Origin of the sequence: Lactococcus sp. S47, assembly GCF_016517475.1 — a bacterium.
GTDB lineage: Bacteria > Bacillota > Bacilli > Lactobacillales > Streptococcaceae > Lactococcus > Lactococcus lactis.
In genome coordinates, this window is sequence record NZ_JACVUB010000002.1 from 1 (window position 1) to 57,671 (window position 57,671).

Sequence of the window (57,671 nt, forward strand, 5' to 3'; positions counted from 1 at the left end):
CGCTTCAAGACTCTCGTCTCTTGCGACAACTATTATATTCTATCAAACCTAACTAAACTTGTCAAGAATTAACTGTGACTTTTATACCTTTTTTTATCTTACGTCCGGAAAATCCCACGGTTGTCATGTTTTATCATGTATACTTTTTATAACTTATATTCATAATTGGATCGATTTTTCACTTATTATGATAAATCCATGAACTAAATCTCACTCAAAATTTGAATTAATAATAAAAAAATAAGTACCAGTAATTACTGACACTTATTTTTTTATCATTATTATATGAAATTATTTTACTTTTGCTGTTGTTGCAATAACTTCTACTGCTTTTTTCATTGCAATATCATGTTTAAGCATATCAACCGGAAGAAGTTTTTCAACTTGTTCAACAGGCATGTTGTATTGACCAGCAAGATCTTCAATTTCTGCTTTAACTTCTTCATCTGAAGTTGTAAAGTTTTCAGCAGCAGCAATTGCTTCGATTACCAAGTTTGTACGCACGCGTTTGTCAGCGTCTGCTTCATATTGTTTATGAAGATCATCTTCAGAAGTTCCAGTAATTTGGAAGTACATTTCTGGAGAGATTCCTTGTTGTTGCATTCCACCAAGAAATTCGTTCATAGCGCGATGAACTTCTTCGTGAATCATTTCTTCTGGAATTTCTTTGATTTCAGCATTGGCAACAGCAGCTTCGATTGCAGCAGTTTCTACAGCATCATCATAAGCTTCTGCTTTTGATTCTTCAAGTTCTTTACGGAATTTAGCTTTAAGCTCATCCAAAGTTTCAACTTCTTCGTCAATATCTTTAGCAAGTTCATCATCAAGTTCTGGTAATTCTTTTGCTTTTACTTCATTAACAGTTGTAACAAAGAGTGCTTCTTTACCAGCAAGTTCTTCAGCTTGATAGTTTTCTGGGAATGTAACTTTAACTTCTACAGTTTCACCAGCTTTAGTTCCAACAAGTTGTTCTTCAAATCCTGGAATGAATTGACCTGAACCAAGTTCAAGACTGTGATTAGAACCTTTTCCACCTTCAAATTCAACACCATCAACTGAACCAACGAAGTCAATAACAACAGTATCACCATTTTCAGCAGCAGTTTCTTTTACTACAAGTTCAGCTAAATTGTTTTGAGAGTTAGTCAAGCGTGTTTCAACTTCTTCGTCAGAAACTTCTTTTGTTGCTTCTACTTCAACTGTAAGGTCTTTATAGTCACCAAGTGAAACTGTTGGTTTTACAACAACTTCTGCAGTCAATTCCCAGTCAGAACCTTTTTCCATTTTTGCAACATCAATTTTTGGTTGTGCAACTGGTTCGATACCAGCTTCTTTTACAGCTGCATCATAAGCAGTTGGAAGAACAGCATTTAAAGCTTCTTCAAAAAGTGCTTCTTCACCGTACATTTTATTAAACATTTGACGGCTGATTTTACCTTTACGGAAACCAGGAACGCTAATGTTAGCTTTTACTTTATTAAAGGCTTTGTCAAGCCCAGTTTTAATTGTTTCTTGGTCAATTGAAAATGAGAGTGTACCTTTAGTATCACTAGTTTTTTCAAAACTTACAGTCATTTTTTTCTCCTTATTTTGAGCCTGAGCTCAGAAATTCATACCTTTCAAGAATAGCATAAAATCCGCTATATTTCAAGAAAGACTAGCTTTTTTGACTTATAAAATGTAATTTCTTAGCAAAATAAAAGGCCTGATTCTTCCGAATCAAGTCTTTTATTATTTTGCAGGGCTAAGTTTATCCATAACTTCTTTCCATAAATTATGGTTGAAAACGTTGGAAGGATTTCCTCCACCTAGAAAACCATAACCAACCATAAGTCCTAAAACGGTGGCAAGAACTAGTAGAACTATAACAAAAATAATAATAGAGAGTCTTAGTCCTAAAAATTTTATGGTTTTCTTAAACATTAGCCTTCTCCTTCTCCGTCTTCGTCTTCTACACGAATAATATCAGCTCCCAGAGCTTTTAATTTTTCATGGAATTTATAGTAGCCTCGGTCTAAATGACTTAATCTTCTAACAGTTGTTTGCCCTTTGGCAACCAATCCCAAAAGAATCAATGCGGCACTTGCACGTAAATCTGTTGATTTTACCGCAGCACCTTGTAAATTTGAATTTCCTTGAATAAGCGCTGTATTTCTAGTAATGTCAACTTCCAATCCCATACGACGCATTTCTTCCAAATGTTGGAAACGATTTTCAAATACTGTCTCTACCATCACTGATTCTCCCACGGCAACGGCCTGAGCAGCTGTCATTTGTGATTGCATATCTGTAGGAAATCCTGGGTGTGGTAAAGTCTTAACGCTTGTTGCTTTTAGTTTTTCAGGCCCAACAACTCGAAGTCCAGATTCTTCTTGGGTAAAATTAACACCCATTTCGCTAAGTTTTGAAATCAATGGACGGTTATGTTCAGCAATCGCATCTTTGATTAAAACATCACCTTGTGTCATTGCGGCCGCAACCATGAAAGTTCCTGCTTCAATTCGGTCTTGAACAACTGAATGGTTTGCCCCATGCATTTTTTCAACACCTTTAATAATAATTGTATCTGTTCCGGCCCCCTTGACATTTGCTCCCATTTTATTTAGGAGGTTTGCTAAGTCAACAATTTCTGGTTCACGTGCTGCATTTTCAAGTGTCGTTGTCCCGTCAGCTAGTGTCGCAGCAAGAATAAGATTTTGAGTAGCTCCTACTGATGGAAAGTCAAGATAAATATGAGCTCCTTTTAATTTATCAGCCTTAGCTTCAATATAACCAGCATTTTGAGTGATTGTTGCTCCCATTTGTTCAAAACCGCGTAAATGTAAATCAATTGGTCGAGATCCAATGGAACATCCACCTGGCATTGATACACGTGCTTGTCCGTTGCGGGCTAAGATTGGTCCCATAACAACGATTGAGGCACGCATTTTGCTGACATACTCATATGGTGCAGTTGTTTTTATTTCTGAATTTGATTTAGCAATAATTTTCTTTGCTTCTTGGTCAAAGCTAATCGCAGTTCCAAGATGATTTACCAAATTATTCATCATAAAAACGTCGCTTAAAATAGGGACATTAGTAAGTACAACTTCACCCTCACTAGCGAGTAATGTTGCTGCAAGAAGAGGAAGAACTGCGTTCTTTGCTCCTTCAATTTCAACTTCACCTTGAAGTTTTGTTTGCCCACCTTTTACAATTATTTTATCCATCATTTAAATCCTATTTTTCCTCTAAATTTTATTTTATATTTTTAGATTATAACACAAAAGTACCTTCCATTTTTCTGAAATATTTCACTCTATTTATTTTTTGATGTATTTTTGTATTTCAGAAATTAAGTATGAGGGGGCAGTGAATACTCGCTCTCTACAGTTAAAATGGGGACTTTCACCCGATATGGTCAATGTAACATAGCCAATTCTTTCAGCAATAATACTTCCGGCTGCATAATCCCAAGGTTGAAGACTACTGAAATACCCAATTATTTTTCCTTCCAGAAGCTGACCATAGCTGATACCTGCACTGCCAATGATACGAACCCCTAAAGTTTGATGGCTTAAATCTAACAAGCCTCCACTATTAGATCTATACATGTAACTATTCACTCCAAGCAAACTTTGAGCCAAAGTTCTTTCTTTGAGTTCCAATTCTTTTTGATTGCAAAAGGCTTTGTGGCTATCACACCAATAAAGTTTATCCTTCATGACATCTAGTATCAGACCAAATTTACCAACACCATACTCATAATAAGCAAGCATCACAGCAAAATTATCTTTTTGAACAATAAAATTTGTTGTTCCATCAATTGGGTCTAAGACCCAGAGATGCGGAATTTCTGAATCGAACTTTATTTTTTCTTCGTCTTCTTCGGCTAAAATTTTATCTTCCGGAAAATGATGGAGAATATTGGCTACTATTTGTTCTTGGACTTCTTTGTCAAAATTTGTCACTAAGTCATCATAGCGAGTCTTTTCAGTAATTTCCAACGGAGCAGCTATATTTTCTTTTAAGAAATTTCCAGCATCTCTTACCCAATCTTTAGCTAATTCAAGCCTTGTCAGCACTGACAAATCGTTTTCCACTAGCTTTTACCTCCTTGACTGCATGATAAAGTGAGTAACCACTGCTTAGTTCAAAATCACGCCCAAGCTGTTTTTCTTGCATTTTTGAGGGAACAATCTTTTTGAAAGCATTATAGGATTCTAAAAAAACTTCTTTTTCAACTTTGCTTTCATAAAATTTTTCAACTTGATTGAAAAAAGAGAGCACTTCTGTCATTTCAGTAGTACTCCAACTTAAATCAAGAGGATAATTATAATTTTCTTTCATGCTTCTCCTGCCCGTTCAGGCTAAAAAATCTATAAAATTCAGCAAAAATTTACTGACAGAATTGTTGTCAGTAAATTTTGCTGCCTAAATCTTAATCTATTGTACTTAACATTTCTGCTCGACGATATTCACGTGGCAAAAATGCACGAATTTCATCCTCGTTAAAGCCAATTTGTAGGTGTTTTGAGTCAGTAATAATTGGACGTCTTAATAGATTTGGAAATTCTGTTACCAAGTCTAATAATTCATTAATAGTCAAATTATCAACATCCACAGCCAATTTTTGAAAAACTTTTGACCGTGTCGAAATAATATCTTCTGTTCCATTTTCCGTTTTCGTCAAGATATGACGCAAATCGTTTGTTGTCATCGGTTGTGTCAAAATGTTGTGCTCTACAAAGGGAACCTTATGGCTTTGCAACCAAGCGCGCGCTTTACGGCAACTGGTACATGATGGCGACAAATATAAATCAATCACAGTCCTATTTCCCATCCTTTTAAAATTATCAGTAAGTTTATTTTTCTCCTCATTGGATAAAAACTAATTTACATCTGCTAAGTATTATATCAAAATTAATATCGCAAAAAAAGTGACGTTATGATTTTTAGTAATTATTTTCTTCTAAAAATTACGAAATCACTCATTCATTTCTTCAAAAGTTTCTTGTAAATCTTCAAAATCAAGCAAATAAACTTCATAATTAGTGTTTTGTTTCATTTTTTCAACCATATATTTTAATTTTGTCTCATTTTCTTCATCGTAAAAAACAAAAGCTCCCTCGGTATTTTCCAGTATAAAATCATTGTACTGGCGGAATTGGCTTGGACTTTCATAAGTTTCAAAAGCATATTTCACAAAATCTACTTGCTTGAAAGCTGCCAACTTAACTTGATTACTTTCGTTCCAATTTTGGCCATGTGTTTCAAAAGAAAAAATTGTCCCAATTTGAAAGTCATAATCTGTCTGAAGTTCCTTTGCTACTTCCAACGCCCAGTATTCAAAACCCAAATTACCTGTAAAAATAATCCAACGAAGGCCTTCCTCCAAAAAATTAATTAATTTTCTTCTAATTGTTTTTTTTATTATTGATACTTTTATGTCTTTTTCATTGAAAATACCTAGGTCAAAACTTGTATAACCCATGATTAGTAGTGAATTCATAAATATTTTCCCCTTGTAAAATTTATGTTATAATAGACATTATATAACTAACTGAGAATTTTATAAAGGTAGAAAACAGAATGGTTAATTATCCTAATGGAAGGTCGCGAGCTTACAGCACTGTTCCTAAGAAAAAAAAATCACTGACAGAGCTGTCAGTAACTAAAAAAAGCACCTCAAAAACCAAAGGGATGGTTGCCTTCGGGAAGCGGGGAATGAATTTTGAAGCTGAAATTAATGCAACAAATGAGTATTATCTTTCTCGTGGACTTGCAGTTATTCACAAAAAGCCAACACCAATTCAAATCGTTAAAGTAGATTATCCACAAAGGAGTCGTGCAAAAATTACAGAAGCTTACTTCAGGCAAGCATCTACTACTGACTACTCTGGAGTCTATAAAGGTCACTACATCGACTTTGAAGCAAAGGAAACACAGCAAAAAACTGTTTTCCCTCTAAAAAATTTCCATGAGCATCAAATTGTTCACATGAGTAATGTTCTCGCTCAAGGGGGAATTGCTTTTGTCCTCTTGCACTTTGCAAGGTTAAATGAAACATATCTTCTTCCATCTTCGTGTTTGATTACTTTTTATTACGAAAAAGGCGGTTTAAAGTCAATTCCGCTTTCTCATATTCGCGAAAATGGCTATAAAATTGAAACGAACCACATTCCTAGAATTCCTTATCTAGAAATTGTGAATAAACTTTGTGAGGTACAGTAAAATTTCTACTAAATCTAAGAAAAATAAACAAAAAAAACGTACGAAACGCGGTTCCGCCAAATCTAAAATGTGGACGGCAGTAAAATTATTTTTAATTGCTTTCTTTTCTTTAATTATCCTAGCCTTAGCCGCTGGGGGCGCCGTTTTCGTTTATTATGCTAAGGATGCACCTGCACTCACTTTGGACAAACTTGAATCTAAACCTTCTACTAAAGTTTATGACTCTAGCGAAAAAGTGGTGGCAACTTTAGGAGCTGAACAAAGGAATCTGGTTAAAACTGATAATATTCCAGTAATGTTGGTTAATGCGGTTACTTCTATTGAAGACCATCGTTTCTTCAATACTCGTGGAATTGACCCCATTCGGATTGCTGGGGCTTTTGTTAATAATTTAAAAGGTGGTTCTTTAAACGGTGGTTCTACGCTTGACATGCAGCTCATTAAGCTTTCATTCTTCTCAACCGATGAATCAGACCAAACTTTGAGTGTTAAAATTCAAGAAGCTTGGATGGCCTTAAAATTAGACCAAAAATGGACTAAGGAGCAAATTTTTACAGCTTATGTTAATAAGGTTAATATGGCAAATGGTTATTATGGAATGGGAACCGCTTCCCAAGCCTATTATGGTAAAGATTTAACTCAGCTTTCAATCGCTCAACTTGCCCTACTTGCAGGAATGCCTCAAGCTCCTAATACTTACAATCCATATACTAATCCTACTTCTGCTAAATGGCGCCGTGATATGGTTATCCGTGCAATGCGTCGCTATGATAAAATTACAGCGGAAGAAGAAAAGAAGGCACTGGCTACCCCAATTGATGATGGACTTCAACCTTTAAAACAAAGTGTAACTATTCCAAGTTATGCTGATAATTTCCTCAAACAGGCAATTGCTCAAGCTAAAACTTTGGCTGGAGATGATATTTTGACTGAGGGAGCTAAAATTTATACTACTCTTGATACAACAGCCCAACAAAATCTATATAATATTGTTAACACTGGCAACTATATCACTTATCCAGATGATACAATGCAAGTTGCTTCAACTGTTACCGATGTCAAAACAGGTGCTGTAATTGCACAAATTGGTGGTCGTAATCAACCAAGCAATGTTACTTTTGGCTTTAACCAAGCCGTGCAAACAGACCGAGATTGGGGTTCGACCATGAAGCCAATTGTCGACTACGGTCCAGCTTTTGAAAATAATATTTATACTTCAACTAATAATTATGTTTCCGATTCCCCAACTACTTATCCAAATGGAACGCCTTTAAAAAACTGGGATAATACTTATTTTGGTTCAATGACTGTCAAAAGTGCCTTAGCACTTTCACGTAACATCCCAGCTGTTAAAACTTTAATCAATGTTGGACTAGATAATTCTAGCAAATTTGTTAATGGTCTAGGAATTACTTTAGATCCTCTGGAATACTCTAATGCCATCTCTAGTAACTCTAAAAATGGTGGAGCAAGTTCTGAAAAAATGGCTGCTGCTTATGCTGCCTTCTCAAATGGTGGGATTTACACTAAACCTTATTATGTTTCCAAAGTTGTCTTCCCCGATGGTCGTACAGTTGAATACAAACCGGTCCGCTCACGAGCAATGCAAGCCTCAACCGCTTATATCATGACCAATATTCTTCAAAGTGTTTTAACATTGCCACTTTCTGAATCTGTTGGTTCTTACGCTGCTGTTCCCGGCTTGGCAGCCGCTGGTAAAACTGGTACATCTAACTATACAGATAGTGAAATGGATCAAATCACTGAGAAATACGGTTCCCTACCAGGTATGGTTTCTCCAGACGAAAACTTTGTTGGTTATACTCCTCAGTATTCAATGGCTGTTTGGACCGGTTATTCAAATCGAATGACGCCAATTTATGGTACAAGTACTCAGATTGCAACCAAAGTTTTCTCAGCTATGATGACTCAACTTACTCCTGATCCTTCATCTGTTGCGACATGGACAATGCCTGAGGGTGTTAGTCAAGAAGGAACTGCTCTTGTTAAAACAGATAGTTCTGGTCAAACAATAAGTCAATCCTCCGCTAATGGTAGTTAAATGAAAATTGAAAAAATTGTTAATAAAATTGCTCAGGAGAATACATATCTCCTGAGCAATTCTACTTCACATCTCATTATTGATCCTGGAAGTGATTCGTCAGCACTTCTTGAACGTCTTAAAATTACTGACAAAACAATCTCCGCTATTTTACTGACACACGCTCATTTCGACCACATTATAGGGCTGAATGAACTAAGGAAACATTTTCCTGATGTTCCTATCTACCTTCATTCAGCTGAAAAAGAATGGATGAAAAATCCTAAATTAAATGCATCACTCTTTTTCCTAGGAACTGCTGTGACTGGCCCTGAAGCTGATTATTTTTATGAAATTAATCAGTTTTACGATATTGATGCTTTCAAGTTTCAAGTGCTCGAAACGCCGGGACATTCTATTGGTGGAGTAAGTCTGCTTTTTACATTGGAAAATGAGTCTTTTGTATTTAGTGGAGATGCACTTTTTAAGAATGCTATAGGACGCTGGGATTTACCTACTGGAAATCAAGGGCAACTTTTAAAATCAATTCGTGAGCAGCTCTTCACACTTGATGAAAATACTCAAGTCTTTCCTGGTCATGGTCCCAAAACAAGTATTGGTACTGAAAAACAAAATAATCCTTTTTTCCAATAAAAAAAAGTTACTGATTCTATTGTCAGTAACTTTTTTATTTAAATTCTAATTGTTTGTCCTGGATGAATCATGTCATTAATTCCAAATCCATTGAGGGCCGCTAATTGGTCAGCTGTCATACCATTTGCTGTGGCAATTGAATAAATGCTGTCACCATTTTGAATTGTATAACTGTTTGAAGTCGTTGTGTTTGAAGTTGTTGCACTAGTACTTACAGTTACTTGCAATACTTGTCCTACTTGAAGCATTGAATTAACATCATAAATTCCATTGGCTGACATCAGTGATGAAACAGTCATTCCATATTGTTCCGCAATCGAATATAAACTATCTCCTGATTTGACGGTATAAGTAGAACTTGACGATACATTGGAAGTTGTATTGGTACTTGTTGTAGTTGTGCTAGTACCAGCAACTTGCAAAACTTCTCCTACATGAATATCGTTCGCATTTTCTAAACTATTTGCTGACACAAGTGCATCAACAGTTGTACCATATTGAGCAGCGATTGCTGATAATGAATCACCCTCTTGTACTTTGTATGTGCCAGCTGAATTTGTTGAGGCTGATGAACTAGTTGTAACAGCAGTTCCTCCTGATATTTCTCCTCCTTGGTCATAAACACTTAAACCAAGTTCAGAAATCACGCTATTCAATTTAGAAGCATAAGTTGGATCCGTGGCATAACGTCCTTCAAGCCAAGCTGTCGCATCTAAGTAAGAACTTGTATTTTCACGCCAAGCCCCAGAATAATATGATGAAGCACGTAACATTTTAGCTTGGGCAACACATGCGTCATAAACTGAGCTATAAGCTTGGAAGGGTTCAACAACATTTGTCATTGTTCCATTCAAATACTCTTGTGTTGGTAGATAAACAGGTGTGCCAGAAGTGTATTTAACTCCAAAAATATTATTATAATTGCTTGCTAAGGCACTTTGTCCACCACTTGATTCTAAAATTCCTTGGGCAATCATTACTGATGGATAAAGTCCGTAGTCATTTGCCACTGGTACCGCAGCGTTAATAATTTCTTGAACAGATGCAGCTTGTGCTTTAATCCCACCAAGACTTGCCAAAGCAACAATTGACGCACCAAGCGCTAATTTATGTTTCTGTTTCATCGAGTCTCCTCTTTAATATTAGATAATTTTTTGACTAAAATATGCCAATTGTATTTTTATTGTTACTTACTAGTATAAAAATTTTCTGGCGATTTGTAAAGTCTTTTCTTTATTATTTTTTAAATTTCACATCATAAATTTTTTTTAGAGCCATGATTATAATATTAGGAGGCAAATCTTTTTATTTGAGCTATAATAAAGTAAAAGGAGCGAAAAAATGACTAAAATTTATGATAACATTACTGAATTAATCGGACAAACTCCAATTGTTAAACTTCAACATGTTCCAGCAGAGAGTGCTGATGTTTATGTCAAACTTGAAGCTTTCAATCCTGGTGGTTCTGTGAAAGATCGGATTGCCCTTGCAATGATTCGGGCGGCTGAGGCCGACGGACGTTTAAAACCTGGTGGAACAATCGTTGAACCGACTTCTGGAAATACAGGAATTGGACTCGCCTTCGTTGGCTCTGCTTTGGGTTACAAAGTTGTCATTGTCATGCCAGAGTCATTCTCACTTGAACGTCGCAAATTGATTCAAGCTTACGGGGCTCAATTAGTTTTAACACCCGCTAGTGGTGGAATGAAAGCAGCAATTGCTAAGGCAAAAGAACTCTCAGAAACAGAAGGTTATTTTCTTGCCATGCAATTTGAAAATCCCGCAAATCCTGAAATTCATGAAAAAACAACAGGAGCTGAGATTATTGATGCTTTTGGGCCAACTGGACTTGATGCCTTTGTGGCAGGTGCAGGGACTGGTGGAACGATAACAGGAGTTTCGCATGCCCTCAAAAAAGCAAATCCAACTATCAAAACTTATGTTGTCGAAGCTGATGAATCTGCTATTCTCTCGGGTGAGGCTGCTGGCCCACATAAAATCCAAGGTATTTCTGCTGGTTTTATTCCTGGGAATCTTGACACTAAATCTTATGATGAAATCATTCGGGTCAAAGGAGATGATGCCATTTTAACGGCTCGTCATCTTGGAGGAAAAGAAGGATTTTTAGTTGGAATTTCTTCGGGCGCAGCCATTTATGCTGCCCTTGAAGTAGCTAAAAAATTAGGTAAGGGTAAAAAAGTGTTAGCGATTGCTCCTGATAATGGAGAACGCTACTTATCAACGGCTCTTTATGATTTTGAGTCTGAAAAATAAATAATTTTCACTGACAGAAAGTAAAAAAGTTACTGACAGAAATTTGAGAAGATAAATCAGCTAAAAAGGTTGACAAAATTTTCTGATTTTCCTGTCAGTATTTTTTATCTAAAATCCAAACAACATATTTTTATATTTCACTATTTTAGGGTAAAGTTATTTTGGGAGCGCTTTGCTCTTGGAAAATTTTAATAAGGAAAAAACAATTTCATGAATAAATCAAAAATTTTTGCTTTCTCTGCAATTTCACTTTCTGCTGCCCTTTTACTGACAGCCTGTGGAAATTCTGTCAGTAAATCTGAAGATTCCGCTCAGGAAGCCAAATACAGCTTTGCAAGCAATATTTTAACCCTTGACACTAGCATGGCTGCTGACGTAAATTCCATTGATGTTCTTCTCAATGTTGATGCTGGACTTGTCCGTTGGAATCCCAAAGCGCAAGTTGTCAACGATTTGGCAAAATCAATTGACATTTCAAAAGATGGCAAAACTTATAATGTAACTTTGCGTGACGGTTTAAAGTGGTCAAACGGTGCTAAATTAAGAGCTGCTGATTTTGTTTATGGTTGGCAAAGAACCGTTGACCCAAAAACTGGTTCACAATACGCCTATGCCTTAACACCTGTTGCTAATGCCAGCGAAATAATGACTGGCAAAAAACCAGTTGATACTCTTGGAATTAAAGCTGAATCTGATACGAAATTAGTCATCACTTTAGCAACACCTACTCCTTACTTCAATAAATTGCTGACACTTCCAGCTTATTATCCTGTCAATGAAGCTTTCGTTAAAAAAATGGGAAATAAATATGGAACAAGTTCAGACACCAGTCTTTATAATGGTGCTTTCAAATTTGTCAAAGGAAAAAATAATTGGACTGGTTTAAATGAAACTTTTTCAATTGTAAAAAATGATCAATTCTATGACGCCAAAAATGTAAAACTTTCTGGAGCAACTTATCAAATTGTAAATAATCCTAACACCGCTGTTAATCTTTTCAAATCTGGAAAACTTGATGTCGCTAATTTGGCCACTCCGGAATTAGTTTCTGCAAATAAGAAAAATAAAGATTACAAAGCACTAACTTCACCAAGAATTGATGTTTTAGAATACAATCAATCTGGTAAAGTTCCCGAACTTTCAAACTTAAAAATTCGTCAAGCTTTAAACTTAGCGACAAATAGAAAAAACTTGTTAGAAATTGCGGCGCCAAGTTTTTCAATTACGAATACAGTGACTCCTAAAAAATTAGATCAAGCACCAAATGGAGAAGATTTCGCAACTTACGCTGCCCAACCTTATAAATATGATGCCACAAAAGCCGCTGAACTTTTTAAAGAAGGTCTAAAAGAATTAGGAAAAACATCAATTACTCTTGAACTTGAAGGAGCAAATGACAATTCCTTTGCCAAGGCCGCGGTTGACTATCTTAAAGGCAATCTCGAAAAAGATTTACCAGGTTTAACCATTAATGAGAAACTCGTTTCTTCAGCTCAACGTCAAAAAGATGCTCAAAATAATAATTTCCAAATTCTGCTGACAAGTTGGGGTGCAGATTACAATGAACCCTCTGATTTCTTGATGAATTTTGTATCAGGAAGTACAATGAATCATGGATTAGTCAAAAACCCTAACTTTGATAAAGCCTATCAAGCAGCGACTACAGCTCCTGACGTTCTGTCAGCTGATAAACGTTATGCTCATTATAAAGATGCTGAGAATGCGCTATATGAGGCCGCTAATGTCAATCCCTTAGCCACTGAATCTGTTTCTTTATTATTAAATCCAAAACTTAAAGGAATTTCAACTTATAACTCAGCCATGATTTTTGATTTACGTCATGCTGAAATCGCTAAATAATAAAAAATTTACTGACAGATTTTTGTCAGTAATTTTTTTATTCTGTCAGTAAATTTTAAACTTCACGACGAACATGTCCTGGCTCAAAAAGTTGTCCCCAAGTCATTGTCCCTAAAACTTTCTTATTGATGACCTGATTTAAACGACTAATGCTCACTCCATCAGTACTTGTTGAGTCATGTAGAATAAATCCTCCGCCAAGATAGATAGCCGCATGTTGCTCATCCTCACTTGCATCGTCAGCTGTAATTAATAAATCACCACGCGCCTTATCTGACCAATCTTCAGCCTCGCCAGTTTGAGCTAGCAAGGAGGTTGAAGCCGCAAATTGATAAACCAAAGATTGACCGCCTAACCGGAACATTTGAGCAATAAAACTCGAACAATCAAATTCATTGGCAGCTACCGAATCATCAGTGCGCCCTCCACCATAAACATATGGGCTTTTCCCAACCAGTTTCATTCCTGATGAAATTGTTTTTTCAATCACTGAATTATCAGATTTCAATTGGCTGGCCACCGCTTCATAAGCTTTAACCACATCATCTTTACCCGTCTTTTTTGTGAAATAGTAATAATAACCATTAATTTTTTGTAATCCATAAACCATTTTCCCCGTTTGTGGACTGAAATAAACCGTTCCACCATCCAAAGTCATCAAACCTGTCTTCATCACACCTGTTGTTGAATCAAAATAATAATTATTCCCATTAATTTTTTGAAGACCCGTTAATTTTTTTGACCCAGAGTAAGCATAAGTCTCATTTGATTTATTAACCAATTTAATCGTTGAAGCCTGAACATCTTTACTATGATATATTTTAAAGCCAACAAAGAAAATTAGAAATGCTAATAAAGCTAGAATAAGTACTTTCCCTTGTTTACTCATTTTTTTAGAGCCATTTTTTTTATAATCTCTTGTTCTTTTTTCCATATCTAGTTATACCACTCCAAGTTTAATGATAACTTAATAAGAACAATTTAAGATTTGGATAAGAGAAGTGATTTGAAATTATCTTCAAATCACTTTTATAAAATATTTAACCACTTACTTTTTCTAATTCTTGATAAATTTGTCGAAAAACAGTCAAAAATTGTTCAACTTCAGCCATATTATTTGTTGAATCAAGAGAAATCCTGACCGCACTTGTTGCTAGTTTTGAAGGGACATTCATCGCAACTAAAGTTCCAGCCGCCGCATTTTTCTTTGAAGAACAAGCTGAGGTTGTCGAAATATAGATTTCATGTTGTTCAAAAGCGTGAACAACGACCTCACCTCTAACCCCACGAATCCCAAAGGTCAAAATGTTAGGAGCAAAATTCTCCACTTTACTAAAAACATGAACTTTTCGATGCTTTTCTAACTCTTCTAAAATCACCTGCTTCATTGCTCGTACTTTTTGACGTTTAAAGTCATCATCATCTAAAGCTAAACGAAGGGCTTTAGAAGTCGCAGCAATTCCAGCTAAATTTTCTGTAGTCGAACGCCAATTATGCTCTTGACCTCCCCCATGTAAAAGCGGAGTCAGTCTTTTCCCTTTTTTTGCAACAACAATTCCCACACCACGTGGCCCATGAAATTTATGAGCAGATAAAACCGCGAAATCTACCCGCTCTGTCAACCAAGCCTCTAATGGAATTTTACCAATGGCCTGTACTGCATCTACATGAAAAGAAATTGTTGGCTTATCAGCAAGTAGGTCAGAAATTTCGCCAATCGGTTGAATGGTTCCAACCTCATTATTGACTGCCATGATTGAAATCAAAATCGTTTCATCTCTAATCAATTTTTCAAGCTCAGAAACAATAACAAAACCATCCCCATCAACAGGTGCAAAATCAACTTCAAAACCTTGCGTTTTTAACCATTCTGCTGTATTTTTTACAGCTGGATGCTCTACATTAGAAACAATGATGTGATTACCATAAGGACGCTTTTCAAAAGCGACACCCTTTAAAATCCAATTGTCCCCTTCAGTCCCTCCACTTGTAAAAAATATTTCTTGTGAATCGACTCCCAACAGTTCAGCAATTTGTCGTCTTGAAGCCTCTAATAATCTCGTCGCTGTTGTCCCCAAACCATGTAGACTTGACGGATTTCCCATAATTTTTGTTGCAACATCTGTATAAGTTCGTAAAACCATTGGATTAACTGCTGTCGTAGCAGAATTATCAAAATATATCATTTTTTATCCTTAATATTTAAAAATCAATCTTATTTTAACACAAAAAATACCGAAAAGTTTGACTAAAATATAAGAATGATGATTAAATTACCATAAAAAACTTTTGACATTCGCTATTTCTGTCTATTAAATCTTTTGACAATTTTCCGATTTCTGACGATTGAATAAAGATATACCAAAATAAAAATGAGCAACCAAGTAATAGTAAAACTCCAAATATGATGTTGCCACGAGCTATCAAAAAGCCAAGTATTAACTAATAAGTAACCCCAAGCCAGCAAATAACTTGCTAAAGCTTGACTAACAAATTCAAGCAAGGCAATTGTGACATATTCATCTATCAATTTAGACATGGCCCCCTGAACAAAACCATAAACAAGAATTAGAGTCATTGATTCAAAATCAATTTCTCCACCAAAATACAAAGTAAGCAAGACTCCACATACTATAGCAATGAAGGCACCTTTGAGTCCCGAAATTACATATTTCATTTTTTAGCTCCTTCTTCTAACTTCTTGTTGATATTTGCCAAGTATCTACGACTGACAGGCAACTTTTCATCTCCGATATAAAGCAATACTCCGTAAACAAAGTCTGTTTCCAAGCGCCTTATTTGTTCAAAATTAACCAGAGTATTTCTTGATATTTTAATAAAATTCAAAGCCAATTTTTTCTCATAAAAATAGAGAGGAGATCTTACTCTTATCACTCCATCCGTCATATGGAAATCGAGATAATTTTTTTCTGATTTTAAATATAAAATTTCTCTGATATTAACAATCTCAAAACCTTTATTTGTTGCCAAATAGAGTTTTTCGTTATCTATAGAAGACAAATCTTCTAAATGATATTCTTTTACAATAGCCGAAAATTCTTCTTGCCTTCGAGCAACAATGACAATTTCCGCTTCTTCTATATTAGGGTCAATTTGTTTTTTTAATTTCACTTTTTCATTATATAAATAAATACTCACTTAAACAATTATTTAACTGACAAAAGCTAAAGTATTTAGGCCTTTCTTCGATAAACTAATAGGGCTAAGAGACAAATCAATCCGACACTTAAAGATATTCTTGACCAATTTGGAACGACTGTATAGTTGGAAGTTAATGTATGGTTTAAATCAGAAAGTAACTGAGTGAGGAAAAAATTGTCAGCAATCTTACGAATTCCTCCTGAAAGTTGTGCTAACGGAATCATCATTCCTGAAAAGAAGAAGGAAAGAAACATCAGAGGCATAGCAATCGCACTTGCTGTTGCCGTGTTTTTAGCAAGAAGTCCAATAATCATTGCTAATAAACAAAATGGAATTGAATATAAATAAAGTTTTAGATAAAAAAGAATTAATAAACTCAACTTAGGAAACTCATAATCATAAGCATAATGAGCAACTACTAGAATAACAAGCGTTGAGCAAAAGATAATAATCATAAAACTAACAATTTGTGCAATAATATAAAATAATTTTTTTATTCCTCTTTGGACAAATAATTGATAAATTTTTCTAGACTGATAGTCAGCAATTTGTACTGACAGTGAAGTCAAACTAGCTGATAAAACACTGTATAATAATATTGATGCAATATTATTTTCAATATAATGTGGTATGCTTTTTCCAAAACTTGATGAAAAAGCAAACATTAAAAATAAGGGAAAGATAAATACAAAGAAAATTTGTGAAGGATTCCGATAGCGTAAACGTAGTTCAAATGTAAAATATTTTAGAAATTTCATGATAATAGTTCCTCCAAGTTGATACGGTAAGTCTTTTGATATAAAACAAGTTCTTTATTGAATTTAATGATGGCTTGTTCAGCCAATTCCTTTGGTAATTTGTACTGTTTTTCTTTTAGTTTATAGGCTTCAAATTCTGGAACTTCTACTAAAAATTCAACAAAAGAAAATTCTTCTTGAATTAAATCTGATTTTTGTAAATCTGCAATAATTTTTCCATCTTTAAGAATGATAAATCGGTCGCATAATTGCAATGCTTCTTCTAAATAATGGGTTACCAAAAGTAAAGTTGAATTTTTTACTTTCAAATTTGAAGATAAAAATTTAAAAAGCTCTCCTCTGCTCTCACTGTCAAGACCCGTTGTAATTTCATCCAAAAAGAAATATTCAGGACTATTTTGTAGTGCAGATACCAAAAAGAGTTTTTGTTTTTGACCACCAGATAAATTTGAAAATCTTTGCTTTAAATAGGATTCCATTTTAAATTCTTTGACCAGTTTTAAGCCATATTCTTTAGATTGTTCATCATTTGAAAACAAAGCTAAAACTTCACTGACTAAAGCATCAGGAGGTAAGGTCATATTTTGCATGATATAACCAGTATTATTGGAAGTCGGTTTCATTTTGCCATATTCAATTTTTCCTGAAGAAGCCTTGACATTTCCATTAATAATATTCATTAATGTCGATTTTCCCGCACCATTATTACCTAATAAAGCAACCTTATCACTAGCTTTTAATTCAAAACTGATATCATTTAGCACTTGATTGTTACCATAGGATTTTTTTATATTTTTTATTTTCATATTGCTATTTTAACTCAATCTATCAAAAGTACTGACCAAAAGTCTGGGATAAATTAAGCAATTTTAGGGATAAAAAAATAAGAGTTTTTTCTCCTATTTTTTGGAATTTATATTATAAGCTTTACGGTATTGATTGGGAGCAAGTCCATAGCGCTTTTTAAAAGATTTTATAAAATAAGGAGTATTCATCATTCCAATGTCACGCGCAATTTCAGAGATTGCTTCATTTCCTTTAAGCAATCGTATTCTTGCTTGCTCAAGTCTTATTCTTGTTAGTTCTTGCTGTGGAGTTAGCCCTTTTATTTTTTTATAAATATGGCGAAGATAAGACGAAGAACCATGAAGTCTTTGTCCAAGCTCCTCAAGACTCAAATCCTCATCATAATGATTTTTTAAAAGTAAATCAATCTCTTCTACCCAAACCTCATTTGGTACAATTTTATCCATTGGTCGACATCTTTTGCAAGGACGATAACCTTCTTCTAAAGCTTGCTCGGCTGCTTGAAAAATACTTACATTCTCTCTTTTTGGTAGTCTAGAGACGCAGGAAGGTCGACAAAATATTTTAGTTGTTGCTACGCCATACCATAATTTATTATCAAAGTTTTTATCATTATTTTTAATGATTTCCCAAGTTTCGTCAGTAATTTCCAAATGAAAACTCCAATTATTTTTTTAAATGTGCTTGCTCAAGTGTCAAAAGAGCTTTTTTCTTCTCTAGTCCACCAGCGTATCCTGTCAAGGAACCACCAGTCCCCACAACTCGGTGACAAGGGATAATGATTGAAAGTGGATTATGTCCAACTGCTCCACCAACCGCCTGTGACATATTTCTTTTTTTCTCTTCATTAACCTGAAGGAGATTTGATATTTCTTTATAAGTAATTAGACTACCATAGGGGACATCACTTAATATTTTGAGTACTTTTTTTCTAAATTCCGTTACTTCTGTTTTCAATTTTATTTTTTTAAAATCAGGGTTTTCTCCTTTAAAATAAGCGTCCAACCATTCTATAGCATTAATAATTGGAAGACTCTTATCCTCTTTTGCCTGATTTAAATCATAATTGGCCGCAAAGTATTTTTGCTCTTTAAACCACACTCCTAATAAATAAGTTTCATCACTTAAAAGCGTTATTTCTCCTAAAGGTGACTGATAGTTTTTTTTAGTTAACATTTTTCCCTCCTCTTCGTTCCGACTTTTTTATATTCAATAGTATAACAAAAAAATAAGGCAGAAAACATCACTATTTGGCTTTTTCATTTTTTTGAATATCATTCTTGATAAATGATATAATATAAAAAAAGATTAAGGGTCTGACAATGAAAGTAATACTAAGAAAAGCACTCCCAGATGATTATGAGCAAATTGCTTTTGTTCACTATAAAGCCTGGTTAGAAACATACACTGGACTTCTCCCAGAAAGTTTCTTAAAAAACAGAACGCTTGAATCAAGCATTAATATTTTTAAAAATAATCTTTGTTCAAATACAGTGGTTGCCATTGTTGAAGGCAAAATTATTGGTTTTTGCGGCTGGGGCCCTCTTCGGAATAATTCTTTTGAAGAAAACTTTGGTGAAATTCATGGCATATACTTACTCGACTCCTATAAAAAACATAAAATAGGTCGAAAAATGCTTGAATTCGCCTTAGAAAAACTTTCAACAAAGAATTATCCAAAAGTTGGTCTGTGGGTACTAAGTAGCAATGAAAATGCCATTCACTTTTACAAGAAACTTGGTTTTTCTGACACAGGAATTGTTAAGGAAGAAAATTTAGGGGAAATTATCACTGAATCTTTTTTTACAAAGGAAATCTAAAAAAGCATATCCCGGGATATGTTTTTTATTTTAATGACAGACAAGAAAAAAACACCGTAAAATTACGGTGTTTAATGCTTAATAGCTATAATTATTTAACTGCGTCTTTCAATGCTTTACCAGCTTTGAATGCAGGAACAACTGTAGCAGCGATTTTGATTGCTTCACCAGTTTGTGGGTTACGTCCTTCACGAGCTGCGCGTTCGCGAGTTTCGAAAGTACCAAAACCGATCAATTGAACTTTTTCACCTTTTGCAAGGAATTCAGTTACAACTTCACCAAAAGCATTAACTGCTTTTTCTGAATCTTTTTTAGTCAATCCTGTTTTTGCTGCAACTTCAGCGATAAGATCTTGTTTGTTAGCCATTTTAGAAATGTCCTCCATTTGTTTTTTACCTTAAACATAGGCAATTTTCATTTTAGCAAATCTTAGCCTAGTTTGCAAGTCAAAATGCCATTTTAATGCGTTTTTCAGGCTTTTTTCATGAAATCAAAGACAAAATTCCCTTTGGCTAAATCAATTTGATTCGCTTTAATATAAAGATTACCTGAGACATTTATTTTGGACAAATTAATGACCACTTGATTTTTCTTACTTTCAACTTGAACAAAGTCTGGCAAGTCGTATGCCTTAACGATTTGCAGAACTTCCGAAGTGGGTAAACTCAAACTTCCAGCGGAAATATTTTGGACAGATAGACTAATTGAACCATCTGAGAGTGCCAGAGGTTCAAAATAAATATAAAGTGGAATTTTGGTTCCAAAAAGTTTATAAGATGCTTCAAGAACTGCTTGTTGATTAGAAATATAAAACTTATAAGTCATTTCTTTAGTTTGATAAGTTTCTAAATAACTATTTATCAATTCATTGAGCTGCGAAGTTGTGCTCGTAATCTGAGCAACCTTTTGGTCTGAACTATTAGCTGATTTTTGATTGAGAACCGTTTGGTCTCTTGGGCTAGTCACGCGAATGGCAATAAACACAACTCCAGCTATATTCAGAGCCAAAAGAATAATAAAGAGCCATTTCCAAATAGGACGTTTTTTAAGGCCTTCTTCTTTTTCAGTTTTTGGCTTAGTGGAATTTTTTGTTTTTGATTTTCTTGTTTGATTTTCGTTATTTTCCATTTTGCTTCTCTATTCTACAAGTTTCATTTCTTCTTTTACTTTAATCACTCTTGTGGCTGATTGACTGATTTTTTTAGCAAAGTCTGGGTCTGCTTTTACCTTTTGCAAAACTTCTGAGATCATTTCTGGAATTTGTGTAGGCTCATTTGCTAAAACAAGGTCATTTCCTGCTGACAATGCTAAAACTGCCCTTTGACCAGGCGTCCATGATTGTACTTGGACAGCATTTGATAAATCATCTGTAATAACCAAACCATCAAAGCCTAATTGTTTCCGTAGTAAACCATCAACCATTTTGGATGAAAAAGCACCGGGAAGATTAGGGTCAATTTTATCATAAATAGCGGTTGCGGTCATAATCGAAGGTGTCCCAGAAGAGATTAAATCTTTGAAAATTTGAACAGATTCGCTATTGGAATTCGTTTGGTCATCTCTAACACCTGCACTGATATCTGTATTGCCTGTCACCGCTCCAAGCCCTGGAAAATGTTTAGCAGTTGTCAAAACCTTGGCTGCTTTCATGCCTTCCGTAAATGCTTGAGCATGGCTTATGATACTTGCTTTATCATAAGCATATTGGCGACTCCAATAGCCAATTGGAGCATTTTGTGGAGCAAAGTCGGCAGATAAAACTTGGTCAGCAACTGGTGCTAAGTCAAAATTCACTCCAGCTGCGTAAAGTTCACTTCCCCAAGTTTGTGATTCCTTTTGTAATTTATCAGCTGTCCAACTTCCTTGAGTTAATCCATCAGGAATCTGTGAAAAACCCTGACCTTGGAGAACTTGAACATTTCCTCCCTCTTGGTCACAGGATATCAAGAGTTTGCGATTAGCCGGTGCTAAGCCTTGTAGTTTGTCAGTAATATCTTTCATTTCTGGGACACTGAGATTAGAGCGACCAGTCAAAATAATACTACCTACTTGATACTTTTCAATCGCATCAAAAGTTGCCTGATTATAGTTATTTGCTGGCATTCCTGTCATAAATAACTGACCAACTTTTTGTTCCAAAGTCATCTGCTCAATATTTTTATCCATATTTTTTGGGGAAGTTGAACTCCTTTTAGTTTCTGACAATTGACTTTTCTTTTTTGTTTTAGACGATTCTTGTTCGTTTAAATGCCCCGCCAAACCAAGAACTCCTGATAAAATTAATGCACAACCAAGAACAAGAGCTAGAAAAACAACTGGTTTTGCTTTTTTCTTTAAGCGCTTAGTCATTTTTGGTTGACCTCCTTATAACTTGCAAATACTGCATCAGCCATAAGTTGATAACCTACGTTATTTGGGTGGAAATGGTCTTCTGTATAAAGTAAGTTATTGGAAACTGCATCGGATGTACTGCCAGATTCAACCGCTTGTTTATCTCCTGAACCCTTATAAAGTAAGTCATTGATTGGAATAAAATAAGTGTTCTTTTCTTGACTTACAACGCCAGCAGTCGCTGTATTCCAGCTATCAATCACATTCTGCATGACTGTAAGCTCAGGAAAATTAAGATAAAAAGGATTGTAAATTCCGAGGACATAAATCTGCGCTTTGGGATTGTCTTCACGAATTTTATCTAATAATTTTTTCACTCGTGCTTGATAAAGTTCCTCTGGCTTAGTAAAATCTTTTTCTGTCATTGATGAGAGTTTGCTGACATTATCACGAATGACTTTTAAGACGTCATTTCCTCCAATGGTAATCGTAATGATATCAGCCTTTTTTAAGCCGTCAGTAATTTTTTTACTTTTCATCATACGATTATAGATTTGAGTACTTGTATCTCCAGCTTTCCCAAAATTTTGACTACTGACAGAGCTATCTGTCTTATTCTCAATATCTTTGGCAAATAAAGGGACAAAACCACCTTGTCCTGTGGCATCTCCAACTCCTTCTGTCAGTGAATCTCCTAAAGCTGCATAGGTCAGATTTTTTGCTGACAGAGTTGAAACTTTTTTGTCAGCTAAAAATCGGTCTCCTGCCTTTGGAAAAACGAGCAAAAAGAAGCCCAAAATTAGCAAAATTGCCAGCAACAAGCCGGCAAATGTACGTATAAAATTTTTCATCATATTTTTGGATTTATCATTCATAATCAATCATAATTGCCCAAGCTCCAGGACCTGTATGAGTGGCAATTGTCGTGTTGGTATCTAAAATTGAAATAGGTTTTTCAACAAATTTTTGCAAAACTTCTTTCGCTTTTTGTGAAAATTCTAAACCTTGAGCATGAGAAATTCCAATTTCACGGATTTTACGTCCAGAACTACTAATAGAATCTGAAAGTTCTTCAAGCCATTTATAAAAAGTTTTACTTCCACGTCCACGTAAAAGAGTATTCAATTCACGGTCTTTCAAAGTTCCAATAACGCGAACTTGTAAAAGACTTCCAAATAGTCCTGTCATTCGACTAACACGACCACCTTTAACCAAATTTTCTAATGTTGAAAATCCGATAAAAAGCTCTGTATTTTCTCGAATATATTTAATTTTTTCTAAAATTTCTTCTTTAGATGCTCCTGCTTTTGCTAGGCGCGCTGCTTCAACCACTTGGAATTTTTGTGCTTGGTCAGTAAAGTCACTATCAATGACCGTTACGTTACGACCTGAAAGCATTCCCCCTTGGCGTGCTGCTTCTACTGTTCCTGACAATGCTTCTGTTAAATGAATGGAGATAATCTCATCATCCTCAGCAGCAATTTTTTCATAAACCTCGGCAAAAACACCAACTGGTGGCTGACTTGTTTTAGGCAAGTTTTTTGATGCAGCCATCTTGACCATGAAATCTTCAAACTTCAAGTCGTCGTCTGAATACATTGTTCCATCGATCGTTACTGACAACGGAACAATAGTAATGTCAAGTTCACGAGCAATTCCTGGCTCAATCGTAATGGATGAATCTGTCACAATTTTTATTGGCATATTTACTATCTGAACTCCCATTTTTCTCATAAGAGAAAGTCGGCAGTCCAATTCCTTTTCTATACAATTTGTGCTATCATATATTATAACAAATTTTCAGTTGGAAAGAGCAAAAAAGGTTGATAATATTATTTTTTTGATTCCAAAAACAAATTAAAAATTGCTCAAAAGCTGAATAAATCAATAAATCGGAGAGACCAAATGGAAGAAACACAAGGTTCAAAAACCTATCAGATTCTCAATGAGATTTTCAATGCAGTTACTCATGGAGCAGGAACTGGTCTAGCAATTGCAGCATTAGTTCTCCTTGTCATTAAAGGTGCCGCATCTGGTTCTGCACTTGAAGTGGTTGCTTTTACAATCTATGGAGCTTCGTTAGTCATTCTTTTTCTATGTTCAACTTTAGCGCACAGTTTACATTTTACTAAAGCAGTCAAAGTCTTTCGAGTTTTTGACCACAACGGAATTTTCTTTTTGATTGCTGGAACTTATACCCCTTACTGTTTAGTTGCTTTAAACAATTGGTTAGGTTGGATTGTCCTAGCAGTTATTTGGATATGTTCTATTTTAGGGATTGTTTTAACATCAATCTACTTACCAAAATGGGGTAAAACACCAAAATTATCAACCGTTTTATACGTCGTTCTTGGTTGGATGATTTTAATTGTCATTTATCCTTTATGGAACGCCCTGCATCCCGTAGGTTTTTGGCTTTTAGTCGCTGGTGGCGTTGTTTATTCTGTTGGAGCACTCATCTATCACTTTAAATTTCCTTTTGCCCATGTGGTATGGCACCTCTTTGTTTTACTGGCTGCAATGCTCATGTTCTTCTCTGTTTACCTTTATGTGGGATAAGATAAAAAACCGTTCGGATGAACGGTTTTTTATTTATAAATACCAGCTATAACATACCCTTCCAGCCTTTTTTGTAAAATCTCCGATTCTTCCACATAAATTTTTGTTTGGATTGTTTTTTTCAAATTTGAATAGTGAAGAATCACTTGATGAGAGCCCGGAAATTCACGCAAAATTTGTGAAATTTTTTGATTATACTTCTCATCTTTTAAATTTAGCCAAAGTTTTCTATCCGTTTCTAAAGCTGGACTTATTCGGTCAGCAACCAGCTGTAATTCATCATTACGTTCTGTTACTTTTCCACTGATGAGATAAAATTTTCCTTGTTCAAGTTCACTTGAAAATTGACGATAAATCTCTGGAAAAAGTGTCACATCAAAATTTTCACGACTATCAGATACTGTTAAGAAGGCCATTGTTTGCCCTGTCTTAGCCCGATGCGTTCTAATGTAATTGATTTCAACCAAGATAGTCATTCGCCTATTTTTCACAAGTTGAGCAAGAGGTGTAAAATTACCTTCAAATCTGCGAGCTAGATTTTGCAAAGGATGTGGTGTTACCCCAATTCCTAATAAATTTTTTTCAAAATCGTATTTTTCAGTTTCTGAATAATCTTCTGCCTCATGATAGGCAAAGCCCCCACCAGAACTTGCCATAAAAATATCATCACTATAATAATTTAATAAATTAGCATGGTCAGCCAAATTATAAGCTAATTTCCCTCGATTTGAATCTGCATAATCAAAGGCTCCAATCTGAATCAAAGGGAGAATGTTTTCTTTTTTATGAAAATTATTAGGTAATTTTTCGACAAAGTCTGCTAAATCTTTATAGGGTTGATTTTCAACAATCCATTTTGCTAAATCACGAGAAATTCCTTGAACGTGAGCCAATCCTAAACGAATCTTTTTATTTTTTACAAAATCGCCAATTTTCATCAGATTGATGCTTGGTTTTTCTATTTCAAACCCATTTTCTAACGCATCTAAAATCATTACTTCACGTTTGCGATCACGTAATTGAATTTCATAAAATTCATCAGAAAAATGTGCCTTAAAATAAGCAATTTGAAAAGCAAGTGCCCCATAAGCAAAACCGTGTGAACGGTTAAAACCATAATTAGCAAAACGTTCAATTAAGTCATAGATTTCTTCTGCTTTTTCTTTAGAATGGCCATTATGGCTTGCTGAATCTAAGAAATCTTCACGCAACTTTTCTAACTCAGACCCTTTTTTCTTAGAAATTGCTCGTCTAAGAAGGTCAGCTTTCCCAAGAGAAAAGCCAGCAAAAGCTTGAGCCACCTGCATAATTTGCTCCTGATAAATCATAATTCCGTATGTTGGCTTTAAGATTTCACTAATAGAATCATCCACAGTAGGCACAATTTCTTTCCCATGTCGTCGAGCAACAAATTGTGGAATAAACTGTGATGGACCAGGACGGAAAATTGAAGTTGCATCAACAATATCATCAAATTTACTTGGGGCAAGATTTCTTAAAAAACGTCGCATTTGTGGATTTTCAAACTGAAAAATTCCCATGGTATTTCCAGCCCGAAAAAGGGCCAATGTGTCTTCATCTTCCAAATTTATTTTTAGTGGATCAACATCAATTTTTTGACGTATTTTCACTAAATCACGTAATCTAGAAATTATTGTTAAATTACGTAATCCCAAAAAGTCAATTTTCAAAAGTCCAATTGCTTCAACATCTGGCGCCTCATATTGCGTCAAAGCCAAATCTTCTGACGGTTTTAGTGATACATAATTCACCAAAGATTCTTCAGAAAGAACGACACCTGAAGCGTGTGTTGAAGTCTGACGGGGCATTCCCTCAATTCGTCTTGCAACTTCATAAATTCTTTTCAATTTTTCATTTTTTAACACTTCAGCTTTAAAACGTTGATTATTTTCATACTCATCAGCCAAAGTTCCAAAACGACGCACAAGCATCCGAGTCAAATTGGATAATTCAGCTTCAGTCATTCCAAAAGCTTTACCAACATCTCTAAGCGCCTGTCTTTTACCCAAGGTTGAAAAAGTAACAATTTGTGCGACATGGTCTGAACCATATCTGTTTTTCATATAGGCCAATAATTCAGCACGACGGTCATCTGGCATGTCAATGTCAATATCGGGCATGGCCACACGTTCTGGATTCAAAAAACGTTCGAAGAAGAGATTATGTTGAACAGGGTCAACTTGTGTAATTCCTAAAACATAGGCAACTAAAGAACCGGCCGCTGAACCACGCCCCATTCCACAATAAATTTCTTGTTCACGGGCATAACGCAACAAATCCGCGACAATCAAGAAATAGTCATCAAATCCCATTTGATGAATGACTGACAACTCTTTTTCTAAACGTTCTTGATAAACTGACAAATCTTGCAAATTTACTGACGAGACTTCTGTCAGTAAATTTTTTTCTTCAAGTCGAGCTGACAAACCTAAAGTCGCTTCTTCTCGTAAATGTTCAACTGCCTGTCTCTTCTTATCGAATCTAGGAAGCTCCAATTTTTCATCGAACTGATAAGCAATCTTTGCTGTTAATGCTGACAGGTTTTTCAAAGCCTGTGGAAAATATTTCAGGAAGTAAGTCTCATAAGCTTCTGGTCTTTGAAGAAGTTCATTAGAACTGATTGTTAAACTTTCATCGAAAGAAACTCCATCACGCACTGCATGCAAAATTGCTAAAATTTCATTATCAGCAAAATTCAAATAGCGAATAGCCGGAAAAGGAAGTGTTGGTAAATTAAATTTAGCCCCTTTATCTGTCAGTTGATCAATCCCAATAAAAGCTTCATCAGCTACTGACGAAAGTTCTGTCAGCTCGCTCAAACTTCCGTAAGTTTCAGGAATAATCAAGGCGATTCCTGATAAATGATTTTGAATATCAGAAAATTGACGGCGTCCATAGTTATGAAGCGTCGAAATCCGAAGTAAGTTTTTATAACCTTCAGTATCTTTAGCAATAAAAGAAAAAGCAATTGGTAAACCCCGCCATTCAAAATTTAGCTCAATACTAATAATGGGTTGCAAATTAAATTTTTGAGCTTTTCTGACAAAACGAAAAGCAGCATGAAGATTCCCAACATCGCAAATTCCAACCGTTTGATAACCTAAACGGTGCGCCGTTTCCAAATAGTCATCAACTTTAACGACACTATCTAAAAAACTATATTCAGTTTTTGTATTCAAGGGTGCAAACATCTTTTCCTCCTTTCTTGCTAAAACGACTGGTATTTCTTAATTAAAAGATATTAATTTTATTATACTATATTTTAGCTTGAACTTGGGATAAGTTTAGACAAACTAAGAACAAAAAAAGCGTCAAATTTTAGTTATTAAACGCAAACAAAAGTAATTAAATTTAACTAAATTAATATCAAAAAACAATCTAACAGCTGAAAACGTCCAACATTTTTGACATTTTTTGATTTTAAAAACTGCTTTCATTCTTATTTTTAATTCGTTTTTATTACAAAAAACTAAGATGTTTCACCTTTTTATTAATCGTAATAAAAAAATTATAAAAACTAAAAGAATCCTTTAACAACAGCATTTATAGCTTATATATTAGCAATTTGACGAGAACTTTTTTTTGCACTATAATGAGCAAGCCTTGTTTATTTATTACTAATTTTTAATTAAACAATCACTAAAACTAAAAATAGAATGGGAAAGGTGTAATGACAGTGCTAGTATTAGCTGGAACAATCGGAGCAGGAAAAAGCTCTTTAACTGAGATGTTGGCGGAGGAATTGAAAACACAAGCTTTTTATGAGAGTGTTGACGATAATAAAGTTTTGCCATTATTCTATGAGAACCCTCAAAAATATGCCTTCTTATTACAAATATACTTTTTAAATAAGCGATTTGATTCAATCAAAAGAGCCTTGTCTGATAATAATAATGTATTAGACCGCTCGATTTATGAAGATAGTCTGCTTTTTCATTTGAACGCCGATTTAGGACGAGCAGATGAAACGGAAGTCGAGGTTTATGATGACTTACTTAACAATATGTTGGAAGAAATTGATAGTTTATCTTTCAAAAAAAGGCCTGATTTACTCATTCATGTCAAAGTTTCTTTTGATAAAATGCTAGAAAGAATCAAAAAACGGGGACGTCAATTTGAACAATTGGAATACGACCCAAGTTTATATGACTACTATAAAGAATTAAATAGCAGATATGATGCTTGGTTTGAAGCCTTCGATATTTGTCCCAAAATCCAAATTGATGGTGATAAATATGATTTTGTGGAGGATGAACAATCAAAAATTCATGTTTTACAACAAATCAAAGAAAAATTAAAAGAAATTGAAGGAGAAAATAATTAATGAATGTCACCGTCTTTCTTTCTTCAAGAGATGGAAAAAATCCAATCTATAAAGATACAAGCGAAAAATTAGGAATATTACTTGCTAAATCAGGCCATACCCTCGTCTATGGTGGTTCCGAAGAAGGGTGTATGGGAATGGTCTCAGATGCAGTCATTCGTCATCAAGGTAAAGTTATTGCCGTTTATCCTGATGGAATTCTCCCTTTAGAACCACCTCGTCAAAATGCCAGTCAACTTTATTTAACAAGTGGAATGGATGAGCGCAAACGTAAACTCATTGATTTAGGAGAAGCTTTTGTCATTTTAGCTGGTGGATTTGGGACAATGGAAGAAAGTTTTCAACTTTTAACTGAGATGTCTATCAACCAAACCGCTGTCCGCCCAGTCATTTTTGTTGGTCGAAAATTTTATCAACCTCTTTTTGACCTACTGCGCTTGCAACTTAAGGAAGGAATGATTTCTAAAGAAGTCATAGATGCCATTTCTCTTGTTGATACCGCCGAAGAAACCATAGAATTATTAGGAGATTTGAAACTTGAACAAGTTGTTTAATCAAGCAGTTAACGTTTACCTTGCCGCACCATTTTTTAGTGAAAGTCAAATAAAAAAAGTTGAACTTTTAGAAAATGCACTTTCAAAAAATAAAACAGTAGCAAACTTTTTTAGCCCAATGAGATGTCAACATCCTGAATCTTTACCACAAGAAGTTGAAGCTTTTACCCCTGAATGGGCCAAAGCGACAATGGAAAATGATGTAAATGAGGTAAATAAAGCAGATATCATTGTTGCAATTGTTGATTTCGATCATCAAGATACTGATTCTGGAACAGCTTGGGAGCTTGGCTACGCCATTGCTTTAGAAAAACCAACCTATCTTATTCGTTTTGAAGATACTATTCCAGCAAATATAATGCTCACGGAGCGAAATAGAGCTTTCTTCACCCAGATTGAACAAGTTGAAGAATATGATTTTTTAGAGTCTAAACTAATCCCATATAGTGGAAAATACCAATAGTAAAGAGATAAGTACCTGCTTATTTTTATCTTCTCCTTTATATATAAAATTTGAAATTTGTCATAATTTGTACTATACTATAGGCGGATAGAAAATAATGGAAAGAAGCGTAAATATGAAACTTATTGTCACACTTTTTTGGTCGCTTGCTCTTGGACAAGTTGTAGGTTATGTTGCAACTGCTCTTGCTGGCGTTCCAGACCCTGAACTTTGGACAACGATTATCTCGCTTATCTTTGGTCTTTTTGTATATCTTTTCCAAGCTGTAGCTGTGGAAAAAGAGGCTAAAGCAAACTAAATTACTGATATTTTATCAGGTTCTTTCGCTAAAAAGCGTTTGAAAATAAAAACTCTTGCTCTGCAGGAGTTTTTATTTTGGTCCTGAGGCTTGCAAATTTCTTAAAATACCTTATAATTTAATATGGACATATTTAAACTGTCCTTTAAAAACCTAAATGAAAGGAGAGCGCTCAAGCTTTGAAAGGTCGACCCAAACCCGCAATTATTATGATTACTTATTCTGTCAAATTGACCAAGAGTAGATTGGCGCTCTTCTTGTGCCAACTTTTTGATTTTAATTCAAAAAACTTGACCCATTTCACAAAATAAGAAATTAGATTTTACAAGCTTGAACCATGCTATAAAATGGCTCCAACTCCAATTAATAAAAATAAAGTCGTCTGTCTTGTTAACGGTCGTGTTCATCGCCGGTCAGGAGGAGATTTCCTTGAGAATCTTGACCCTAGCCTTCAAACCGTTATCATGCGCGATTACCCAGAAGCAACCAGTCATGATTTCATCTGTAATGAACATCAGGTTAAATTCCGTTTGGAGGTCTTAGATACCCTTTTTCATCTTGACCTGCAAAAAAACTTTACCGTTAATGATTTACTTAATGAAGAATTAACTAAGGCAAATTTTGAGATTCATGACGTGGAAGAACAACTTCAAACCCAAGAAACTATCGGTGAACGTGTGGCTGATAAAGTTACTGAATTTGTCGGTTCGTGGGCTTTCATTCTAACTTATCTTGGAATTTTAGTCGTTTGGATGTTTGTTAATGTCTCTGGTATTTTCGGAGTCGAGTGGGATAAATATCCATTCATTCTCCTCAACCTTTTTTTATCGATTACGGCCGCAATGCAAGCCCCTTTGATTATGATGAGTCAAAATCGTGCTGCACACCATGACCGCTTGTCTGCTAAAAATGACTTCCAAGTCAATGTTAAATCAGAAAAAGGGGTAGCTGCTCTCCATGAAAAACTTGACCATTTGATGATGGATGATCAAGCTTCAAATATGCAAATTCAAAAAATTCAAACCGAAATGCTTGGAGATATCCAAATTCTTCTTAACGAAGTTTATCAACAAAACCAAGATATTCGTGAGCGTTTGGATGATGTCGAAGATCAACTTGATGATTTTGAAGAAACCTTTGATAGTTTTGAAGAAACTCTTGACAGTATTGAAGAAAATACTGACGATGAGGAAGAAGAAGGCATGGCTAATTCTGATTAAAAAAGTCTGTTCAAATGAACAGGCTCTTTTTTTAACTAAAATAATCTATTTTTTCCTGAATTTCACAGACTGATTGTTTGAGCTTAACTTCTTCTTCAAAAGTTAAGGGAAATTTTACAAGGGCCTCTACTCCCTCTTTACCAATCAAAGCAGGGGTAGAAATATAGGATTTAAACTTTTCATCATAATGTGAACAAATAGCAATACTCTTAGCATCAGAAAGCACCAGATTCATCAGAGATACTGTTGCTGCAGCTATGGCAACATTAGTATAACCTTTCGTATTAAAGACAGCAAAGCCTCCTTGACGCGCTTTTTCTTCTAGGTCTTCTAAATCTAGATTTTTTTCTTTAGCAATCTCTAAAAAAGATTGTCCCCCAACTCTGACCGTTGACCAAGCGGTAAATTGTGAGTTTCCATGTTCTCCAAGGACATATCCTTCAATAGCCCGCCCATCAATCTTTAATGCTTTACTTACTTGTGCTTTCATTCTTGCAGTATCTAAATATGTTCCCGTTCCAATAATATGACTTTGAGGGAGGTTCAGTAATTGAGAATAGAGATTGACAATCACATCATTTGGATTAGTTGTTGCAATCAGAATTCCTTTGAAATTAATCCTATTTAATTGCTCAGAAACTTCTTTAATTTCTGGAATATTTGCTTTTAATTCTGTAAAACGGTCTCCGCCAGGTTTGATTAGTTCAATATGGCCTAAGGTCGATAAAATGATATCGGCATTTACTAAATCAGTATATTCTCCAACATAAATTTTGATATAGAACGGCAAAAGAGAAAGGGCATCTAGCAGGTCTAGAACCTCTGCTTCAGCTTTTTCTCTTTTTTTATCAATAATGACCAACTCATCTACAAGACCTCCTTGAACAATATCAAGAGCCACCGTTGCTCCAACATGACCACAACCAATTAGACCTACTTTACGCATCTTTTCACCCCTTTTTCTTCAGATTTAAATTGAATCTATTATAATACAAAAAGTATGGGAAAACAAGCTATATTTTAAATATTCTGATTATTCAAAGCAAATAAAAAACCTCCTAATCTCGGAGGTTTTTTAGCCTATATTATTTACTATTTTCAACCGCTACACGAATAAATTCTGTGTAGAGTTCTTCTGGACGGTTTGGACGTGATTGCAATTCTGGATGATATTGACATGCCACGAAGAATTTCTTATCAGAAAGTTCAACGATTTCAACCAAACGGTTATCTGGTGAAACTCCTGAGAATACGAAACCAGCTTTTTCAAAGTCTTCACGGAATTTGTTATTGAATTCATAACGGTGACGGTGGCGACGTTGAACCACTTCAGCATCATTGTAGGCTGCTTTAGCGCGTGAGCCATTTTTCAATTTAGCTGGGTAAAGTCCAAGACGTAGTGTTCCACCCATGTCTTCAACATCAACTTGGTCACGCATAATGTCAATGACTGGATATTTTGTTTCAGGGTCTAATTCAAATGAATGAGCTCCTTCAAGTCCAAGAACATTACGAGCGAATTCAACTGCTGTCAATTGCATTCCAAGACAGATTCCAAGCATTGGAACGTCATTTTCACGCGCATATTTAATGGCTGCAATCTTACCTTCTGTGCCACGATGACCAAATCCTCCAGGAACAATAATCCCTGCAGCATCACCAACAAGTTCAGCAACATTTTCATCAGTTACATCATTAGCATTAACCCAGTTAATATCAACTTCGGCATCAGATGAATAACCTGCATGTTTAAGCGCTTCAGTCACTGAAATATAAGCATCTGGTAATTCTACGTATTTACCAACCAAAGCAATTTTTACTTTTTTCTTGAGGTTCATGACATGGTCAACCATTGCTGACCATTCTGTCATATCTGCTTTTGGTGCATCAAGTTTTAAATGGTCACAAACGATTTGGTCCATATTTTGTGCTTGAAGGTTCAATGGAATTTGGTATAAGTGTTCAACATCAAGCGATTGAATGACTGCTTCTGGTGCTACGTCACAGAACATCGCAATTTTATCACGCATTTCTGTCGTGATTGGAACTTCACTACGTAATACGAGCATGTTAGCTTGGATACCATATTCACGAAGTGTCTTAGTCGCATTTTGGGCGATTTTAGTTTTCAATTCTCCAGCAGCACGCAAGTGAAGAATTGGAACAGTGTGAATGTACATGACGTTGTCCGCACCAACTTCGGCTTTCATTTGGCGTAAAGCTTCAATAAATGGCAAGCTTTCCATATCGCCAACCGTTCCACCAACTTCTGTGATAATGATATCTGCATCAGTTGTTGTTGCTGCGCGTTTAATTTTTTCTTTCAACATGTTAGTCACATGCGGTACCATTTGGACAGTTGCTCCGAGGTATTCTCCCTTACGTTCTTTACGAAGAATCTCACTGTAAACTTTACCGGAAGTAACATTTGAATATTTATTTAAATTGATGTCAATGAAACGTTCATAGTGACCAAGGTCAAGGTCAGTTTCAGCACCATCATCAGTAACAAAGACTTCACCATGTTGATAAGGGCTCATTGTCCCTGGGTCGATGTTAAGGTATGGGTCAAATTTTTGGACAGTGACTTTAAGTCCACGATTTTTAAGCAAACGACCGAGCGATGCCGCTACGATCCCTTTACCCATTGACGAAGTACCACCACCAGTGACGAAAATATACTTAGTTGACATCTAAATCTCCTCTAATCTTTTTACAAAACAGAAATAACTGGGAAAAACAAAAACAGCTCCCCAGAGGGGAGCCTACCGTTACTGATTTTTTATAATAAAAAACCAGTGCCCGAAAATAATTATATCTGATTTTTCCTTTTTTGTCAAAAGTCTGTTTTTTAATTTTTCATGAACCATTGTAATATCAGATTTTTTCTTTTTATTTGTATTAGAAGCTATAAGCTTCACTTCTTTTTCAATTCAGAGCTTCTAAAAAATCTTCTTGTAAATTATTTTTAAATGCAATACCAAAATCTTCTAATACTTTTTGAAGCGCATATAGACTGTAAGCCACTTTATTTGGTCTCGCATTCTCTCCCATGTGCCCAATTCTTAAAACTTTACCTGCCAAATAATCAAATGATCCTGTGATCATCACTCGATAGTTCTCACGCATTTTCCTTAAGATTTCTTGATCATTCAGACCTTCTGGCACTTTAATAACAGAAACGGTGTTTGAATAGCCATTCTGCAGATAAAGTTCCAAAGGAGAATTTTCAATTGCTTGTCTTGTCGCATGACCAATCATCGCATGACGTTTCAAAATTTCTTGGTCGGCAAGAAGATTATCTATCGCTTGGTCTAATCCATAGATATCAGAAATTGGCATGGTATATGGAAACCATTTTTTTTCATAATAATCTTTAAAAGTAAGGAGATTACAATAAAAACTTGCGATGGGGCTTTTTCTCTCTGTCATCGCTTGATAAGCCTCTGTTGAAATAGATGCAATTGTTAAGCCTGGTGGAGCTGAAATCACTTTTTGAGAGCCACCAAGAGCGATGTCAATTTGCCACTTATCAACTTGTAAATCTTCACCACCCATCGCCGCAACCGAATCAACAACGGTTAGAATTCCATATTTTTTTAAGAGAGGACAAATGCTTGAGAGGTCATTTAAGACGCCTGAGGGTGTATCACAATGAACGACTGTTGCATATTTAAAGTCATGGTCTTTTTCTAAAAATTTTTCTAGAATTTCTAAGGAAAATGCTTCTTTTCCTGAACTCTCCAGTAGAATTGCTTCACCTCCGTAAAGCTCAATGAAATCACTAAAGCCATGACCAAAAATACCATTATCAAGCACAAGTACGCGGTCACCTTTTTCGGTTAACGAAGCACAAGCCGCTTCCAATCCTAAAATTCCTTCACCAGCTAAAACTCTGACATCGTTTTTGGTTTTTAAAAATTGAGCAAGTTTACTACAAGTTTTTTTGTAAAAGTCATAAAAGGCTAAATCAATATCCGGATTCGTTGTTGCCTTTGCTCTTGCTAATCGTACATTTTCAGCCACCTCAGTTGGACCTGGGGTCATGATTAACATCTCTTTCATTTATTTGTACCTCGCACGTTCTCCACCAATGAGTTTAGGACGTGATTTAAGAGCTGTTACATGAGCGCCACCAAGTTCTCTTAAAATTGGGCGAACGGGAATTTGGACGTGTTTTACGTGCATTCCAATACTAGTATCACCAATATCTAAACCGGCGTTGGCAACAATATGTTCTACCTCAACTGGAGATTTAAAGAGTTGGTAGGCGGCAACTTGACCACTTCCACCAGCGTGGAGTTGCGGAATCACAGAAACGATTTCCCAGTCTTTTTTTTCGGCTAATTCCTCTTCAATGAGTAAGGCACGATTAAGATGTTCACATGCTTGGACCGCCAGATAAATTCCTTTGTCTGACAAGGTCTTGTGTATGACAGAAACAATGACCTGACCGATTTCACTAGAACTGGCATGGCCAATTAAACCACCATTTACTTCTGATGAAGATAAACCAAGAACAAAGACTTGACCAGCTTTAATTTCTGTTTGTTTTATGACATCATCGATAATGACTTGTGTGTCTTTTTTAAGCTTTTCTAAATCCATTTAAAATACCTGTCCTTTCAATGAGCGGGCTCAAGACTTTTGCTAAAGCAAAGCCAACCACAACTTGAATAATATTTACCCAAAGTCCCGCAATGGCTGAACCCCAGCCATACATTAATCCACCAACAATAAAATATCCTCCAACCATAAAGACAAGACTGAGCAAAAAGTTAAGCCATTTGTATCTTGTCAATCCTGCGAGATAGCCTTGCCCGCCATGAATAATTAAGCTGAAAAACATGTAGTTACTGTAGCCTGCAGTCAAATCAAGTAGAAAGGCTGCAAAGCCCCCAATTATTGCCGCCTCTCGTTTACCAAACAGAAAGACTGCTGTATAAATTCCGACATCCAAAAGGGTTAATATATTACCGGCTGAACCTGGAATAGGGAAGGTAAATAGGCGACCTAGAACAAAAGTGACTGCTGTCCAAATCGCAAGTAAAGTTAATTTTTTGATATTTCTGTTGTCCATGAGTTTCATCTCCTACTTTTCCTAGAAGTTTGGTTTACTTTTGGAAATTTATTTTTTATTTTGAAAAACACCATATTCATTTGCATTTTGAATGGCTTGATAAACGAAGTCTTTTGCATTCTTGACTGAATCTTTAAAGGGGGGATTATAAGCCATATTAGCCGCAATTGATGAAGCAAAGGTACAGCCTGCTCCGTTGTTATTATTTTCTATAATCGGGCTTGATAATTCATAAAAAGCTTTTCCATCATAAGCAAGGTCAATGGCTTGTTTTTGGTCAAAGCGATTTCCTCCTTTGATGACGACATTTTTTGCTCCAAAATCATGCAAAAGTTTGGCTGCTTCTTTCATCTCTGATTTACTTTTTACTGACAGCCCTGTCAGTATTTCTGCTTCTTTGAGATTCGGGGTAATTACATTCGCCAAAGGAAAGAGTTGGCTGATGAAAAGGTCACGCATTTCATTGACCGAATAGTCAGCATTTTCTTTAAAAACAATGACTGGGTCTAATATAATTGGAGTATCAGATTTCACTGACAGAGCTGTCAGCCAGTTTTTGGTCAGTTCAAGTATTTCTTTATTGGGTAATAGTCCTATTTTTATGGCTGAAAAGTCCACATCGCTTAAACTTTCCAACTCTTCTTGAAAGAGTTCTTTTTCTACTGGATGAACAAAAAATTTATCTTCTTTGACAGTTACAATACTTGTTAAGGCGCAAAAGCCATAAAGTCCATTGGCTGCAAAAGTCGCTAAATCAGCTTGCATTCCGCCTCCGGATAGGATATCTGAACCTGCAATTGTTAGAATTTTTTTGCTTTCATTTAAATTCTTTGGCATCTTCTCTCCATTAATTTTACTGACAGTAGCTTTTAGATGTCAGTATTTTCCACATATTTGACTTCTTTCAAATATAAACCTTCAGGTGCTGCTGTCGGTCCTGCAAAATCTCTATTTTTAGAGGTCAATATTTTATCTATTTGGCTGACAGGCATTCGGTCATTACCAATTTTAATGACTGTTCCAACCATGTTTCGCACTTGTTTATACAAAAAGCCATTGCCACGAAAAATAAATTTGAAATTTTCTTCGTCAAGACGGATAATTTCTGCCTGATAAATCGTTCTTACTTTGTCATCAACTGATGAACCCGATGCTGTAAAACCTGTAAAATCATGTTCTCCAATCAACTTTGACATTGCTTCTTGCATCCGCTCAAAATTAAGTGGATAGCGAAAATAGGCTTTAGAATGTCTTTGAAATGGACTCCGTGTAATTGAATTTTCTAGATAATACTCATAGGTTTTTTCATGCTTTTGATATCTTGCATGCCAATCATCTGGGACAAGTTCCACTTTTTTTACTGCAATATCTGCTGGGGTTTGAGTGTCTAAACCAAATCGCAGACGTTCCAAATCACGAACTTTACCCTTTAAATCAAAATGAATGACTTGACCAAAAGCATGAACTCCAGAATCTGTTCGGCCTGAGCCTTGTAAAATAACTGGCTCAAAAGAATTTAACTTCGTCAGTATTTTTTCAATTTCTTTTTGAACTGTTCTTTGATTTGTTTGGCTTTGAAAACCTGCAAAATCTGTGCCATCATAGGCTATTGTGGCTTTGTATCTTGTCATTTTTCTATTATAGCACAATTTTTATTAGGACTTTATTTTCTTTTTTTATAATGGTTTATCCTTTTTTAATATGTTTCTTTTAAATTGCTTTTCGTAAAAAAGTATAAAAAAATGCCCCACTACGAAGGTGGGGCGAGGTTTGGCACCATGATCCGAGGGGGATTCGAACCCTCGACCGTTCGCTTAGAAGGCGAATGCTCTATCCAGCTGAGCTATCGGACCAAATTATTTCTGTCAGTAAATTTTTAAGCTAAAATTACTGACAGAAACAAGTTTATCATATTCTCTTATTTTTTTCAATTATTGACTTGTACCGTAGCCATAGTTCCCTGTGTTTGTATCATCTGTTCCATAGCTAGATGTTGTACTGTCATTACTATTATTATAGCCATCATTGTAAGTATTATCTTGTTGATAAGTAGAATCAGAACTTGAGGTTGCCGTGGAATCGCTTGATGAGCTAGAGGAGCCAGAACTTGAATCTGATTGAACTGAGCCACCACTTGTCGAAACATAATTCCCTGAATTTTTGGAATTCAAAGAAACAAGATTTCCTTGCGTATCAACACCATAAGTCACCGTTGATTTTCCTTTTTCAGTTACAGTAGCTGACGGAAGATAATAAAAAGGTGCTGTTCCTGAGCCAAAAACTGATTCATAAGTAATCAAACTGCTTGGCAAAGTGGTCACTGTTGATTCATCAAGCGATTTCTTCATGATATTTTGCATCGCGAGATAAATATCTGTTGGCATAAATTGATAAGAAGCACCATCAACCATTTCACCAACGCCTTCATATTGAATAGAAACTACTTTGTTAAAGCAATCTTTATAACCTAGTAATGAAGTAATTGTTGAAGCATTAATTGGGATATTAGTTCTAAAATCTTTTGAGGCTTCATTCAAAAATTGTTCATAGCGTGTGATATTATCTAAGGCTAAAATTTTCTTCATGAGTGCTGCAATGACTTCACGTTGGTGAGCTGCCCGACCATAGTCACCATTTGGTAAATGATGTCGGTCACGGGTATAAACTAAGGCTTGGTCACCATTAATATGTTGTTTTCCAGGTGGAACTTTCGCAGTATATTGCGGCTCTGTATCTGAAATATAGAGAGTTTGGCCTGTGGTATTGTTAATATCAATCCCACCAACATTATCAACCATATTAACTAGTCCATCAAAATTGACTGTTGCAAAACTGTCAATATTAATACCAGTCTGAGCACTAATAGTTTTCATAGCATAACTTACGGCATTTTTTAAACCGTCAGAAGATGACCCTGAGTTATAACCTAAGGGATAGGCTGCATTCATTTTTTGCTTAGAAACAATGTTTCCGTCAGCATCTAAAATGTTAGTCATCGTATCACGTTCAATTGAAACCATTGTTGTCGTGTGCGTTTTAGGATTAAGTGTCATCAGAATTTGTGAGTCAGAATTCCCATTCCATGAATCGGAAGTTCCACGCCCTTCGCCTCCTGTGTCAACCCCCATAAGTAGGATTGTTAGAGGTTCAGTTGCCTGAATGACTTGTTCTGTCTTTTTATTCCCAGCATTAGTGTAAGTCATTTTAAAGGCTTTTGTTGTACTGTTCAGAACGGTTAATGTATATCCGCCTGCAGCAATTGCCGTTACTAAAATAATACTTCCAAGCATGAGAAGTGTTTTTATCCAAAGCTTCATATTAGCATTATATCAAAATTCTGATTTTTCACAACAAAAAAAGAAAAATTAGATTTTAATTTTTCTTTAATTATATTTAATTTTACTGACAAAAGGGTCAACTATTAGTCAAAAAATAAAACATATTCGCAAACATCAATTAATTGACCATTTTCATCTCGGGCGCCCCATTTTTTGACATTTTCTAATTCAAAATCAAACTTTTCATAAAGATGACGTGCTTTTTTATTACGTGCTTGGACAGTTAATTCCAAACGTTTGATTGTTCCAACTTCTTCTACCCACTCAAGTGCATCTTCTAGTAGAATCGTCCCAATGCCATAGCCTTGATAATCTTCTGACACAGCGATAAAAAGTTCCGCAATATGACGTACTCGATAATGATAATCCGCCGTCAAATGCAAAATACCAGCAATTTCATCACCAACGGATGCAAGAAAATAAGCATTATTATCTTTCTCAGCTTGTTGATTTAAAAAGTCCGTCATTTCTGCTTCAGAGATTAAAATTCCTACTTCATCAATGGTCAAAAAATTACTTTCTGTTCCAACCTTATTGAGAAATTCAATGACTCTAGAACTGTCGGCGCCATTTGCTTCTCTAACAATTAGCTCTGTAGTCATAAGTTATTAACGAGCTCCTCATATCTTTTTCCATGTGGTTTCAAAATAATTTCACGCTCTTGATCGTTGACCAAATCTTTAGAATACTTATCAAAAATGACTTCCAGATAATTTTCTGGCAAATCATCGCCTAACATTTCACCCCATTCAATGACCGAAACCCCATCACCGAATAAATAATCATCTAAATCAAAACTATCCGGATCATCACCAATGCGATAAACATCCATATGATGGAGTGGCAAACGTCCTTCCAGACTTCTGACAATTGTATAAGTCGGACTTTTAACCATTTGATGAATCTCTAAGCCCAAAGCCAAGCCTTTGGTAAAAGTTGTTTTTCCAGCCCCAAGCTCGCCAGTTAAAACAATAACATCTTGAGCCTCTAATTTTCTTCCCAATTTTTGTGCAAATTGTAACATTTCTTCTTCGTTAAATTTCATGATTTTATTATAACACATCCCCTAAGACACTATCTAACGTTTGCAACTGATGAATCTAAAAATAGTCAAACCTTAGAAAATTCCAGTGTTGCCACTTCAAAAAGTTTATCTCCTTCATTATCACAGTCTTTAAAATAAAAGCTGTCAGTAAATTTTACTGACAGTTTTTCAAAAATTTGGGCAAAATAAAAAACCTTAAATGGCTTTTTATCTTCTTCTGCGACGATATTCTTTTTGTTGTTTTTTATGATTTTTGAGCAATTCATCCGCCTGCATATTAATTTGCTGAGTTTCTGTCAGTACTTTTTCTTCATTTGGCGTTTTTTTAGAACTTACTGATGGCTCAGCTGTCATTGAATTTGAAGGAGTTTTCCCATTTTTAGAAACTTGTGCCTTACTGACAGGATTTTTCTTCTTGCCACGGCCACGCAAATGACGCACAAAGGCAATAATTCCCCCAATGATTGTGACTGATGCTGACAAACTGGTCAATGTCATCAAAAGAATATTGTTCCCTTTTGCATTATTGTTGACGGTTTCATTAATAATTGTGGTTGAATTTTTAGTTTCTTTTTGACTGCCAGAATTTTTATCTGTTGAACTGTCTCGATTTTCTACTACCGGAGGCGTTTGATTTTGCCCAACATTATCTGTCTGATTTTGAGCAGTTGTACTTGTTTGTGTTTGATTTTGACTTGTCGAATTCGTTCCTTCAGAGGAACTTGTATTTTGCGAACTACTGCTAGCTGAACTTGCTGAATTTGAGGTACTTGAAGTCCCTGTTGAGCTTTGAGCTGTTGCATCTCCTGAACTTGCTGAAGTCCCGGTTGCCGTTTCTCCATAAGCAATCGTTCCAAAATTAAGCAAGGATATCAGACCTATACTATAAATAATTTTCTTCATAATCAAATTCTATGATAGTTTTCTTAAACGAACTTAAAATTTATTAATGTAATAAATAAACAACGAGGTATTTTGATATTTCTTTCAACCCTTTTTTGGTACAATAAACTTATGAATAAATCAACGTTTTCTTTAAATGATACTGCATGGGTTGATTTTTATCAGCTCCAAAATCCTCGTCAAAACGAAAATTATACTTTTCCTGCTATTATTATCTGCCCTGGTGGTGGTTATCAACATATTTCACAAAGAGAATCTGACCCTCTTGCCTTAGCTTTTCTCGCCAAAGGTTATCAAGTGCTTCTCCTTAATTACACCGTGATGAACAAAGGAACAAACTATAACTTTTTATCACAAAATCTTGAAGAAGTTCAAGCTGTTTTTTCTCTGATTCATCAAAATCATAAAGAATGGCAAATCAATCCTGAGCAAGTTTTCTTACTTGGTTGCTCTGCCGGAGGGCATCTAGCCGCTTGGTATGGTAATTCTGAACAAATTCATCGACCAAAAGGAGTTATTCTCTGCTATCCAGTAACTTCCTTCACTTTTGGTTGGCCTAGTGATTTGTCACATTTTAATTTTGAAATTGAAAATATCTCAGAATATAATATTTCGGAAAAAGTCACTTCCTCAACTCCTCCAACCTTTATTTGGCATACGGCTGATGATGAGGGTGTTCCTATCTATAACAGCCTTAAATATTGTGATCGACTCTCAAAACATCAAGTTCCTTTTGAAGCTCACTTTTTTGAATCTGGACCTCATGGTGTCTCTTTGGCTAATCGGACAACCGCTCCTTCTGATGCCTATTGTCTTCCGTCAGTGCATCGCTGGGTTTCTTGGGCTTCTGATTGGTTGGAAAGACAAATCAAAAATTAAAAATACCACTCAAAAGTGGTATTTTTTTATTGGTTTTATCTAATTTATTAATTACGAATCATTTTTGCTTTTGAAGCCAAACTTCTTTCAAAAATTCTAATGTATAGTGTGAAGTATCAGGCACAATGACGATATCATCTCCCAAATCTTCTGGGCGCCCTACACCAATTGGTAAAGCCCCTGAATCTTTGATGGATTGAATTCCAGCTTGAGAATCCTCTAACCCAATTGATTCAGAGGGGGCAACACCCACTGCATGTGCTGCTGCAATAAAAATATCTGGTGCTGGTTTTGATGCTGCAACTTCAGCCGGATCAGCAATTGCATCAAAATATCCAGTTAAATTCATTCTCTCTAATAAAAATGGACCATTCTTAGAAGCCGACGCTAAAGCAATTTTGATTTTATTTGAACGTAAATCTTTGAGTAATTGTAAAATTCCAGGATAGACATCGGCTGGCGACACATCCTGAATCATTTTCACATAGTTATCATTTTTTCTCTTAGCAAGTTCTTTAAATTCCTCAGCTGATACTTTTTTATCAGCTAAATCTAGAATTTTCTGAAGCGAGTCTTCTCGTGAGACCCCTTTTAATTGCTCATTAAATTGGCGGTCAACACCATTAATGCCAATTTCTTCAGCCAAAGCTTTCCAAGCTCTAAAATGATACTCTGCGGTATCTGTAATTACACCATCTAAATCAAACAATACTGCTTTAAACATCTTTTTACCTTCTTTCTCGTCATTTTAAAAATATATTTTTAAGCAATGACTTTCCAAAATTACTGACAGAAATTCTGTCAGTAATTTTTTTATTAAAAAATAATTGTAAATCCTTGTATCAAAACTTTATTAAGAGTAAAACCATTTATTTTAAATCAAATTTAGTCTGTACACCGGCTTTTAATTGAACCTCATCATCATAAACTTTGGTCAGTAAATCCGCCGACGCTGTCAGTAATAATTGTCCATTTTCAATCAAAATTCCAACTTTAGTTCCTCTAAAAATTTGATTAAATTTCAATTTTGTCCAGCTTTTTGGTAAATAAGGAGCAATTGCAAATTGGCCATCTCGCAGACTCAGACCAGCAAATTCATTTTGAATCACCTCGAGCGTTTCGCCCATGACCCCAATATGAACCCCTTCGGCCGTTGTTCCCCCTTGAATATCATAATAATCACTGCCAATTGCTGTAATCAAGAAATCCAACGCTTCATCAAAATCCCCTAATTTCACATCAATCCCAGCAAAAACCGGACGTGAAGTCGTTGAACCGTGAACAGTCCTAGCAAGATAATAATCACGGTTGACTTTCAACCAATTTTCGGGCAACTCATAAGCCAATTGTTTGACCAACTTAGTCACATGCTCCTGACCCAAATTGTAGATTAACATCAGCGTATCAGCCTGTTTAGCCACTTGATATTCGTCAGGGGAAATACCTTCGGCCTTCATCAAACGGTCAATGCGATGAATATCCCCATATTTTGCTTCATAAGCTGCAAAGTCCACTTCCTTAAGCTCAAAATATTTAGCATATTGCGCAATCACACCATTTTCATCAATATCTAGATACAGTTTTTTCCGAACTTTTTGAGCTTTTTCAAGTAATTCCTTAGGAATTTCAAATCCTTTTTCTGATAATTCTGTCAGCCAATTTAATTGCCAAGTGAGCATTAAATTAGTATAGGCATTATCACAGATTCCCCCTTCTTGCCCAGGATAGGCCTCATGATATTCATCAGGTCCCATGACCCCATCAATATGATAACGGCCGTCATCTCCTAATTCGGCTTTGTTTAACCAAAACTTTGTCGTTTCAATGATTAAATCTAAACCACCGTCAGTCAAAATGCTTTCATCTTCTGTCAGTTGTGAGTAAATCCATAAATTATATACAATGGCTAAACTAACATGCCTTTGACGCCGGCTATTATCTGGTTCCCATTCATTATTTACTGTGTTCAAATGAACAAATTGCGATTGTTCATCACCAATTAAGCCGGACTGCCAAGGAAACATAGCTCCTTTTTCTCCATCAACCTTCGCATTTTCCTGCGCTGCGGTCAATCGATTGATTCGATACAAGAGCAAATCACGCGCCGTTTCTGGCTCATTAGCCGCATAGTAAGGAAGAACAAAAATTTCATCCCAAAAGATATGGCCCCGATAGCCTTCACCAGTCAAGCCACGTGAACCTACTGATGCATCTAAAAACTGGTTAGCACCATGCTGTGCCGCTTGACGAATATGGAAAATGTTCATCCTGACCATTCTTTGTAAATCTTCATGGTCTGATTCGATAACAATATCGGCATCTGACCAAACTTTTTCCCAATAATTCGCATTATTTTCTTGAATTTTACTGACAGAAGTTGCTGACAGCTCTGTCAGTACAAACTCAACAGGATTTTTACTTTCATAAGAACTTGCAATGACAATCGTTTTGTCAAACTGAACTTCTTGATTTTTTTGTAAGTCAATTTCGATTGCTTCTGCTAAAATCTCATCATTCTCAGAATCTATTTTTTGAAAAGCCAATCCATTCAAAAATGATTTAGAAGCAATTGCAAGTTCAATTTCACTTGTTCTTGTTTTAGCAACCAAAAGTCCTTTGGAAATTTTTGTTACTTCAAATTCTTTACTATCAAAAGCCCGATAACGTTCAACATTTTGATTTAAAACTGAGCCATCAGTAAAAGTTTCAATTCTTAATTTACAAGAGAAGTCAGCAATAATTTCACCAACAAAACCAAAATCATGAAAATTAATTGGATCTACAAACTTTGTTGTTACTAAAGTCAAATTTCCTTTGGCCAATTTCACCTGATAACGTTCAATTTGCAAAGCATTTTTAAAATCAATTGTAGCTTGCTTTTCAACTGACGCTTCAAAATCAACCAATTCACCATCAATATATACTTTTATTAATTGAGGATTTGGCCAATTTACCATATCTTCATTAATGACATCATGTCCTGCGACTTCTGTACTCGTCCGGTTGAAGACACCAGCTACGTACAAGCCAGGATAATGATTGTCAGAACAAGTTGACCATAAAGGCGCACCTCGAAGCCCTAAATAACCATTTCCCAATGACATTAAAGATTCTTGACCATAAGAACGTTTCCCTGCTTCTTTTTTATCATATTGGATTATCCAATCTTTTTCAGTCATTTTTCCCCCTCATATAAAACTAAAGGAAGCAGAATTTATCAGCACTGCCTCCAACTGAGTTTATTAATTATTTAACTGCATCTTTAAATGCATTTTTTTGTTCAACGCCTTCTCCCATTACATCTGTATCTTTATAACCAAAGAACCAAACCAATAGGAAAGTTGCAACCGCACATACCGCAGTCGCGATCCAGAAGAGCATCAAGTTACCCGCAGGAGCGTGATGTGTCAAAGGATTAGAAATAAAGTTAGGGAAACCAATCAAAGAACCTGAGAACCCAAACATTTGTAATCCGCCAAATCCAGCAACACCTGCACCAATCGCGGCACCAATTGAAGACATGATAAAGACACGCACATATTTCAAATTAATCCCATACATTGCCGGTTCAGTTACCCCACAAAAGGCTGAAATTGCTGCTGGAGCAGAAAGTCCTTTGAGGTCTGCTTTTTTAGATTTAAAGAAGACAGTCAAGGCACCAACCCCTTGAGCGAGCATTGTGAAAGAAACAATCATATTGAGTGAACTTGCTCCAGTAGCCGCCAATTCTTGTGAAATAAGTGGAACAACCAACCAGTGCAATCCAAAGATAACCAAACATTGATACAAACCACCAACGATAATACTTGCAATTCCTAAATTCAATGACAAGATATGATCAATCACAAATGACAATCCAGAAGAAATTGTAGAAATAACTGGACCTACCAAAAGTAAAACAATTGATGCGGTAATAAAGAAAGTAATCATTGGTTGGAAAATTGGACGCAAGGCAAGTGGTAAAACTTTTTTCAACCAAGCATTCAGTGGTTTAGCAATTGCCACGGCTACAATGATTGGGAAAATTGTATAAGCATAGCTTGGCAAAGCAACTGGAATTCCAAAATAACTTGTATTAAATGTTACTCCAAGGAAATTTGCAACAGGAGCAGCTGCTTCAACAACAACATTTTTACCTGCCGCATTCGTTCCAACATGCGCATTTACCAAGTTAGTAATCCCTGGATTAATCATAAATCCGCCGACTGCAGCACCAATAAATTGTAAAACAGTATCTTTAGGTGCCAATTGTTTTGCCGCTGAAAAACCAACCAAAACAGGTAAGAAGTAAAAGGGCGTCATTGCCAGTGTTGAAATAATGACATAAGTTGAACTTGCAGGATCAATCACTTCGATTAAGCGATTTCCCTTAACAAAGATACTAAGTAAACCATTAATCATCCCACCAGCTGCAAGTAAACCAATAATAGGAATCATTGACCCAGTAATTGTTCCAATGACCACTTGGAAAGCATGAACAATCGGATTTTGTTTTTTACCATTAGCTGGTGCTGTTGCAGCTACTGCTTGTGCCGTTGCCTCATCATCAACTACCGCATCACCAAGTTGTTCAACAACTTCATCATAAACATCCTCAACCGCTTGTCCAATAACCACTTGATATTGATTCAAGTTTGAATTATAAACGGCACCTGCCACACCAGGTAAGGCTTCAATTGCCGCTGTATCGGCTTTATCCTTGTCCTTTAAAGTGAAACGAAGACGAGTGATACAATGAATAACTTTTGTGACATTTTCAGCGCCACCTACATTTGCGATAATATCAGTCGCAAGTTGTGAATAATTTGCCATAAGTTCTCCTTTTGCTTCATTATCTACGAAGCATTTCATAATATAAAATAATAATTGACGAGTTTAATAGTCACAAAATCTATATCCAAAGTTCCCGTCATCTTTGCGCTATAAATTTATTGGTTGATATTTTTACTTACTTAACACTTGCCTGACCTAATTCATCACGTGCATTGGCTGAACCATATTTAACCTCAAAGCCAGATAGGACATCTTTAGTATTTGTAAAAATAACCATTGTTGTCTTATCCAAACCAGCAGCTTCAATTTGCCCCCAATCAACAGTTCCCAGCTCATCACCACCATTAACAATATCATCCACTTTAACTTTAATTTTAAATGGTGCCCCTTTAAGAGCTACTGTATCAATACCGAGATGTAAAAGAATATCTAAGCCATCAGCACGTTTAAAACCAATTGCATGTCCCTGAACTAAAGTTACTTTTGCAGAAACTGGAGCAAAAATTTTATTTTCTTTGGGTTCAACTGCAAAACCATCACCCATTATTTTCTTTGAAAATACCGGATCGTTTACTTTTGAAAGTTCAATAACTTCTCCAGAAACTGGATTATATAGCCCTTTATCGTCTTTCAATTCTTTCTTTTTTCCTATTCCAAACATAAGAATCTCCTATCTTTTGAAGTTGTACGTACAAGTTAACAAAATCATTGTATCATATAAAAACGTTTTCAGCAAGCGGTAACAATTATTTTTATGATAAAATATAAAGTATGAAGAAATATGAAGTGATTTTGCAAGATTTAGAAAAAAAGATTTTTAACGATATCTATAAAACGAACGATATTCTTCCAAGTGAAAATGAGCTCTCTGTTAATTACGAGAGCAGTCGTTCAACAGTCAGACAGGCTTTAAAAATTTTAGAAGAGAAAGGGCTTATTCAAAGACGACATGGCTATGGTAGCATTGTCCTCGCTCATGATAGGCTCCTTTTCCCTATCTCTGGCTTAACTTCATACAAAGAACTACAAACCTCTATGGGTTTCCATAGTGAAACTGAGGTCATTCGCTTTGAAAGACTTGAAATTAACCCTAAACTTTCAGAAACAACTGGTTTTGCCGTTGGGGAACACGCCATAAGTATTCTCAGAAGGCGCAAAGTAGATGGCAAATTTTCAATTTTAGATTGGGATTTATTTTTAGAAAAATATTCCGAAGGTTTAACTCCAGAACATGCTAAAATTTCAACCTATGACTACTTAGAAGATAATTTAGGGCTTGACATTGCCTATGCTCAAAAGGAAGTCACGATTGATTTTGCTTGCGAAGATGACTTTAAATACCTTGACTTAAACCCCAAAGACCATCATGTCGTGTCTGTCAAATCTCATGTTTATCTTGCTGATAATACTCTTTTTCAGTATACTGAATCTCGACATCAAGTCGACCGCTTTCGTTTCACAGAATTCGCTAGACGACAAAAAAGATAAAAAAAGCTCTCCCAATAAGGAGAGTTTTTACTTGATAATAAAAAGCAAGAACAAAATCAGTTCTTGCTTTTTTTCTTTATTTTACACCAATTTCTGCTTCAACAACTTCAACAATGGTATCTACAACATGATTGACCTCTTCATGAGTTGGCGCTTCAGCCATGACACGCAAGAGTGGTTCAGTTCCTGAAGGGCGAACTAAAATACGACCTTTCCCATTCATTGAAGTTTCCATTTCTGAAATTACTTTTTGAATCGCTGGCACATCCATTGCTGATTTTTTAGCTGCATTATCTTTTACCCGAACATTAACTAATTTTTGTGGATAAATCGTAACTTCACTTGCTAATTCAGATAAAGATTTGCCAGTTTCACGCATTACTTTCAACAATTGAATGGCTGAAAGTTGACCATCTCCTGTTGTATTGTAATCAAGGAAAATCATATGACCCGATTGTTCACCACCGAAGTTGTAATTATTTTTCTTCATTTCTTCAACAACATAACGGTCACCAACCGCTGTAATCACTGAATTAATTCCTGCTTCTTCAAGCGCTAAATGGAATCCAAGATTAGACATCACAGTTGTTACTAGCGTATCTTGAGCCAATTTTCCTTGTCCAAGAAGATATTTCCCAACGATAAACATAATTTTATCGCCATCAACAATTTCTCCATTTTCATCAACGGCAATCAGGCGGTCAGCATCACCGTCAAAGGCAAGTCCGAGGTCACTTCCTGTTTCGACAACTTTTTTAGCCATCGCTTCAGGATGAGTTGAGCCTACTTTTACATTGATATTGAGTCCATCAGGATTTTCACCAATAACTGTCAAATTCGCTTCTAAATCAGCAAAAACGGCACGAGCAGAAGTATAAGCTGCACCATTAGCGGTATCAAGAACAACCTTATAGCCTTCAAAATTACCTTCTGCTGTTGTTTTTAAGAAAGCTTGATATTTACGAACACCTTCGATATAGTCATGCAGCATTCCTAAGCCTTGAGCAGATGGACGTGGCAATGTGTCTTCTTCAGCGTCAATCAATGCTTCAATTTCAAGTTCTTTTTCATCCTCTAATTTATAACCATCACCACCAAAGAATTTAATTCCATTATCAAGTGCTGGATTATGGCTGGCTGAAATCATGACCCCAGCAGAGGCACCATCTTTTTTAACTAAATATGCTACACCTGGTGTTGCAATGACTCCTAAATCATAAACTTCAATCCCAACAGACAAAAGTCCTGAAATCAAACTGCTCGCAAGCATTTGTCCAGAAATTCGTGTATCGCGACCAACATAAACTTTTGGTGTACCTAATTCATGTTGACTAAGGACATAGCCACCAAAACGACCAAGTTTAAAAGCCATCTCCGGCGTTAATTCAACATTTGCTTCCCCGCGAACACCGTCTGTTCCGAAATATTTACCCATTTTTTCTTGTCTCCATTTTTATTATTTTTATTTGACTCTGAAAATTTATCCACTTATTTTTACAGGTGTTAATGTTACTTCAACTTCTTGTGGATCAGCACTTACTCCTGTTGCACGTATAGGAACAGTTACTTTCGTTTCTTTTACAACTCCAGAGATATCCACTGATGCTTCAACCTCGTTGATTGCTTCTAAAGCACTTTTTTCTCCTGAAAGAGTAACTGTTTTATCAGATACTTTTGTCTTAATAGATGATAAAGTCTTATCAAGCGTTCCTTTTTGTGTCACTTTAACCGGCACATCTTTAGTTAATTTATTTACTACAACTTTTAAATGAGTCGTTGAAGGTTCAATTTGTGCTGGAAGAATTTTACCTGTGCTGTCTACGGCATGAAGAGTGACTGTGCCTGAATAATTTTCATTTAAATTAACATCATTTGGTAAAGCAGCTTCAATTGCTTGAATTTTTTTGATGCTCTCTTCCCCGGCAGTCACTTTTACCTTTTCATCACTCACTGAAAGTGAATCAATTGTAAAACCTTCTGGCAATTGAGTTGAATCAGCTTTTGGTGTTACTTCAAACTCTTTCTTCACTTTGTCTTCTAAAGTGATATTCATTGTTTTAGGTTCAATCGTTGCCGTTACTCCGCCAGGCAGTTGTTCAATCCGAATTGGTACATCAAATTTCCCTGTTTTTAGTTTGGTCAAATCAACACTTAAAAAGAAATTTCTTGTGTCCGAATTTTCTTCATTAGTGATAGACAAGCGATTATATCCAGAAAGATGAACCGTCGCAGTGCTGTTATAACCACTAACGAAATATTTATTAGAATTATATTTCAATTCTACTGGAACGTTATTGATTGTGGCTGTGTAAACTTCTCCAGACTGATTAGTTCCCTGATTACGGATGGATGTTGCATTAGCATTAAAGAAAAGGACAATCGCAAAGAAAACAGAGGCAAGGATATAAAATGTCTTGGAATTAAAAAATTTATTTGCCATTTTTCTTTCCTCCTGCTTTATTTTTTCTATTCTTCCCTGTTCCTTTTTCATTTTTTTCAACTTTAGGAACTAAAATGGCCACTAGAATATCATGGAATTTTTCTTTGGAAATATCCGCGAAAAATTCTCCATTGTGAGCAATTGAAATTCCACCAGTTTCTTCGGAAACCACTAAAATTAAAGCATCTGAGACTTCAGAAAGTCCAATTGCAGCACGGTGTCTAGTCCCAAATTGTTTTGAAATCCCCGATTTTTCGGTCAAAGGAAGATAGGCAGAGGTTACAGCAATTTTGTTTCCCTGAACAATGACCGCGCCATCGTGCAAAGGTGTATTTGGAATGAAAATATTAATAAGTAGTTCGCTAGTAATATCCGCATCTAAACGAATCCCTGTACTTACAAATTCATTTAAATTTTGCCCTTGCTCAATCGCAATCAAAGCGCCAATTTTTCGCTCAGACATGTAAGCAAAAGATTTCTCGTAAGCTGAAATATGCCCATCAGGGCTACTTTTTCTCGTTGGTGTAAATAATGTGGTTGTTCTTCCTAAGCTTTCAAGCGCTCGCCTAATTTCAGGCTGAAAAATGATAACTCCGGCGATAACCCCATAGGTAATAACTTGGTTGAGTAACCACTCAACTGTTGTAAGTCCAATAAGTCCGGCAATAATTCTGATAAAAATGAAAATAATCACACCACGAACAAGCGTCATTAATTTTGTTCCTTGTACAAACCTAATCGCTTGATAAAGGAAAAAACTGATAATTGCAATGTCTAATATTGCAATAGCAATTCGCAGAGGTGATTCATTCAATTCAAAAATCTTTTGCCAAAACTCAAGGTTAAAAAATTGATTGAAGTCGGTCAAAAGTCCCCCTCCTTTTATATTGTTAGTCTAATTATACCAAAATTTTAAGTGAACTGCTTTATTCCCAAATAAAGATTTATCATCTTGTTCTTATTCCCTTAATCTATCTGTAATTTTTACATTAGCAAAACTGTAGTTTTTAGCTGACGAGAATAAAAAAGTTACTGACAAAAATTCTGTCAGTAACTTTTCATTAGTAAGAATATATTATTTTTTAGCCTCACGTTCTGCTTTACGAGCAGCTCGTCTTGCTTCACGCTCAGGATCAACTGGACGTTTCTTACGTTCTTTTGGCAGAGTAGCTTCTATAGTCCCCTCTGATTCAGGATTTTTTTTCGCCAGTGCTTTTGCTTCACGTTCTAAATACTTATCTAAATCTCCTGATGTTCTAGCATAACGCATAAATCGTTTACGAGAATCTTTGGCAGCTTTAGCATACAAACTTTCTGCATGTTCTGCATCAACTTTTAATAGATTACCAAAACGAGATTGTGTCAATAAGAAATCTCTAACTTTACTAAAATCAGGTTTTTTGAAATCAAGAATCATCGGATTTTTACCCAAATCTTCAAGAAGAGGATTATAGCGATAAAGTTGCCAATAACCAGAATTCACGGCTTCTTTTGCTTCATCAAGTGCTAAATGTATTCCTCCATATAAACCATGTGAAATACATGGAGTATAAGCAATAATGACTGATGGACCTTTAAATTTTTCAGCTTCATCAAAGGCACGGATTGTTTGCATCATGTTTGCTCCAGAAGCAATCTGAGCCACATAAACATCTCCGTAGGTCATTAGCATCGCTCCTAAATCTTTTTTCGTATTAGATTTACCGCCAGCAGCAAATTGTGCAATTGCTGAAGCTGGAGTTGCTTTAGAAACTTGTCCCCCAGTATTGGCATAGACTTCGTTGTCCATAACTAAGATATTAACATCAGCACCTGAAGCCACGATATGGTCTAAACCGCCAAAACCAATATCATAGGCCCAACCATCCCCACCAAATATCCATTGGGTTGGTTTTACAAATTGATCTTTTTGTTTATATATTTCATCCAACTTAGCTGAGTTGAAGTGTTCAGAAGCAAGCATTCCCTTCATTTTTTCGGCTCTTGCTCGTGTTCCTTCTGAATCTTCTAAGTGTTCTACCCAGTCTTTCGCCAATTTTTGCAAATCATCTGACATTTCTGGCAAGGCTTCAAGGACTTGGGCTGCTAATTTTTGACGTCTGGTTTGAGAAGCTAACCACATTCCATATCCGTATTCCGCATTATCCTCAAAGAGTGAGTTTGACCATGCAGGGCCTTGTTCAAACTCATTTGTTGTATATGGTGTTGCTTGTGTTCCACCATAAATGGCTGAACAGCCAGTTGCATTGGAAATCATCATTCGGTCACCAAACATTTGTGTCAATAATTTAATATATGGTGTTTCACCACAGCCTGAGCATGCTCCTGAAAATTCAAAAAGTGGTTTTTCAAATTGACTAGCGGCAATTGTACCTGGACGAGCTGGATTTTCTTTTGTTTTAAGGGTTTGCGCAAAAGCCCAATTGACAGATTCTTTTTCTTGTCCCTCATAAGGAATCATTTTTAAAGCTTCACCCTTTTTAGGACAGGCTTCAACACATAATCCACAACCTGTACAGTCTTCAACAGAGACCTGAATCCGATATTTTAAGCCATCAGCTCCTTTATAATCCATAACATGGAAACCTTCTGGCGCTTGATTCCATTCGTCTTCGTCGACTAAAAATGGTCTGATTGCAGCATGTGGACAAACAAATGAACATTCATTACATTGAATACAAGCTTGGGCATTCCATTCGGGAATTTCTAAGGCAATTCCCCTTTTTTCAGAAGCACTCGTTCCCAATGGTTCATCTCCAAAAGTCATTTTGTTATCGACTAAGGTTTGTACCGAAAGTTCATCACCTTCAAAGGCATTGGTTTTATTTACAATTTCAAAAACATATTTTTTACGAGAACTTTCTGTCGTAAGAACTTTCGTTTTTTCTTCTTGAGTTTCAGCCCAGCTTTCTGGAATCTTTACTTCATGCAAGCCGTTCAAAGCAAGTGCCATTGCATTCAAATTTTGTTCAACAATGGTTGGTGATTTCTTTGCATATTTTTGAGCATCTTTTTTCAGAATCTCATAGGCTTCATCAAAAGGCATAACATGAGCCAATTTGAAAAAGGCGACCTGCATAATCGTATTAATTCTGCGTTCCATTCCGGTTTCATGAGCAATTTTCATGGCATCAATCGTATAAAATCGAATTTGATTTTCGGCAATGAATTTCTTCATTTCATTCGGAAGATTTTTTGAAAGTTGTTCTAGATTCCAACTTGTGTTTAATAGAAATAGGCCTCCAGCTTTCAAGCCTTTGGTCAAGTTATATTTACGTACATAAGTCATGTTGTGACAAGCAACAAAATCAAGTGTAGCTGTCATATATTCAGAAGTAATTGGCGAATCACCAAAACGTAAATGTGAAATGGTTAATCCACCTGATTTTTTTGAATCATATTCAAAAGCGGCTTGAACATATTTATCAGTATGGTCACCAATAATTTTGATTGCTGCTTTATTGGCGCCAACTGTTCCATCTGAACCAAAGCCCCAGAATTTTGCTTGAAATGTATCTGCTGGTGTTAAATCAAGGACTCTTGAATTTGTCAGAGACAAGTTTGTAACATCATCATTAATTCCGATTGTAAACATACGTTTTGGTTGTGCTTTGACTAATTCATCAAAAACACTGACGATGTGTTCTGGACGAGTATCTTTTCCACCAATGCCATAGCGGCCACCAATCACTTGTTTAACATTAGAATTGAAAAGCGCTGATTGAACGTCAAGGAAAAGAGGTTCTCCATTTGAACCCGATTCTTTTGTACGGTCTAAGACCGCTACTGATTTGACTGTCTTTGGTAATTTTTCAAGAAAGTTTTCCAATGGAAATGGACGATATAAGTGAACATTGATAAAACCAACTTTTCGGCCTTGTCCATTTAAATAATCAACTGTTTGCTCAATTGTCCCAGCAACAGAACCCATAGAAACAATGACTTCTGTCGCATCAGGTGCGCCATAATAATTGACTAAATCATAATCTGTCCCACGAAGTTTATTGATTTTTCCCATGTACTTTTGAACGATTTCAGGAAGAGCTTCATAGTAAGAATTGACCGTTTCCCTTTGTTGGAAATAGATATCTGCATTTTGATTTGTCCCTGAAACTGTAGGATGATCAGGGTTCATTGCACGGTCACGAAAATCAGCTAATTTTTCTTGATTAACCATTGGTAATAAATCTTGATAATCAATAACATCAATTTTTTGAATTTCATGAGAAGTTCTAAAACCGTCAAAGAAATTCAAGAAAGGAACTGAACCTTCAAGTGTTGCTAAGTGGGCAACTGCTGACAAGTCCATCACTTCTTGAACAGATGACTCTGCTAACATGGCAAACCCAGTTGTTCTGGCTGACATCACATCAGACTGGTCTCCAAAAATATTAAGCGCCCCAGCCGCTACGGCACGAGCTGCGACATGAATAACTGCTGGCAAAAGTTCACCAGCCATTTTATACATATTTGGAAGCATTAAAAGGAGCCCTTGCGAAGCGGTATAAGTTGTCGCAAGCCCTCCTGCTTTAAGAACACCGTGCATGGCACCTGCTGCACCGGCTTCTGATTGTAGTTCTGTAATTTTTACTGTTGAGCCCCAGATATTTTTACGACCAGCAACTGACCACGCATCAGTATAATCTGCCATTGGTGAACTTGGGGTAATTGGATAAATTACGGCAATTTCTGAAAAGGCGTAAGCAATATGTGCTGCCGCCATGTTTCCGTCCATTGTTTTTTTCATTTTTTTCAAACCTTCTCAGGAGAGCATTTATTCGACATTTTTACGGCATAAAGAGCGGTGTCGGTGTTCTTTATGTGATTTAGTACTAAATCGAAAAAGACGAGAGCTTTCCTAATAATATTATTTTGACTAAGTTAATTTTAGCATTTTAAGCCTGAAAAGTTGAAGCTGCTTAGTGTCAATTATCTTTGACATTATCGTTGAAAAGCCTTTATTTACAAGACCTATCAGTAATTTTTTCACTTACAAACTAAAAAAGATTCTATCAATTAATGACAGAATCTTTAGAGATAAGAGGGCGTAAATTTTAATCAATGATGCGATGTTCAGTTTGAGCATCAAAGAAATGTGATTTGTTTAGGTTCAAAGCCACTGTAATTTTTTCTCCTGGATTGCGGAAATCACGCGCTTCAACACGAGAAACAAATTCAGTTGAACCAGCTCTAAGATAAAGCATAGTTTCTGCTCCAAGAAGTTCAGAAACGACAACTTCAGCTTCAATTGTTTGATTTGGATAGGCTTGTTGTGCCAAATTGCTTGCTTGAATGTCTTCTGGACGAATTCCAAGAATCACTTCTTTTCCTTCATACCCTTGTTCTTTAAGCAATTTTGCTTTTCCTTCTGGAAGGTCCATATTCAAACCTTCATTATTTGTTAATTTTCCAGAAGCAACTTTGACATTAAAGAAGTTCATCGCAGGACTACCGATAAAACCGGCAACAAATTTATTAGCAGGTTCATTATAAAGCTCTTGTGGTGTTCCGATTTGTTCAACACGACCAACTGTCCCTGTTTTATCAGAGTTTGGTGATGATGACATAATAACAATACGGTCAGCAAGAGTCATCGCTTCAGTTTGGTCATGGGTTACATAGATTGTTGTCGCTCCAATTCGACGATGAATTTTTGCAATTTCTGTACGCATTGAAACACGAAGTTTAGCATCCAAGTTTGACAAAGGTTCATCCATGAGGAAAACCTTGGCGTCACGAACAATCGCACGTCCCATTGCTACCCGTTGACGTTGCCCACCTGATAAGTCAGCAGGTTTACGGTCAAGTAAATCAGAAAGACCAAGAATTGTTCCAGCTTCTTCAACACGACGTTTAATTTCATCTTTTTTGAACTTACGAAGTTTCAAACCAAAGGCCATGTTATCAAAAACGGTCATATGTGGATAAAGCGCATAGTTTTGGAAAACCATGGCAATATCACGATCTTTTGGTGCGACATCATTCATGATTTTACCGTCAATTTTAAATTCGCCTTCGGTAATATCTTCAAGACCAGCGACCATTCGCAATGTTGTTGATTTACCACAACCTGAAGGACCAACGAATACAATGAATTCTTTATCTTTGATATCAATGTTGAAATCTTCAACAGCGTATTGCGTCGCATTGGGATATTTTTTGTAGATTTTGTCTAAACTGAGTGTTGTCATTTTTTCTCCTCTAATAACATTTGTTCTTTAATATTATTCTACTGTAAACGTTTTCTGTTTTCAATCAGTGATTTGCCTAAATTAATTGTACAAGTTGCACATTTTACTGACAGAATTATTAATGTAGTTGACAATTCTCTTAGCCTCAACTAAAATGCTCCGAGCCGTCGTATTT

56 protein-coding genes and 1 tRNA gene are annotated in these 57,671 nt (G+C 35.8%); 14 read left to right on the plus strand and 43 right to left on the minus strand.

Going from position 1 to position 57,671, the window contains the following annotated elements:
• Window positions 1-291: 291 nt before the first annotated feature.
• The 7 genes from tig to IAE52_RS02470 form a co-directional block, all read right to left on the minus strand.
• The gene (tig, locus tag IAE52_RS02440; RefSeq protein ID WP_033900528.1) at window positions 292-1,575 is read right to left on the minus strand and encodes a trigger factor; all 1,284 of its coding nucleotides are present in this window, start codon (window positions 1,573-1,575) and stop codon (window positions 292-294) included.
• A gap of 156 nt (window positions 1,576-1,731) precedes the next feature.
• Entirely contained in the window at window positions 1,732-1,923 is a 192-nt protein-coding gene (locus IAE52_RS02445) for a DNA-directed RNA polymerase subunit beta (protein ID WP_033900527.1), read from the minus strand.
• Window positions 1,923-3,209 (minus strand): UDP-N-acetylglucosamine 1-carboxyvinyltransferase, encoded by a 1,287-nt coding sequence (gene murA / locus IAE52_RS02450; protein ID WP_033900539.1) that lies wholly within the window; start codon window positions 3,207-3,209, stop codon window positions 1,923-1,925. The genes IAE52_RS02445 and murA overlap by 1 nt, the downstream gene beginning before the upstream one ends.
• Before the next feature lie 93 nt (window positions 3,210-3,302).
• Window positions 3,303-4,082 carry an inositol monophosphatase family protein gene (locus IAE52_RS02455; protein ID WP_033900525.1) on the minus strand — a complete coding sequence of 260 codons (780 nt, stop codon included), beginning with the start codon at window positions 4,080-4,082 and terminating at the stop codon, window positions 3,303-3,305.
• Window positions 4,048-4,329 carry a UPF0223 family protein gene (locus IAE52_RS02460; protein WP_003131743.1) on the minus strand — a complete coding sequence of 94 codons (282 nt, stop codon included), beginning with the start codon at window positions 4,327-4,329 and terminating at the stop codon, window positions 4,048-4,050. Before IAE52_RS02460 ends, IAE52_RS02455 begins: the two co-directional genes overlap by 35 nt.
• A 91-nt stretch (window positions 4,330-4,420) precedes the next feature.
• Window positions 4,421-4,807: a transcriptional regulator Spx gene (spx, locus tag IAE52_RS02465; protein WP_010905435.1), complete on the minus strand. Its 387-nt coding sequence runs from the start codon at window positions 4,805-4,807 to the stop codon at window positions 4,421-4,423.
• A 159-nt stretch (window positions 4,808-4,966) separates the two neighbouring features.
• Complete coding sequence (locus IAE52_RS02470) at window positions 4,967-5,491, minus strand: DUF1273 domain-containing protein (protein ID WP_010905434.1); 525 nt, start codon at window positions 5,489-5,491, stop codon at window positions 4,967-4,969.
• A gap of 80 nt (window positions 5,492-5,571) precedes the next feature.
• On the opposite strand from IAE52_RS02470, the gene recU reads away from it, so the two are divergent.
• The 3 genes from recU (at window position 5,572) to IAE52_RS02485 (ending at window position 8,908) form a co-directional block, all read left to right on the plus strand.
• Window positions 5,572-6,213 carry a Holliday junction resolvase RecU gene (recU, locus tag IAE52_RS02475; RefSeq protein ID WP_003131746.1) on the plus strand — a complete coding sequence of 214 codons (642 nt, stop codon included), beginning with the start codon at window positions 5,572-5,574 and terminating at the stop codon, window positions 6,211-6,213.
• 67 nt (window positions 6,214-6,280) lie between these two features.
• On the plus strand, window positions 6,281-8,275 hold the full coding sequence (locus tag IAE52_RS02480; protein WP_033900537.1) for a transglycosylase domain-containing protein: 1,995 nt from the start codon (window positions 6,281-6,283) through the stop codon (window positions 8,273-8,275).
• Window positions 8,276-8,908, plus strand: a complete 633-nt coding sequence (locus IAE52_RS02485; RefSeq protein WP_058203348.1) for an MBL fold metallo-hydrolase — start codon at window positions 8,276-8,278, stop codon at window positions 8,906-8,908.
• Window positions 8,909-8,946: 38 nt separating this feature from the next.
• Here the strand turns inward: IAE52_RS02485 and IAE52_RS02490 are convergent, their stop codons facing one another.
• Window positions 8,947-10,032, minus strand: a complete 1,086-nt coding sequence (locus IAE52_RS02490; RefSeq protein ID WP_058206268.1) for a LysM peptidoglycan-binding domain-containing protein — start codon at window positions 10,030-10,032, stop codon at window positions 8,947-8,949.
• A 217-nt stretch (window positions 10,033-10,249) separates the two neighbouring features.
• Here IAE52_RS02490 and cysK point away from each other — a divergent pair, with 217 nt between their 5' ends.
• Both cysK and IAE52_RS02500 read left to right on the plus strand, forming a co-directional pair.
• The gene (gene cysK / locus IAE52_RS02495) at window positions 10,250-11,182 is read left to right on the plus strand and encodes a cysteine synthase A (RefSeq protein WP_003131750.1); all 933 of its coding nucleotides are present in this window, start codon (window positions 10,250-10,252) and stop codon (window positions 11,180-11,182) included.
• 210 nt (window positions 11,183-11,392) lie between these two features.
• A complete protein-coding gene (locus tag IAE52_RS02500) occupies window positions 11,393-13,042 on the plus strand; it encodes a peptide ABC transporter substrate-binding protein (protein ID WP_109990668.1) in 1,650 nt (549 codons plus the stop codon).
• Window positions 13,043-13,097: 55 nt separating this feature from the next.
• Here IAE52_RS02500 and IAE52_RS02505 read toward each other — a convergent pair whose 3' ends face one another.
• From IAE52_RS02505 to IAE52_RS02540, 8 genes are all read right to left on the minus strand, one after another.
• Window positions 13,098-13,976, minus strand: coding sequence for a C40 family peptidase (locus tag IAE52_RS02505; RefSeq protein ID WP_012897271.1), 879 nt, complete (start codon window positions 13,974-13,976; stop codon window positions 13,098-13,100).
• 106 nt (window positions 13,977-14,082) lie between these two features.
• Complete coding sequence (locus IAE52_RS02510) at window positions 14,083-15,228, minus strand: cysteine desulfurase family protein (protein ID WP_003131754.1); 1,146 nt, start codon at window positions 15,226-15,228, stop codon at window positions 14,083-14,085.
• 113 nt (window positions 15,229-15,341) lie between these two features.
• Window positions 15,342-15,719 (minus strand): hypothetical protein, encoded by a 378-nt coding sequence (locus IAE52_RS02515; protein WP_012897270.1) that lies wholly within the window; start codon window positions 15,717-15,719, stop codon window positions 15,342-15,344.
• A complete protein-coding gene (locus IAE52_RS02520; protein ID WP_029344892.1) occupies window positions 15,716-16,174 on the minus strand; it encodes a LytTR family DNA-binding domain-containing protein in 459 nt (152 codons plus the stop codon). The genes IAE52_RS02515 and IAE52_RS02520 overlap by 4 nt, the downstream gene beginning before the upstream one ends.
• Before the next feature lie 62 nt (window positions 16,175-16,236).
• Window positions 16,237-16,962, minus strand: coding sequence for an ABC transporter permease (locus tag IAE52_RS02525; protein WP_021723464.1), 726 nt, complete (start codon window positions 16,960-16,962; stop codon window positions 16,237-16,239).
• On the minus strand, window positions 16,959-17,768 hold the full coding sequence (locus tag IAE52_RS02530) for an ABC transporter ATP-binding protein (RefSeq protein WP_033900516.1): 810 nt from the start codon (window positions 17,766-17,768) through the stop codon (window positions 16,959-16,961). The genes IAE52_RS02525 and IAE52_RS02530 overlap by 4 nt, the downstream gene beginning before the upstream one ends.
• Before the next feature lie 93 nt (window positions 17,769-17,861).
• Complete coding sequence (locus IAE52_RS02535) at window positions 17,862-18,422, minus strand: bifunctional transcriptional activator/DNA repair enzyme AdaA (protein ID WP_109990667.1); 561 nt, start codon at window positions 18,420-18,422, stop codon at window positions 17,862-17,864.
• Window positions 18,423-18,435: 13 nt separating this feature from the next.
• Window positions 18,436-18,945 (minus strand): methylated-DNA--[protein]-cysteine S-methyltransferase, encoded by a 510-nt coding sequence (locus tag IAE52_RS02540; protein WP_200136659.1) that lies wholly within the window; start codon window positions 18,943-18,945, stop codon window positions 18,436-18,438.
• Window positions 18,946-19,091: 146 nt separating this feature from the next.
• Here IAE52_RS02540 and IAE52_RS02545 point away from each other — a divergent pair, with 146 nt between their 5' ends.
• The gene (locus tag IAE52_RS02545; protein ID WP_003131761.1) at window positions 19,092-19,589 is read left to right on the plus strand and encodes a GNAT family N-acetyltransferase; all 498 of its coding nucleotides are present in this window, start codon (window positions 19,092-19,094) and stop codon (window positions 19,587-19,589) included.
• A 91-nt stretch (window positions 19,590-19,680) separates the two neighbouring features.
• On the opposite strand, the gene IAE52_RS02550 is transcribed toward IAE52_RS02545, so the two are convergent.
• The 5 genes from IAE52_RS02550 to IAE52_RS02570 all read right to left on the minus strand — a co-directional run bounded on the left by IAE52_RS02550 (window position 19,681) and on the right by IAE52_RS02570 (window position 23,624).
• On the minus strand, window positions 19,681-19,956 hold the full coding sequence (locus tag IAE52_RS02550) for an HU family DNA-binding protein (protein ID WP_010905402.1): 276 nt from the start codon (window positions 19,954-19,956) through the stop codon (window positions 19,681-19,683).
• A gap of 104 nt (window positions 19,957-20,060) precedes the next feature.
• A complete protein-coding gene (locus tag IAE52_RS02555; RefSeq protein WP_109990666.1) occupies window positions 20,061-20,717 on the minus strand; it encodes a YpmS family protein in 657 nt (218 codons plus the stop codon).
• 9 nt (window positions 20,718-20,726) lie between these two features.
• Window positions 20,727-21,938, minus strand: coding sequence for a glycoside hydrolase family 3 N-terminal domain-containing protein (locus IAE52_RS02560; protein ID WP_003131498.1), 1,212 nt, complete (start codon window positions 21,936-21,938; stop codon window positions 20,727-20,729).
• The gene (locus IAE52_RS02565; RefSeq protein WP_003131499.1) at window positions 21,935-22,795 is read right to left on the minus strand and encodes an SGNH/GDSL hydrolase family protein; all 861 of its coding nucleotides are present in this window, start codon (window positions 22,793-22,795) and stop codon (window positions 21,935-21,937) included. Before IAE52_RS02565 ends, IAE52_RS02560 begins: the two co-directional genes overlap by 4 nt.
• Window positions 22,788-23,624 (minus strand): DegV family protein, encoded by an 837-nt coding sequence (locus IAE52_RS02570; protein ID WP_014570388.1) that lies wholly within the window; start codon window positions 23,622-23,624, stop codon window positions 22,788-22,790. Before IAE52_RS02570 ends, IAE52_RS02565 begins: the two co-directional genes overlap by 8 nt.
• 201 nt (window positions 23,625-23,825) lie before the next feature.
• Here IAE52_RS02570 and IAE52_RS02575 point away from each other — a divergent pair, with 201 nt between their 5' ends.
• Window positions 23,826-24,479: a hemolysin III family protein gene (locus IAE52_RS02575; protein WP_021464201.1), complete on the plus strand. Its 654-nt coding sequence runs from the start codon at window positions 23,826-23,828 to the stop codon at window positions 24,477-24,479.
• Window positions 24,480-24,508: 29 nt separating this feature from the next.
• Here the strand turns inward: IAE52_RS02575 and IAE52_RS02580 are convergent, their stop codons facing one another.
• Window positions 24,509-27,691, minus strand: a complete 3,183-nt coding sequence (locus IAE52_RS02580; protein ID WP_109990665.1) for a DNA polymerase III subunit alpha — start codon at window positions 27,689-27,691, stop codon at window positions 24,509-24,511.
• Between the two features lie 479 nt (window positions 27,692-28,170).
• Between IAE52_RS02580 and IAE52_RS02585 the strand changes: the two genes are divergently transcribed.
• The 5 genes from IAE52_RS02585 to IAE52_RS02605 all read left to right on the plus strand — a co-directional run bounded on the left by IAE52_RS02585 (window position 28,171) and on the right by IAE52_RS02605 (window position 31,359).
• Entirely contained in the window at window positions 28,171-28,824 is a 654-nt protein-coding gene (locus IAE52_RS02585; RefSeq protein ID WP_033900498.1) for a deoxynucleoside kinase, read from the plus strand.
• Entirely contained in the window at window positions 28,824-29,378 is a 555-nt protein-coding gene (locus IAE52_RS02590; protein WP_003131507.1) for a TIGR00730 family Rossman fold protein, read from the plus strand. Before IAE52_RS02585 ends, IAE52_RS02590 begins: the two co-directional genes overlap by 1 nt.
• The gene (locus IAE52_RS02595; RefSeq protein ID WP_010905396.1) at window positions 29,362-29,841 is read left to right on the plus strand and encodes a nucleoside 2-deoxyribosyltransferase; all 480 of its coding nucleotides are present in this window, start codon (window positions 29,362-29,364) and stop codon (window positions 29,839-29,841) included. Before IAE52_RS02590 ends, IAE52_RS02595 begins: the two co-directional genes overlap by 17 nt.
• A 97-nt stretch (window positions 29,842-29,938) precedes the next feature.
• Window positions 29,939-30,139, plus strand: coding sequence for a YjzD family protein (locus IAE52_RS02600; RefSeq protein ID WP_012897261.1), 201 nt, complete (start codon window positions 29,939-29,941; stop codon window positions 30,137-30,139).
• Window positions 30,140-30,486: 347 nt separating this feature from the next.
• Window positions 30,487-31,359: a DUF1003 domain-containing protein gene (locus IAE52_RS02605; protein ID WP_012897260.1), complete on the plus strand. Its 873-nt coding sequence runs from the start codon at window positions 30,487-30,489 to the stop codon at window positions 31,357-31,359.
• A 31-nt stretch (window positions 31,360-31,390) separates the two neighbouring features.
• On the opposite strand, the gene IAE52_RS02610 is transcribed toward IAE52_RS02605, so the two are convergent.
• The 12 genes from IAE52_RS02610 to IAE52_RS02665 all read right to left on the minus strand — a co-directional run bounded on the left by IAE52_RS02610 (window position 31,391) and on the right by IAE52_RS02665 (window position 41,725).
• On the minus strand, window positions 31,391-32,305 hold the full coding sequence (locus IAE52_RS02610; RefSeq protein ID WP_017864150.1) for an L-2-hydroxyisocaproate dehydrogenase: 915 nt from the start codon (window positions 32,303-32,305) through the stop codon (window positions 31,391-31,393).
• Window positions 32,306-32,444: 139 nt separating this feature from the next.
• A complete protein-coding gene (locus IAE52_RS02615; protein ID WP_003131516.1) occupies window positions 32,445-34,052 on the minus strand; it encodes a CTP synthase in 1,608 nt (535 codons plus the stop codon).
• Window positions 34,053-34,287: 235 nt separating this feature from the next.
• Entirely contained in the window at window positions 34,288-35,424 is a 1,137-nt protein-coding gene (locus tag IAE52_RS02620) for an alanine--glyoxylate aminotransferase family protein (RefSeq protein WP_033900495.1), read from the minus strand.
• A complete protein-coding gene (locus IAE52_RS02625; RefSeq protein WP_010905395.1) occupies window positions 35,425-35,967 on the minus strand; it encodes a TIGR01440 family protein in 543 nt (180 codons plus the stop codon). It lies immediately after the preceding gene.
• Window positions 35,948-36,448: an ECF transporter S component gene (locus IAE52_RS02630; protein WP_003131521.1), complete on the minus strand. Its 501-nt coding sequence runs from the start codon at window positions 36,446-36,448 to the stop codon at window positions 35,948-35,950. Before IAE52_RS02630 ends, IAE52_RS02625 begins: the two co-directional genes overlap by 20 nt.
• A gap of 39 nt (window positions 36,449-36,487) precedes the next feature.
• Window positions 36,488-37,276 carry a bifunctional hydroxymethylpyrimidine kinase/phosphomethylpyrimidine kinase gene (locus tag IAE52_RS02635; RefSeq protein ID WP_109990664.1) on the minus strand — a complete coding sequence of 263 codons (789 nt, stop codon included), beginning with the start codon at window positions 37,274-37,276 and terminating at the stop codon, window positions 36,488-36,490.
• Window positions 37,277-37,308: 32 nt separating this feature from the next.
• Window positions 37,309-38,070 (minus strand): tRNA pseudouridine(38-40) synthase TruA, encoded by a 762-nt coding sequence (truA, locus tag IAE52_RS02640; protein WP_109990663.1) that lies wholly within the window; start codon window positions 38,068-38,070, stop codon window positions 37,309-37,311.
• A 148-nt stretch (window positions 38,071-38,218) separates the two neighbouring features.
• Window positions 38,219-38,292: transfer RNA gene (locus IAE52_RS02645), tRNA-Arg, on the minus strand.
• Between the two features lie 78 nt (window positions 38,293-38,370).
• Window positions 38,371-39,756, minus strand: coding sequence for an LCP family protein (locus IAE52_RS02650; RefSeq protein WP_003131524.1), 1,386 nt, complete (start codon window positions 39,754-39,756; stop codon window positions 38,371-38,373).
• Window positions 39,757-39,860: 104 nt separating this feature from the next.
• Window positions 39,861-40,379, minus strand: coding sequence for a GNAT family N-acetyltransferase (locus IAE52_RS02655; RefSeq protein ID WP_109990661.1), 519 nt, complete (start codon window positions 40,377-40,379; stop codon window positions 39,861-39,863).
• A complete protein-coding gene (tsaE, locus tag IAE52_RS02660) occupies window positions 40,376-40,822 on the minus strand; it encodes a tRNA (adenosine(37)-N6)-threonylcarbamoyltransferase complex ATPase subunit type 1 TsaE (RefSeq protein ID WP_023188979.1) in 447 nt (148 codons plus the stop codon). Before tsaE ends, IAE52_RS02655 begins: the two co-directional genes overlap by 4 nt.
• Window positions 40,823-41,029: 207 nt before the next feature.
• Window positions 41,030-41,725, minus strand: coding sequence for an ATPase (locus IAE52_RS02665; protein ID WP_017864144.1), 696 nt, complete (start codon window positions 41,723-41,725; stop codon window positions 41,030-41,032).
• A gap of 111 nt (window positions 41,726-41,836) precedes the next feature.
• Here IAE52_RS02665 and IAE52_RS02670 point away from each other — a divergent pair, with 111 nt between their 5' ends.
• Window positions 41,837-42,604, plus strand: coding sequence for an alpha/beta hydrolase (locus IAE52_RS02670; protein ID WP_064973475.1), 768 nt, complete (start codon window positions 41,837-41,839; stop codon window positions 42,602-42,604).
• Between the two features lie 58 nt (window positions 42,605-42,662).
• On the opposite strand, the gene pgmB is transcribed toward IAE52_RS02670, so the two are convergent.
• The 4 genes from pgmB to IAE52_RS02690 all read right to left on the minus strand — a co-directional run bounded on the left by pgmB (window position 42,663) and on the right by IAE52_RS02690 (window position 48,038).
• Window positions 42,663-43,328, minus strand: coding sequence for a beta-phosphoglucomutase (pgmB, locus tag IAE52_RS02675; protein WP_058203366.1), 666 nt, complete (start codon window positions 43,326-43,328; stop codon window positions 42,663-42,665).
• Between the two features lie 145 nt (window positions 43,329-43,473).
• Entirely contained in the window at window positions 43,474-45,783 is a 2,310-nt protein-coding gene (locus tag IAE52_RS02680) for a glycoside hydrolase family 65 protein (protein WP_200136660.1), read from the minus strand.
• A gap of 67 nt (window positions 45,784-45,850) precedes the next feature.
• Window positions 45,851-47,416 (minus strand): PTS transporter subunit EIIC, encoded by a 1,566-nt coding sequence (locus IAE52_RS02685; protein WP_025016545.1) that lies wholly within the window; start codon window positions 47,414-47,416, stop codon window positions 45,851-45,853.
• Between the two features lie 136 nt (window positions 47,417-47,552).
• A complete protein-coding gene (locus IAE52_RS02690; protein ID WP_015425865.1) occupies window positions 47,553-48,038 on the minus strand; it encodes a PTS glucose transporter subunit IIA in 486 nt (161 codons plus the stop codon).
• A 110-nt stretch (window positions 48,039-48,148) separates the two neighbouring features.
• On the opposite strand from IAE52_RS02690, the gene treR reads away from it, so the two are divergent.
• On the plus strand, window positions 48,149-48,865 hold the full coding sequence (gene treR, locus IAE52_RS02695; protein ID WP_021466934.1) for a trehalose operon repressor: 717 nt from the start codon (window positions 48,149-48,151) through the stop codon (window positions 48,863-48,865).
• Window positions 48,866-48,941: 76 nt separating this feature from the next.
• On the opposite strand, the gene glmM is transcribed toward treR, so the two are convergent.
• The 5 genes from glmM to IAE52_RS02720 all read right to left on the minus strand — a co-directional run bounded on the left by glmM (window position 48,942) and on the right by IAE52_RS02720 (window position 57,496).
• A complete protein-coding gene (glmM, locus tag IAE52_RS02700; RefSeq protein ID WP_003131539.1) occupies window positions 48,942-50,300 on the minus strand; it encodes a phosphoglucosamine mutase in 1,359 nt (452 codons plus the stop codon).
• Between the two features lie 45 nt (window positions 50,301-50,345).
• Window positions 50,346-51,305, minus strand: a complete 960-nt coding sequence (locus tag IAE52_RS02705; RefSeq protein WP_012897245.1) for a YbbR-like domain-containing protein — start codon at window positions 51,303-51,305, stop codon at window positions 50,346-50,348.
• The gene (gene cdaA, locus IAE52_RS02710) at window positions 51,295-52,173 is read right to left on the minus strand and encodes a diadenylate cyclase CdaA (protein ID WP_003131542.1); all 879 of its coding nucleotides are present in this window, start codon (window positions 52,171-52,173) and stop codon (window positions 51,295-51,297) included. The genes IAE52_RS02705 and cdaA overlap by 11 nt, the downstream gene beginning before the upstream one ends.
• A 207-nt stretch (window positions 52,174-52,380) precedes the next feature.
• Window positions 52,381-56,052, minus strand: coding sequence for a pyruvate:ferredoxin (flavodoxin) oxidoreductase (nifJ, locus tag IAE52_RS02715; RefSeq protein WP_109990659.1), 3,672 nt, complete (start codon window positions 56,050-56,052; stop codon window positions 52,381-52,383).
• 307 nt (window positions 56,053-56,359) lie between these two features.
• Window positions 56,360-57,496, minus strand: coding sequence for an ABC transporter ATP-binding protein (locus tag IAE52_RS02720; protein WP_003131545.1), 1,137 nt, complete (start codon window positions 57,494-57,496; stop codon window positions 56,360-56,362).
• Between the last annotated feature and the right edge of the window lie 175 nt (window positions 57,497-57,671).

Excerpts from the sequence above, each read along its gene's own strand:
- tig (WP_033900528.1), bottom strand. The coding sequence starts at position 1,575 with ATGACTGTAAGTTTTGAAAAAACTAGTGATACTAAAGGTACACTCTCA.
- IAE52_RS02445 (WP_033900527.1), bottom strand. The coding sequence starts at position 1,923 with ATGTTTAAGAAAACCATAAAATTTTTAGGACTAAGACTCTCTATTATT.
- murA (WP_033900539.1), bottom strand. The coding sequence starts at position 3,209 with ATGGATAAAATAATTGTAAAAGGTGGGCAAACAAAACTTCAAGGTGAA.
- IAE52_RS02460 (WP_003131743.1), bottom strand. The coding sequence starts at position 4,329 with ATGAAAGAAAATTATAATTATCCTCTTGATTTAAGTTGGAGTACTACT.
- IAE52_RS02470 (WP_010905434.1), bottom strand. The coding sequence starts at position 5,491 with ATGAATTCACTACTAATCATGGGTTATACAAGTTTTGACCTAGGTATT.
- recU (WP_003131746.1), top strand. The coding sequence starts at position 5,572 with ATGGTTAATTATCCTAATGGAAGGTCGCGAGCTTACAGCACTGTTCCT.
- IAE52_RS02480 (WP_033900537.1), top strand. The coding sequence starts at position 6,281 with ATGTGGACGGCAGTAAAATTATTTTTAATTGCTTTCTTTTCTTTAATT.
- IAE52_RS02485 (WP_058203348.1), top strand. The coding sequence starts at position 8,276 with ATGAAAATTGAAAAAATTGTTAATAAAATTGCTCAGGAGAATACATAT.
- IAE52_RS02490 (WP_058206268.1), bottom strand. The coding sequence starts at position 10,032 with ATGAAACAGAAACATAAATTAGCGCTTGGTGCGTCAATTGTTGCTTTG.
- cysK (WP_003131750.1), top strand. The coding sequence starts at position 10,250 with ATGACTAAAATTTATGATAACATTACTGAATTAATCGGACAAACTCCA.
- IAE52_RS02500 (WP_109990668.1), top strand. The coding sequence starts at position 11,393 with ATGAATAAATCAAAAATTTTTGCTTTCTCTGCAATTTCACTTTCTGCT.
- IAE52_RS02505 (WP_012897271.1), bottom strand. The coding sequence starts at position 13,976 with ATGGAAAAAAGAACAAGAGATTATAAAAAAAATGGCTCTAAAAAAATG.
- IAE52_RS02510 (WP_003131754.1), bottom strand. The coding sequence starts at position 15,228 with ATGATATATTTTGATAATTCTGCTACGACAGCAGTTAATCCAATGGTT.
- IAE52_RS02515 (WP_012897270.1), bottom strand. The coding sequence starts at position 15,719 with ATGAAATATGTAATTTCGGGACTCAAAGGTGCCTTCATTGCTATAGTA.
- IAE52_RS02525 (WP_021723464.1), bottom strand. The coding sequence starts at position 16,962 with ATGAAATTTCTAAAATATTTTACATTTGAACTACGTTTACGCTATCGG.
- IAE52_RS02530 (WP_033900516.1), bottom strand. The coding sequence starts at position 17,768 with ATGAAAATAAAAAATATAAAAAAATCCTATGGTAACAATCAAGTGCTA.
- IAE52_RS02540 (WP_200136659.1), bottom strand. The coding sequence starts at position 18,945 with ATGTTAACTAAAAAAAACTATCAGTCACCTTTAGGAGAAATAACGCTT.
- IAE52_RS02545 (WP_003131761.1), top strand. The coding sequence starts at position 19,092 with ATGAAAGTAATACTAAGAAAAGCACTCCCAGATGATTATGAGCAAATT.
- IAE52_RS02550 (WP_010905402.1), bottom strand. The coding sequence starts at position 19,956 with ATGGCTAACAAACAAGATCTTATCGCTGAAGTTGCAGCAAAAACAGGA.
- IAE52_RS02555 (WP_109990666.1), bottom strand. The coding sequence starts at position 20,717 with ATGGAAAATAACGAAAATCAAACAAGAAAATCAAAAACAAAAAATTCC.
- IAE52_RS02560 (WP_003131498.1), bottom strand. The coding sequence starts at position 21,938 with ATGACTAAGCGCTTAAAGAAAAAAGCAAAACCAGTTGTTTTTCTAGCT.
- IAE52_RS02565 (WP_003131499.1), bottom strand. The coding sequence starts at position 22,795 with ATGAATGATAAATCCAAAAATATGATGAAAAATTTTATACGTACATTT.
- IAE52_RS02570 (WP_014570388.1), bottom strand. The coding sequence starts at position 23,624 with ATGCCAATAAAAATTGTGACAGATTCATCCATTACGATTGAGCCAGGA.
- IAE52_RS02575 (WP_021464201.1), top strand. The coding sequence starts at position 23,826 with ATGGAAGAAACACAAGGTTCAAAAACCTATCAGATTCTCAATGAGATT.
- IAE52_RS02580 (WP_109990665.1), bottom strand. The coding sequence starts at position 27,691 with ATGTTTGCACCCTTGAATACAAAAACTGAATATAGTTTTTTAGATAGT.
- IAE52_RS02585 (WP_033900498.1), top strand. The coding sequence starts at position 28,171 with ATGACAGTGCTAGTATTAGCTGGAACAATCGGAGCAGGAAAAAGCTCT.
- IAE52_RS02590 (WP_003131507.1), top strand. The coding sequence starts at position 28,824 with ATGAATGTCACCGTCTTTCTTTCTTCAAGAGATGGAAAAAATCCAATC.
- IAE52_RS02600 (WP_012897261.1), top strand. The coding sequence starts at position 29,939 with ATGGAAAGAAGCGTAAATATGAAACTTATTGTCACACTTTTTTGGTCG.
- IAE52_RS02605 (WP_012897260.1), top strand. The coding sequence starts at position 30,487 with ATGGCTCCAACTCCAATTAATAAAAATAAAGTCGTCTGTCTTGTTAAC.
- IAE52_RS02610 (WP_017864150.1), bottom strand. The coding sequence starts at position 32,305 with ATGCGTAAAGTAGGTCTAATTGGTTGTGGTCATGTTGGAGCAACGGTG.
- IAE52_RS02615 (WP_003131516.1), bottom strand. The coding sequence starts at position 34,052 with ATGTCAACTAAGTATATTTTCGTCACTGGTGGTGGTACTTCGTCAATG.
- IAE52_RS02620 (WP_033900495.1), bottom strand. The coding sequence starts at position 35,424 with ATGAAAGAGATGTTAATCATGACCCCAGGTCCAACTGAGGTGGCTGAA.
- IAE52_RS02625 (WP_010905395.1), bottom strand. The coding sequence starts at position 35,967 with ATGGATTTAGAAAAGCTTAAAAAAGACACACAAGTCATTATCGATGAT.
- IAE52_RS02630 (WP_003131521.1), bottom strand. The coding sequence starts at position 36,448 with ATGAAACTCATGGACAACAGAAATATCAAAAAATTAACTTTACTTGCG.
- IAE52_RS02635 (WP_109990664.1), bottom strand. The coding sequence starts at position 37,276 with ATGCCAAAGAATTTAAATGAAAGCAAAAAAATTCTAACAATTGCAGGT.
- truA (WP_109990663.1), bottom strand. The coding sequence starts at position 38,070 with ATGACAAGATACAAAGCCACAATAGCCTATGATGGCACAGATTTTGCA.
- IAE52_RS02650 (WP_003131524.1), bottom strand. The coding sequence starts at position 39,756 with ATGAAGCTTTGGATAAAAACACTTCTCATGCTTGGAAGTATTATTTTA.
- IAE52_RS02655 (WP_109990661.1), bottom strand. The coding sequence starts at position 40,379 with ATGACTACAGAGCTAATTGTTAGAGAAGCAAATGGCGCCGACAGTTCT.
- tsaE (WP_023188979.1), bottom strand. The coding sequence starts at position 40,822 with ATGAAATTTAACGAAGAAGAAATGTTACAATTTGCACAAAAATTGGGA.
- IAE52_RS02665 (WP_017864144.1), bottom strand. The coding sequence starts at position 41,725 with ATGAAGAAAATTATTTATAGTATAGGTCTGATATCCTTGCTTAATTTT.
- IAE52_RS02670 (WP_064973475.1), top strand. The coding sequence starts at position 41,837 with ATGAATAAATCAACGTTTTCTTTAAATGATACTGCATGGGTTGATTTT.
- pgmB (WP_058203366.1), bottom strand. The coding sequence starts at position 43,328 with ATGTTTAAAGCAGTATTGTTTGATTTAGATGGTGTAATTACAGATACC.
- IAE52_RS02680 (WP_200136660.1), bottom strand. The coding sequence starts at position 45,783 with ATGACTGAAAAAGATTGGATAATCCAATATGATAAAAAAGAAGCAGGG.
- IAE52_RS02685 (WP_025016545.1), bottom strand. The coding sequence starts at position 47,416 with ATGGCAAATTATTCACAACTTGCGACTGATATTATCGCAAATGTAGGT.
- IAE52_RS02690 (WP_015425865.1), bottom strand. The coding sequence starts at position 48,038 with ATGTTTGGAATAGGAAAAAAGAAAGAATTGAAAGACGATAAAGGGCTA.
- treR (WP_021466934.1), top strand. The coding sequence starts at position 48,149 with ATGAAGAAATATGAAGTGATTTTGCAAGATTTAGAAAAAAAGATTTTT.
- glmM (WP_003131539.1), bottom strand. The coding sequence starts at position 50,300 with ATGGGTAAATATTTCGGAACAGACGGTGTTCGCGGGGAAGCAAATGTT.
- IAE52_RS02705 (WP_012897245.1), bottom strand. The coding sequence starts at position 51,305 with ATGGCAAATAAATTTTTTAATTCCAAGACATTTTATATCCTTGCCTCT.
- nifJ (WP_109990659.1), bottom strand. The coding sequence starts at position 56,052 with ATGAAAAAAACAATGGACGGAAACATGGCGGCAGCACATATTGCTTAC.
- IAE52_RS02720 (WP_003131545.1), bottom strand. The coding sequence starts at position 57,496 with ATGACAACACTCAGTTTAGACAAAATCTACAAAAAATATCCCAATGCG.